Annotated in this window: 48 protein-coding genes and 1 other annotated feature (1 of these 49 running past the window's edge); of the genes, 36 read left to right on the forward strand and 12 right to left on the reverse strand. The window is 38.5% G+C overall.

All coding sequences use genetic code 11. The annotated features are described in order from the left end of the window. From C9J35_RS16100 to prfB, 6 genes are all read left to right on the forward strand, one after another. On the forward strand, positions 1–305 hold a 305-nt coding region (locus tag C9J35_RS16100; protein ID WP_153062967.1), incomplete at its 5' end, for an IS3 family transposase. 313 nt (positions 306–618) lie between these two features. Then, complete coding sequence (locus tag C9J35_RS16105) at positions 619–948, forward strand: PilZ domain-containing protein (protein WP_235616334.1); 330 nt, start codon at positions 619–621, stop codon at positions 946–948. 90 nt (positions 949–1,038) lie between these two features. Further along, positions 1,039–1,590, forward strand: coding sequence for a ribosome hibernation-promoting factor, HPF/YfiA family (hpf, locus tag C9J35_RS16110; protein ID WP_054768184.1), 552 nt, complete (start codon positions 1,039–1,041; stop codon positions 1,588–1,590). A 301-nt stretch (positions 1,591–1,891) separates the two neighbouring features. After that, positions 1,892–4,402, forward strand: a complete 2,511-nt coding sequence (secA, locus tag C9J35_RS16115; protein ID WP_107925287.1) for a preprotein translocase subunit SecA — start codon at positions 1,892–1,894, stop codon at positions 4,400–4,402. A 406-nt stretch (positions 4,403–4,808) separates the two neighbouring features. After that, positions 4,809–5,366: a competence protein ComK gene (locus C9J35_RS16120; protein ID WP_107925288.1), complete on the forward strand. Its 558-nt coding sequence runs from the start codon at positions 4,809–4,811 to the stop codon at positions 5,364–5,366. Positions 5,367–5,543: 177 nt separating this feature from the next. After that, positions 5,544–6,645, forward strand: a protein-coding gene (gene prfB / locus C9J35_RS16125; protein WP_107925330.1) for a peptide chain release factor 2 whose coding sequence is annotated in 2 segments (ribosomal slippage) — positions 5,544–5,615 and positions 5,617–6,645 — 1,101 coding nt in all. Because the reading frame shifts where the segments join, the coding sequence is not laid out codon by codon here. 330 nt (positions 6,646–6,975) lie between these two features. Here prfB and C9J35_RS16130 read toward each other — a convergent pair. Beyond that, the gene (locus C9J35_RS16130) at positions 6,976–7,485 is read right to left on the reverse strand and encodes a competence protein ComK (protein WP_107925289.1); all 510 of its coding nucleotides are present in this window, start codon (positions 7,483–7,485) and stop codon (positions 6,976–6,978) included. 229 nt (positions 7,486–7,714) lie between these two features. On the opposite strand from C9J35_RS16130, the gene C9J35_RS16135 reads away from it, so the two are divergent. From C9J35_RS16135 to C9J35_RS16190, 12 genes are all read left to right on the forward strand, one after another. Continuing rightward, positions 7,715–7,957, forward strand: coding sequence for an IDEAL domain-containing protein (locus tag C9J35_RS16135; RefSeq protein ID WP_107925290.1), 243 nt, complete (start codon positions 7,715–7,717; stop codon positions 7,955–7,957). Positions 7,958–8,301: 344 nt separating this feature from the next. Then, positions 8,302–10,281 carry an excinuclease ABC subunit UvrB gene (gene uvrB, locus C9J35_RS16140; protein WP_107925291.1) on the forward strand — a complete coding sequence of 660 codons (1,980 nt, stop codon included), beginning with the start codon at positions 8,302–8,304 and terminating at the stop codon, positions 10,279–10,281. An 8-nt stretch (positions 10,282–10,289) separates the two neighbouring features. Beyond that, complete coding sequence (gene uvrA / locus C9J35_RS16145) at positions 10,290–13,154, forward strand: excinuclease ABC subunit UvrA (protein ID WP_107925331.1); 2,865 nt, start codon at positions 10,290–10,292, stop codon at positions 13,152–13,154. 261 nt (positions 13,155–13,415) lie between these two features. Further along, a complete protein-coding gene (locus tag C9J35_RS16150; RefSeq protein ID WP_107925292.1) occupies positions 13,416–14,603 on the forward strand; it encodes a DUF4097 family beta strand repeat-containing protein in 1,188 nt (395 codons plus the stop codon). Positions 14,604–15,518: 915 nt separating this feature from the next. Continuing rightward, positions 15,519–16,205: a cell division ATP-binding protein FtsE gene (gene ftsE / locus C9J35_RS16155; protein WP_107925293.1), complete on the forward strand. Its 687-nt coding sequence runs from the start codon at positions 15,519–15,521 to the stop codon at positions 16,203–16,205. Beyond that, a complete protein-coding gene (gene ftsX / locus C9J35_RS16160; protein WP_054768182.1) occupies positions 16,195–17,079 on the forward strand; it encodes a permease-like cell division protein FtsX in 885 nt (294 codons plus the stop codon). The genes ftsE and ftsX overlap by 11 nt, the downstream gene beginning before the upstream one ends. A 109-nt stretch (positions 17,080–17,188) precedes the next feature. Next, complete coding sequence (locus tag C9J35_RS16165; RefSeq protein ID WP_107925294.1) at positions 17,189–18,487, forward strand: murein hydrolase activator EnvC family protein; 1,299 nt, start codon at positions 17,189–17,191, stop codon at positions 18,485–18,487. A gap of 565 nt (positions 18,488–19,052) precedes the next feature. After that, positions 19,053–19,673, forward strand: a complete 621-nt coding sequence (locus tag C9J35_RS16170; protein ID WP_107925332.1) for a hypothetical protein — start codon at positions 19,053–19,055, stop codon at positions 19,671–19,673. Further along, complete coding sequence (locus C9J35_RS16175) at positions 19,670–20,257, forward strand: redoxin domain-containing protein (protein WP_107925295.1); 588 nt, start codon at positions 19,670–19,672, stop codon at positions 20,255–20,257. The genes C9J35_RS16170 and C9J35_RS16175 overlap by 4 nt, the downstream gene beginning before the upstream one ends. A gap of 227 nt (positions 20,258–20,484) precedes the next feature. Next, positions 20,485–21,927, forward strand: a complete 1,443-nt coding sequence (locus tag C9J35_RS16180) for a S41 family peptidase (protein ID WP_107925296.1) — start codon at positions 20,485–20,487, stop codon at positions 21,925–21,927. Positions 21,928–22,050: 123 nt separating this feature from the next. Further along, on the forward strand, positions 22,051–23,232 hold the full coding sequence (locus C9J35_RS16185; RefSeq protein ID WP_107925297.1) for a PDZ domain-containing protein: 1,182 nt from the start codon (positions 22,051–22,053) through the stop codon (positions 23,230–23,232). Then, a complete protein-coding gene (locus C9J35_RS16190; RefSeq protein ID WP_054768186.1) occupies positions 23,232–23,456 on the forward strand; it encodes a DUF2198 family protein in 225 nt (74 codons plus the stop codon). The genes C9J35_RS16185 and C9J35_RS16190 overlap by 1 nt, the downstream gene beginning before the upstream one ends. Positions 23,457–23,840: 384 nt before the next feature. Here C9J35_RS16190 and C9J35_RS16195 read toward each other — a convergent pair whose 3' ends face one another. Further along, a complete protein-coding gene (locus tag C9J35_RS16195; protein WP_054768181.1) occupies positions 23,841–24,167 on the reverse strand; it encodes an AzlD domain-containing protein in 327 nt (108 codons plus the stop codon). After that, positions 24,164–24,895: an AzlC family ABC transporter permease gene (locus C9J35_RS16200; RefSeq protein ID WP_107925298.1), complete on the reverse strand. Its 732-nt coding sequence runs from the start codon at positions 24,893–24,895 to the stop codon at positions 24,164–24,166. The genes C9J35_RS16195 and C9J35_RS16200 overlap by 4 nt, the downstream gene beginning before the upstream one ends. A gap of 130 nt (positions 24,896–25,025) precedes the next feature. On the opposite strand from C9J35_RS16200, the gene C9J35_RS16205 reads away from it, so the two are divergent. The 8 genes from C9J35_RS16205 (at position 25,026) to C9J35_RS16240 (ending at position 38,166) form a co-directional block, all read left to right on the forward strand. Beyond that, positions 25,026–25,577, forward strand: coding sequence for a helix-turn-helix domain-containing protein (locus tag C9J35_RS16205; RefSeq protein WP_054768180.1), 552 nt, complete (start codon positions 25,026–25,028; stop codon positions 25,575–25,577). An 11-nt stretch (positions 25,578–25,588) separates the two neighbouring features. Next, positions 25,589–26,212, forward strand: a complete 624-nt coding sequence (locus tag C9J35_RS16210; protein WP_107925299.1) for a TVP38/TMEM64 family protein — start codon at positions 25,589–25,591, stop codon at positions 26,210–26,212. Between the two features lie 169 nt (positions 26,213–26,381). Further along, entirely contained in the window at positions 26,382–29,891 is a 3,510-nt protein-coding gene (gene addB / locus C9J35_RS16215; protein WP_107925300.1) for a helicase-exonuclease AddAB subunit AddB, read from the forward strand. A 1-nt stretch (position 29,892) separates the two neighbouring features. Next, positions 29,893–33,606: a helicase-exonuclease AddAB subunit AddA gene (gene addA, locus C9J35_RS16220; protein ID WP_107925301.1), complete on the forward strand. Its 3,714-nt coding sequence runs from the start codon at positions 29,893–29,895 to the stop codon at positions 33,604–33,606. 105 nt (positions 33,607–33,711) lie between these two features. Continuing rightward, positions 33,712–34,881 (forward strand): DUF418 domain-containing protein, encoded by a 1,170-nt coding sequence (locus C9J35_RS16225; protein ID WP_107925302.1) that lies wholly within the window; start codon positions 33,712–33,714, stop codon positions 34,879–34,881. Positions 34,882–34,989: 108 nt separating this feature from the next. Then, positions 34,990–35,892, forward strand: coding sequence for a fumarylacetoacetate hydrolase family protein (locus C9J35_RS16230; RefSeq protein WP_107925303.1), 903 nt, complete (start codon positions 34,990–34,992; stop codon positions 35,890–35,892). Positions 35,893–36,027: 135 nt separating this feature from the next. Beyond that, a complete protein-coding gene (locus tag C9J35_RS16235; RefSeq protein ID WP_054768179.1) occupies positions 36,028–36,396 on the forward strand; it encodes a YisL family protein in 369 nt (122 codons plus the stop codon). 300 nt (positions 36,397–36,696) lie between these two features. Beyond that, complete coding sequence (locus C9J35_RS16240; RefSeq protein ID WP_107925304.1) at positions 36,697–38,166, forward strand: alpha-amylase family glycosyl hydrolase; 1,470 nt, start codon at positions 36,697–36,699, stop codon at positions 38,164–38,166. A gap of 53 nt (positions 38,167–38,219) precedes the next feature. On the opposite strand, the gene C9J35_RS16245 is transcribed toward C9J35_RS16240, so the two are convergent. Further along, positions 38,220–39,077 (reverse strand): DegV family protein, encoded by an 858-nt coding sequence (locus C9J35_RS16245; RefSeq protein ID WP_054768178.1) that lies wholly within the window; start codon positions 39,075–39,077, stop codon positions 38,220–38,222. Between the two features lie 81 nt (positions 39,078–39,158). After that, positions 39,159–39,968 carry a Cof-type HAD-IIB family hydrolase gene (locus C9J35_RS16250; protein WP_107925305.1) on the reverse strand — a complete coding sequence of 270 codons (810 nt, stop codon included), beginning with the start codon at positions 39,966–39,968 and terminating at the stop codon, positions 39,159–39,161. Positions 39,969–40,092: 124 nt separating this feature from the next. On the opposite strand from C9J35_RS16250, the gene C9J35_RS16255 reads away from it, so the two are divergent. After that, complete coding sequence (locus C9J35_RS16255; protein WP_107925306.1) at positions 40,093–40,857, forward strand: prolyl oligopeptidase family serine peptidase; 765 nt, start codon at positions 40,093–40,095, stop codon at positions 40,855–40,857. A 53-nt stretch (positions 40,858–40,910) separates the two neighbouring features. After that, positions 40,911–41,219, forward strand: coding sequence for a metal-sulfur cluster assembly factor (locus C9J35_RS16260; protein WP_054768177.1), 309 nt, complete (start codon positions 40,911–40,913; stop codon positions 41,217–41,219). 109 nt (positions 41,220–41,328) lie between these two features. On the opposite strand, the gene C9J35_RS16265 is transcribed toward C9J35_RS16260, so the two are convergent. Next, positions 41,329–42,015, reverse strand: coding sequence for a Crp/Fnr family transcriptional regulator (locus C9J35_RS16265; RefSeq protein ID WP_107925333.1), 687 nt, complete (start codon positions 42,013–42,015; stop codon positions 41,329–41,331). 268 nt (positions 42,016–42,283) lie between these two features. Between C9J35_RS16265 and C9J35_RS16270 the strand changes: the two genes are divergently transcribed. Beyond that, positions 42,284–44,410, forward strand: coding sequence for an ATP-dependent Clp protease ATP-binding subunit (locus tag C9J35_RS16270; RefSeq protein WP_107925307.1), 2,127 nt, complete (start codon positions 42,284–42,286; stop codon positions 44,408–44,410). Positions 44,411–44,469: 59 nt separating this feature from the next. Here the strand turns inward: C9J35_RS16270 and C9J35_RS16275 are convergent, their stop codons facing one another. Next, complete coding sequence (locus C9J35_RS16275; RefSeq protein ID WP_054768176.1) at positions 44,470–44,664, reverse strand: YjzD family protein; 195 nt, start codon at positions 44,662–44,664, stop codon at positions 44,470–44,472. A 770-nt stretch (positions 44,665–45,434) separates the two neighbouring features. On the opposite strand from C9J35_RS16275, the gene C9J35_RS16280 reads away from it, so the two are divergent. The 3 genes from C9J35_RS16280 (at position 45,435) to C9J35_RS25180 (ending at position 48,226) form a co-directional block, all read left to right on the forward strand. Beyond that, a complete protein-coding gene (locus C9J35_RS16280; RefSeq protein ID WP_107925308.1) occupies positions 45,435–46,373 on the forward strand; it encodes a beta-ketoacyl-ACP synthase III in 939 nt (312 codons plus the stop codon). 30 nt (positions 46,374–46,403) lie between these two features. Continuing rightward, positions 46,404–47,645: a beta-ketoacyl-ACP synthase II gene (gene fabF / locus C9J35_RS16285; RefSeq protein WP_107925309.1), complete on the forward strand. Its 1,242-nt coding sequence runs from the start codon at positions 46,404–46,406 to the stop codon at positions 47,643–47,645. Positions 47,646–48,013: 368 nt separating this feature from the next. After that, on the forward strand, positions 48,014–48,226 hold the full coding sequence (locus C9J35_RS25180) for a YuzI family membrane protein (RefSeq protein WP_010858102.1): 213 nt from the start codon (positions 48,014–48,016) through the stop codon (positions 48,224–48,226). Here the strand turns inward: C9J35_RS25180 and C9J35_RS16295 are convergent. Together C9J35_RS16295 and trpS are read right to left on the reverse strand one after the other, a co-directional pair. Beyond that, complete coding sequence (locus tag C9J35_RS16295; RefSeq protein ID WP_107925310.1) at positions 48,223–48,543, reverse strand: immunity protein CdiI family protein; 321 nt, start codon at positions 48,541–48,543, stop codon at positions 48,223–48,225. The genes C9J35_RS25180 and C9J35_RS16295 overlap by 4 nt on opposite strands. Before the next feature lie 11 nt (positions 48,544–48,554). Then, the gene (gene trpS / locus C9J35_RS16300) at positions 48,555–49,544 is read right to left on the reverse strand and encodes a tryptophan--tRNA ligase (protein WP_107925311.1); all 990 of its coding nucleotides are present in this window, start codon (positions 49,542–49,544) and stop codon (positions 48,555–48,557) included. Between the two features lie 168 nt (positions 49,545–49,712). Continuing rightward, positions 49,713–49,946: a binding site (T-box leader), on the reverse strand. 470 nt (positions 49,947–50,416) lie between these two features. On the opposite strand from trpS, the gene spxA reads away from it, so the two are divergent. From spxA to pepF, 4 genes are all read left to right on the forward strand, one after another. Beyond that, positions 50,417–50,812: a transcriptional regulator SpxA gene (spxA, locus tag C9J35_RS16305; RefSeq protein ID WP_024362527.1), complete on the forward strand. Its 396-nt coding sequence runs from the start codon at positions 50,417–50,419 to the stop codon at positions 50,810–50,812. A 431-nt stretch (positions 50,813–51,243) separates the two neighbouring features. Beyond that, positions 51,244–51,912 (forward strand): adaptor protein MecA, encoded by a 669-nt coding sequence (mecA, locus tag C9J35_RS16310; RefSeq protein ID WP_054768173.1) that lies wholly within the window; start codon positions 51,244–51,246, stop codon positions 51,910–51,912. Between the two features lie 173 nt (positions 51,913–52,085). Continuing rightward, the gene (locus C9J35_RS16315) at positions 52,086–53,204 is read left to right on the forward strand and encodes a competence protein CoiA (protein WP_107925312.1); all 1,119 of its coding nucleotides are present in this window, start codon (positions 52,086–52,088) and stop codon (positions 53,202–53,204) included. Between the two features lie 203 nt (positions 53,205–53,407). Beyond that, a complete protein-coding gene (gene pepF / locus C9J35_RS16320) occupies positions 53,408–55,225 on the forward strand; it encodes an oligoendopeptidase F (RefSeq protein ID WP_054768172.1) in 1,818 nt (605 codons plus the stop codon). An 874-nt stretch (positions 55,226–56,099) separates the two neighbouring features. Here the strand turns inward: pepF and C9J35_RS16325 are convergent. From C9J35_RS16325 to C9J35_RS16335, 3 genes are all read right to left on the reverse strand, one after another. Then, complete coding sequence (locus tag C9J35_RS16325) at positions 56,100–56,909, reverse strand: DsbA family protein (protein ID WP_107925313.1); 810 nt, start codon at positions 56,907–56,909, stop codon at positions 56,100–56,102. Next, a complete protein-coding gene (locus tag C9J35_RS16330) occupies positions 56,902–57,309 on the reverse strand; it encodes a globin domain-containing protein (protein ID WP_054768171.1) in 408 nt (135 codons plus the stop codon). Before C9J35_RS16330 ends, C9J35_RS16325 begins: the two co-directional genes overlap by 8 nt. Before the next feature lie 262 nt (positions 57,310–57,571). After that, positions 57,572–57,671, reverse strand: the end of a protein-coding gene (locus C9J35_RS16335; protein WP_107925314.1) for a lytic transglycosylase domain-containing protein. 692 nt of this gene lie beyond the right edge of the window; only the last 100 of its 792 coding nucleotides appear in the window; the start codon falls outside the window, past its right edge; it ends in the stop codon at positions 57,572–57,574.

A 57,671-nucleotide genomic window follows, 5' to 3' on the forward strand; every position in this document is an offset into this window, starting at 1 on the left:
CAACGATTCACTCGGATCAGGGCTGGCACTATCAACATCATTTATGGGTGATAACATTAAAGCGAAACAAGATTTTCCAAAGCATGTCTCGTAAAGCAACCTGTGCAGACAATGCGACCATGGAGAACTTCTTTGGCTTACTCAAACAAGAAATGTATTACGGAGAGGAATTAATCTCCTATGAAGCATTAAAGAAGAAAATAGAGAAGTATATCGATTACTTTAATAACGATCGAATAAAACAAAAATTGGCCGGCATGAGCCCGGTAAAATACCGAACTCATGCCAGCCGATTAGCTGCATAAATAAAACTCTAACTTTAAGGGGTCACTACCTTGATGGTCTCTTTTGTTATATGAAGAAGGACTTGAAATCAGAACATATTCATAAAAAAACGCTATAATTCCTAAAGCCTTTCAACGATAGACAGAGGCATAAGCCCATATAGTCATAAATTAGTTCATAAAACGGTAGAATATGTTACTTATTCCCTCTAGATGTAAATCGTGCATTCGTGTCATAATCAAGCTAAATAAATGTTTGGAAAAGTATTGGGGTGGGAAAATGATATTTAAGCGTCAAGAAGGCTTTCGATTTAAATTCGAGGAGCCGGTTAAAATGACTTTTGCGATATATGAAAACGGCAGAGTCAATAATTCACAAACTGCGATGGCAGACTTGCTCGATGTGAGTCCAAGAGGTTTAAAGATGTTTACAGAGGTTGATTTAGGGGTGAACCCGCCACCTCTTGATTTACGTTTTATTCTGGATACAAGAGAAATACGTGCTTATGGTGAGGTGATTTGGAGTCGTCCGTTTGCTAACGGTAAGTACTATGGTGTGTATTTCAATAATCAAGGACCGCTAGAAGATTTTATTGTCGAAGAGTTGAAGTCTCGTCGTAAAAAAGAAGCAGCTGAGGCAAAAATGAAAAAAATCGATTCCTAAAAATTATTGTGAGAAAAGGAATTTTTTTAGAGGAATTTCACACACTTGTGTAGAAATAGATAGTATAGCAGTTATAAAGGAGGAGTTTACATGTTAAACTTTAACATTCGCGGTGAAAATATTGAGGTAACTCCAGCTATTCGAGAGTATGTTGAGAATAAAGTCGAAAAAGTTGAGCGTTATTTTAACGAAGATATTAATGCAAACGCCAACGTAAATTTAAAGGTTTATAATGACAAGCAAACAAAAGTCGAAGTTACAATTCCCATGAAAAACTTAACGCTTCGTGCCGAAGAGCGTCATAATGATATGTACGCAGCGGTTGACTTAATTGTTGATAAATTAGAACGTCAAATTCGTAAACATAAAACAAAGGTAAACCGTAAATTCCGTGAGCGTGAAGGTACAGGTATTTATTTCGCTACTTCACAGGCCACAATGGATGCAGCAACTGAGGAAGAAGAATACTCAATTGTTCGGACAAAACAATTTGATTTAAAACCGATGGATCAAGAAGAAGCGGTTTTACAGATGAATATGCTAGGGCATGATTTCTATATCTTTACGGATGCAGAATCAAATGGCACAAATATTGTCTACAAACGTAAAGATGGCAAATACGGCTTGATTGAAACAACTTAAGATACTTAAGGCTCTCGCGATTGCGAGGGCTTTTTTTTGGTTCTATAATATTTGTTGGGGTAACCATACAATTTAAGTTGGAGGTGGATGTCCCCGACACTCCTGCCGAAAAACTGGCTAGTCAAGACCCCGCAGTGTTTGTGTCAACAAATCGAGGAGGCTTGGAGTCAGTCGCCTCATCCAACACTTGATGTAGAACCTTTTTTATGCGCTTTACATACGTAATAGAGAGACTGTTTGCATGAAGATGTTAGACAATGGTAAAATGAAAGTTGAGACTATATAGGAAGTGAAAAAATTCATGGCAAACCTATTAAATAAATTATTTGATTTCAATAAACGTGAGTTAAAAAAATTAGAAAAAATCGCTGACCAAGTAGAGGGATTCGCTTCTCAAATGGAACAGCTTTCAGATGATCAATTACAAGCGAAAACAGAAGAATTTAAACAACGTTACACGGATGGCGAAAATTTAGAGTCGATTCGTGCCGAAGCGTTTGCTGTAAGTCGTGAAGCATCGAAACGTGTATTAGGGATGTACCCATTCCGCGTGCAAATTATGGGGGCTGCTTCATTAGATGAAGGTAATATTTCGGAGATGAAAACCGGGGAAGGTAAAACTTTAACAGCTACGATGGCGGTGTATCTCAATGCGCTTACAGGTAAGGGTGTGCATGTTGTAACAGTCAATGAATATTTGGCGAGTCGTGATGCTGCGGAAATGGGCGAGCTGTACAACTTCTTAGGGCTGTCAGTTGGTTTAAACTTGAATAGCTTGTCAAAAGAGGAGAAGCGAGCGGCATATGAGGCAGATATCACGTATAGCACGAATAATGAGCTTGGCTTCGACTATTTACGTGATAATATGGTGCTTTATAAAGAAGAACGTGTACAACGTCCACTTCATTATGCTGTTATCGATGAAGTTGACTCGATTTTAATCGATGAAGCACGTACACCATTAATTATTTCGGGACAGGCCGGCAAATCAGCGCAATTGTACAAGCAATCTAATGCATTTGTACGTATGTTAAGTGCAGATACAGATTACACATATGAAGAGTCTACAAAAGGTGTTACCTTAACGGATGCCGGTGTGGAGAAAGCCGAAAAGGCGTTCGGTATCGACAATCTATTTGATTTAACACATGTACGTTTAAACCATGCCATTAACCAATCATTAAAGGCCCATGTTAGTATGCATAATGATGTTGACTATGTCGTACAAGAGGGCGAGATCGTCATCGTTGACGGCTTTACGGGTCGTTTAATGAAAGGCCGTCGTTATTCTGACGGACTACACCAAGCAATTGAGGCCAAAGAGGGCGTTGAGATTCAAAATGAATCGATGACAATGGCGACAATTACGTTCCAAAACTACTTCCGTATGTATCAAAAGCTTGCAGGTATGACCGGTACAGCAAAAACAGAGGAAGAGGAATTCCGTAATATTTATAATATGAGTGTTATCGCGATTCCAACGAATAAACCAATTGCGCGTGATGACCGAGCGGATTTGATTTTTGCGTCGATGGAAGGAAAATATAAAGCAGTTGCGGCAGATATTGCAGAACGTCATAAAGCTGGACAACCCGTTCTTGTTGGTACTGTAGCAATTGAAACATCTGAAATTATTTCCAATTTATTAAATAAACATAAAATCCCGCATAACGTATTAAATGCGAAAAACCATGAGCGTGAGGCAGAAATTATTGCGAATGCTGGTGAAAAAGGTGCGGTAACCATTGCGACGAATATGGCTGGTCGTGGTACAGATATTAAACCTGGTGAAGGCGTAATGGAAATCGGTGGATTAGCGGTAATCGGTACAGAGCGTCATGAATCTCGCCGTATTGATAATCAGTTACGTGGACGTTCTGGTCGTCAGGGGAATCCAGGGGTTACGCAATTCTACTTGTCTCTTGAAGATGATTTAATGCGTCGTTTTGGCTCTGATAACATGAAGTCAATGATGATGAAGTTAGGAATGGATGATTCTCAGCCACTGCAATCAAAAGTTGTTTCGAGAGCTGTAGAATCTGCACAAAAACGTGTTGAAGGGAACAACTTCGATGCACGTAAACGTTTATTACAGTATGATGATGTTTTACGTCAGCAACGTGAGATTATTTATAAAGAGCGTTATGATGTCTTAGAAACTGAAAATATGCGTGTGCTTGTCGAGTCAATGATTCAAGAAACAATCGACAATATTGTCGGACTGTATACGCAGGGTGAGCAAAATGATTGGAACTTAAAAGCCATTGAGGACTTTGTTGCTGCAAACCTATTAGAAGAAGGCGATTTGAAGGCAGCAGATTTACAAGGCAAGTCTTCCGAAGAAATTATTGCATTGATTTCAGACGCTGTGCAGACTCGCTATGATGAAAAAGAAGCTGAGCTTACGCCAGAGCGTATGCGTGAGTTTGAAAAGGTTATTTTATTGCGTTCAATTGATACGAAGTGGATTGATCATATTGATGCAATGGACCAGCTACGTCAAGGTATTCATTTACGTGCATATGGCCAAAATGATCCACTGCGCGAATATCAACAAGAAGGCTTTGCAATGTTTGAGGACATGGTCGCTTCGATTCGCGAAGATGTAGCAAAATATGCCATGAAGGCAGAAATTCGTAGTAATCTTGAACGTGAGGAAGTTGCTAAAGGCCAGGCGGTTAATCCGAAAGAGGATGGTTCGCCAGCTCCGAAAAAGCAACCTGTACGCAAGGCTGAAAATGTCGGTCGAAACGATTTATGTCCATGTGGAAGTGGCAAGAAGTTCAAAAATTGTCATGGTGCAGGACAATAAGATAGAATCTATGAAAGATCATTTCAACATTACGTTGAAATGGTCTTTTTTCGTTTTATAACACTTTAAAATTTTAGTTAAAAAAGTAGAAAATAGTCAGAATTGATAGACAATTGTGTGTTATATGTATACAATAAATGTAACAATAGGTATTTAGTTGAATTAATCAATGGGAATTAGTACTTCTAATTATATGTAAAGTAGACTAGTGAAATAGATAGATTGAAAGTGTTGAGTTGTTCTGTAAACCTTTTTTGTGAAAATGGGGTGATTCGCTGTAACTATAAAATATCCTCGATAATAATGTCCTGTCAGACCTACCGAGGAAATTTATTGGAGTATACCAAATGTCAACTAGTATATTCCTTGTTATTGAAACTATAAAATTTTTAAAGGAGGTTTTTCAATGCGTTATAATAATGAAGACATAATGAGTCGTGAAACAATGCTGTATATGCCTGAGTATGATTCCTTTGGAAATTTGTGTACGCGTGTCATTGAACGGGATTATCAATATGTATCAAAATTAACGCCAACGCAATTAATGGACTTTAATCTACGATATTATGGATCAAGTTTACGAGGGGCTTTTGATGGATCAAAAATGATTCTAGGTAAGCTCAATAAAAATCCAATTATTGTGCATGAACGTTTTAATATATTATGGTTTCCAAGTAAGTCGCCCTTACATCCAGATTGTATTTGGTTTGCTGTACATCAAATAGATGATTTTACAGCAGTTGATAAAAAGCAGACAAAAGTGATTTTTATGAATGGTAATGAAATGATTGTTGATGTAAGTGCAAAGTCATTTGAATATCGAATTCAACGAGCTTTTTTATTGAAATATAAATTAGAGAAACGAACGAAGCATCTACTTGTCAAACATGACCGTGTGAAAGTATTTCAACGAATGAGGAATCGCCCCTTGCTAGAAGAAGAAGCAAAGAAAGATGATGATTAGAAGAATTTTATGACACATACTATCACAGAACTTGTGTAATAGTATGTGTTTCTTCTGTTGTTTAAAATGGTGTTGTGCTGAAAAAAGTATGTTTTCCGAAATAAAAACGCTATAATAGAAAGATACGGATTTCTGCATGTAGAAATCCATTAAAAATGTTCGGAGGATTTTACGATGATAGAATTAGCAGATGTACGTAACACGTTAGACAATACAGCCAAGAAACTGGCGGACTTTAGGGGGTCTCTTTGACTTAGAAAACAAAGAGGCACGTATTCAGGAATTAGATGAAATGATGCTAGAGCCTGGCTTTTGGGATGATCAGCAAGGAGCACAAGTGGTCATTAATGAAGGTAACGGCTTAAAGGCGATTGTCAATGAATATAAAGAGTTAGTGGATACACATGAAAACTTAGATATGACGTTAGAATTATTGCGCGAAGAACCGGATGAGGAATTACAAGAGGAGCTAGGCAAAGAGCTTGTGGAATTCCAACAAAAAATAGCGGACTTTGAGTTGCAATTATTATTGAGTGGTCCATATGATCAAAACAATGCGATTTTAGAGCTACATCCAGGTGCAGGTGGAACGGAATCACAAGATTGGGGATCAATGTTGCTTCGTATGTATACGCGTTGGGCTGAAAAACGTGGTTTTAAAGTAGAAACGGTCGATTATTTACCAGGTGATGAAGCAGGGATTAAATCCGTGACATTATCCATTAAGGGGCATAACGCTTACGGTTATTTACAGGCAGAAAAGGGCGTGCACCGTTTAGTGCGTATCTCACCATTCGATTCTTCAGGTCGTCGTCATACATCATTTGTATCCTGTGATGTGATGCCCGAATTTGATGATAATATTGAAGTGGATATTCGCACAGAGGATTTAAAAATTGATACGTACCGTGCAACAGGTGCTGGTGGTCAGCATATTAATACGACAGATTCAGCCGTTCGTATTACGCACATTCCTACTGGCACAGTCGTGCAATGTCAAGCAGAGCGTTCACAGATTAAAAACCGTGAAAAAGCTATGACTATGTTAAAAGGGAAATTATATCAATTAGAAATTGATAAGCAGCAAGCTCAACTAGATGAAATTCGTGGTGAGCAAAAGGAAATTGGCTGGGGCTCGCAAATTCGTTCTTATGTATTCCATCCATATTCAATGGTGAAGGATCATCGTACAAGCGAAGAAACAGGTAATGTAGGCGCAGTTATGGATGGAGATTTAGATCCATTTATTAATGCATACTTACGCTCAAGAATCGGATAATAGAAATAAGGCTGGGACAAAAGAGAAAAAGTGTTAGATTGACTGATGTCGATTTAACACTTTTTTGCTGTGAACGTTGATGTCCACTACGGCGGACGCTTTCCGGGGGCGTCACGCTAATCCCCCAGGAGTCGCCGCCTTCGCTATCATCAACTAGTGCTCTCTTCTAAATTTTTCTTCATTTTAGATAGCAACAATTTAATAATACCTTTGCTCCTCTTTCTTAAAATTTAAAGTTTTGTTTCAACCTCATTTTTTATGGAATGATTTTGATATAGGCTTGATAAATACATTACGGCTGTAGACTTATTTTTAAATCACATCAACTGTCTAGAAGGGTGGGTGGTATGGAGCGTCCTGGCTAAGCTGTTTTCGCTCACCCATATAATGCTTATAGAGCATGGAGGCATTGACAAATTGTTTGCTAATTGATGCATATTTAATGGGGAATTCAATACGCATATCGTTTTTTAGTATGACAATACAACCGTTTTCACTCTGTATAATATTAGATATAGCATGGAGTCCAATCCATGTATTGTGTATAGAATTTGGTGAATAGGTTGGGAGGAAAATGCAAGGAAAGCCGAAATCATAGGCGACGACAATTGGCAGTTTATGTTGATTGCCAAAAAAACGTTTTGCAGAATATTTTGCTGCTTCATAAGTTGTACCTAAAGATAAGCAAGATTTCCGCAATACATGCATCGGTTTACGTGTAACAATAAGTTCATTATGCTTGTCGATTACGCGTGTGAAGATTTTAGACTCATGTTGAATAGGCTGTAACAAATACGTATTGAATGACATTATATAACCATTAACATAGTTCGTTGACATATTATGTAGTGCCTCCTTTTGCTATTTATTAGCTGTAGTTTATAACACAAACTAACATTCATAAAATACTGGATAATGATGAAAATCCCTAGATAAAACAGTTAATTTCTTAAAAGAAATGCATGTAAAAACATGAGAAATATACCAAATCAAATCAAATTTCATTTCTTAAGCATTGCATTTTAGTTCCAATTTTCTTATAATTTAGAAAAGGATCGAGGTGAGATCGTTGGATAAATATTATTCGTATACAGATTTTCTAAAAGCCGTTGGTCAGTCAAAAAAAGTTGATGAGGCAGAGAAATTATTGAACGAGATTTATTTAGATCTATTTTTAAATCGTATCCAGCGTATGCATCGTGAGGAGCAGCTTATGGTTCTGATAGATAGAGCACTCGATGAAAAAGATGAAAGAGCATTTCATCAATACGCAACTGAATTAGAAATATTACACCAAGTAGCAAGTGAATAATATGACGAGCCCGCTCTCCAATAATTGGAGGGCGGTTTTTTTATTAAATCAAGGTTTTTAAATAATATCTGCAAGTAGCAATGTTGCTAGATGAGGAAAAAGAGTGTGTAAAGGCGTTTGCAAGGATTTTAAGTATCCAGTGGTTAACATGTTAAGGACTTTAGAATGTACCTCGGATATCAGGGAGTAATTTCCATTAGAAACGTCAATGCTAGAAAGATAATAGGAAAGAGAAGAACTTATTAATAAAAAAATAACAAACATTCGTTCGTTAAATGTTCGATATTTTCATACTGCTATGCTAAAATAAATGTACAAATTGGAAGGAAAGGACGGGGACATGTGTGCAAGAATTTGATTTACAAGCGCCATATCAGCCTAGTGGGGATCAGCCGCAGGCAATCGTAGAATTAGTGGAGGGCGTTCACGCAGGTAAACGTCATCAAACATTGCTTGGCGCAACAGGAACAGGTAAAACGTTTACGATTTCTAATGTGATTCAGCAGGTGAAGAAACCGACGCTTATTATGGCCCATAATAAAACGCTTGCTGGTCAATTATATAGTGAGTTTAAAGAGTTTTTTCCTAATAATGCAGTTGAATATTTTGTCAGTTATTATGATTACTTTCAGCCAGAGGCCTATGTACCACAAACAGATACGTACATCGAGAAAGATTCTAGCATAAATGATGAAATCGATAAATTACGTCACTCTGCTACATCTGCACTTTTTGAGCGTGAGGACGTCATTATTATTGCATCCGTGTCTTGTATTTACGGATTAGGTTCTCCACAAGAATATCGAGAAATGGTCGTGTCAATTCGCACAGGTATGGAAATTGAGCGGAATCAATTGCTTCGAAAACTTGTGGATGTACAGTATGAGCGTAATGATGTGAGCTTTACTCGTGGGACTTTCCGTGTTCGCGGTGATGTTGTTGAAATTTTCCCAGCATCGCGCGATGAACATTGCATCCGTGTTGAATTTTTCGGTGATGAGATTGACCGCATTCGTGAGGTCAATGCGTTGACGGGTGAAATTTTAGCGGACCGTGATCATGTAGCTATTTTCCCTGCGTCCCACTTCGTTACACGTGAAGAGAAAATGATTAAAGCCATTGAAAATATTGAAAAAGAACTAGAAGAACGACTTACTCTATTACGTGCGGAGGATAAGCTACTAGAGGCACAACGCTTAGAGCAGCGCACACGCTATGACTTAGAAATGATGAAGGAAATGGGCTTTTGCTCAGGTATCGAAAACTATTCCCGTCATTTAACATTACGTGAAGCAGGGGCAACGCCGTACACATTAATGGACTACTTTCCAGAGGATTTTTTGCTGGTCGTCGATGAAAGCCATGTAACACTACCACAAGTGCGTGGTATGTATAACGGGGACCAAGCGCGCAAAGGTGTACTTGTAGAGCATGGTTTCCGCTTGCCGTCTGCGCTCGATAACAGACCACTGCGTTTTGAAGAATTTGATGCTAAAGTAAGTCAAGCAATTTATGTTTCGGCAACGCCTGGTCCATATGAAATCGAGCATACGCCAGTGATGGCTGCGCAAATTATTCGTCCAACTGGCTTGTTAGATCCATTAATTGATGTACGTCCGATAGAAGGGCAAATTGATAATTTAATCGATGAAATTCAAGAGCGTATTACTCGTAATGAGCGTGTTCTCGTAACAACATTAACGAAAAAAATGTCGGAAGATTTATCCGCTTATTTGAAGGAAATGGGCCTAAAAGTGGAATACTTACATTCAGAGATTAAGACGCTAGAACGTATTGAAATTATCCGTGAGTTACGGAAGGGCACGTATGACGTACTAATTGGCATTAATCTTTTGCGTGAAGGGCTGGATATTCCTGAAGTTTCCCTTGTCGCGATTCTAGATGCAGATAAGGAAGGCTTTTTACGATCAGAGCGCTCATTAATTCAAACAATAGGGCGAGCAGCCCGTAACGCCAATGGACATGTTATTATGTACGCCGACAATATGACAGATTCCATGAAAAAGGCTATTGAAGAAACGAAACGTCGTCGTACACTACAGATGGCGTACAATGACGAACATGGTATTACACCGAAGACCATTGTGAAGAAAATTCCTGATATAATTCGTGCGACACAGGTTGCTGAAGAAGAGGAATCGTATGTTACGAAGGCAACAAAAGGTAAGAAGTTGACGAAGGTAGAGAAGGAGAAATTACTTGCTACACTTGAAATAGAAATGAAAGAAGCAGCAATAGCACTTGATTTCGAACGTGCAGCAGAATTGCGAGATACTATCTTTGAATTGAAGACAGAAGGGTGATCGGGCTTGTGAAAAATACAGAAATCGTCGTGCAGGGCGCACGTGCACATAATTTAAAAAACATTAATGTCACAATTCCACGTGATCAATTAGTTGTGCTGACGGGTTTATCCGGCTCAGGAAAGTCCTCGTTAGCCTTTGACACGATTTATGCGGAGGGGCAACGTCGTTATGTCGAATCATTGTCTGCTTATGCTCGCCAATTCCTTGGACAGATGGACAAACCAGATGTGGATGCGATTGAAGGACTATCACCTGCCATATCGATTGATCAAAAAACGACGAGTCGAAATCCTCGTTCAACTGTAGGAACAGTAACGGAAATATACGATTATTTGCGGTTACTTTATGCACGTGTCGGCAAGCCAATTTGTCCAAATCACGGGATTGAAATTACTTCCCAAACAATTGAACAAATGGTGGACCGCCTTCTAGTTTACCCAGAACGTACGAAAATGCAGTTACTTGCGCCAATGGTTTCAGGGCGCAAGGGAACGCATGTAAAGCTGCTAGAAGATTTGAAAAAGCAAGGCTTTGTACGAGTACGTATTGATGGCGAATTACGTGATTTAGATGATGCAATCGATCTTGATAAAAACAAAAAGCATTCTATTGAGGTAGTTGTGGACCGTGTCGTTGTAAAAGAAGGTATCGCTGCACGTCTTAGTGATTCGCTTGAGACGGCCCTTCGGCTAGCGGAAGGGCGTGTGTTAGTTGATGTAATGGAGCATGAAGAATTACTCTTTAGTGAACATCATGCCTGTCCATTATGTGGCTTTTCAATTGGTGAGCTTGAACCAAGGATGTTTTCATTCAACAGTCCGTTTGGAGCCTGTGCAAGTTGCGATGGTTTAGGTACAACTCAAGAGGTAGACCTTGAATTAGTTGTGCCAGATTGGGACCGTTCATTATTAGAGCATGCCATTGCACCATGGGAACCGACAAGCTCACAATATTATCCACAGCTATTAAAGGCGGTATGTGACCACTATGATATTCCGATGGACGTGCCTGTAAAAGATCTACCGAAAGAAAAAATGGATAAGATTTTATATGGCTCAGGGAAGGATAAAGTTCATTTCCATTATGAAAATGAGTTTGGCAATGTGCGTGACCAAATGATTGAATTTGAAGGTGTTGTGCATAATGTAGAGCGCCGTTTTAAAGAGACAACTTCTGATTATGTGCGTGAACAAATGGAAAAGTATATGGCACAGCAAGACTGTCCGTCTTGTAAAGGCTATCGTTTAAAACCAGAAACATTAGCGGTGAAAATTGCTGACAAGCATATTGGAGAAGTGACAAAGTATTCCATTCAGGATGCAGATACATTTTTCAAAGAGCTAGATTTATCAGAAAAAGATATGCAAATTGCTCGACTTGTCTTGCGTGAAATAGAAGAACGGCTTGGTTTTTTAGTCAATGTCGGTTTGGATTATTTAACGTTAAGTCGTGCCGCTGGAACACTTTCTGGTGGGGAAGCACAACGAATTCGTCTAGCGACGCAAATAGGCTCTCGTTTAACGGGCGTGCTTTATATATTGGATGAACCATCAATAGGATTACATCAACGTGACAATGACCGTCTCATTAGCACGCTACAAAATATGCGTGATATTGGCAATACATTAATTGTTGTGGAGCATGATGAAGATACAATGATGGCAGCGGATTATCTGATTGATGTAGGGCCTGGGGCAGGTGTACATGGTGGTGAAATAGTGGCGGCAGGAACACCACAGGAAGTGATGGACAATCCTAAGTCGTTAACAGGGCAATATTTGAGTGGTAAGAAGTTTATTCCATTACCAATTGAGCGCCGTAAACCAGATGGTCGTAAGCTTTCTATTAAAGGAGCAAAAGAAAACAACTTACAAAACGTCAAGGTAGATGTACCATTAGGATTATTTGTCGCAGTGACCGGTGTTTCTGGCTCTGGTAAATCGACACTTATAAATGAAATTTTATATAAATCTTTGGCGCAGAAGCTTAACCGTTCAAAGGTGAAGCCAGGTACACATAAAGAAGTGGCAGGTATGGAGGAACTTGAGAAGGTTATCGATATTGACCAGTCACCAATCGGTCGTACACCACGTTCAAACCCTGCGACTTATACAGGGGTCTTCGATGATATTCGGGATGTCTTTGCGACAACGAATGAGGCCAAAGTTCGTGGCTATAAAAAAGGTCGTTTTAGCTTTAATGTAAAAGGTGGACGCTGTGAGGCTTGTCGAGGAGACGGCATTATTAAGATTGAAATGCATTTCCTACCAGATGTATATGTACCTTGTGAGGTTTGTCATGGTAAGCGTTATAACCGTGAAACGCTTGAAGTGAAATATAAAGATAAAAGTATTGCTGATATTTTAGATATGACAATTGAAAATGCAGTCGTGTTCTTCGAAAATATTCCTAAAATCCAGCGTAAACTACAGACGATTGTGGATGTTGGCTTAGGTTATATGAAACTAGGTCAGCCTGCGACGACCTTATCAGGTGGCGAGGCACAGCGCGTAAAGCTGGCTTCAGAACTACACCGTCGTTCCACAGGGAAATCATTCTATATTTTAGATGAACCAACAACCGGCCTGCATGCTGATGATATTGCACGTTTACTAATTGTCTTGCAAAGACTTGTAGAAAATGGAGACTCGGTCCTAGTGATTGAGCACAATTTGGATGTAATTAAAACAGCCGATTATATTATCGATTTAGGTCCAGAAGGTGGCGATAAAGGTGGTACAATCGTCGCTACAGGTACACCTGAAGAAGTAGTGGAAGTAAAGGGTTCTTACACAGGGAAATATTTAAAACCAATTTTAGTGCGTGATCGAATGCGTATGGAAGCAGTTTTAGCACAAGCATCTAAATAAAATGTTCAATGTTCTACTAGAATATGCTTAGATGCCGCGGGAGCAATCCTATATGGATAAAAAATTCGCGACATTCCTGCGGGTTAGTGAACACGTTAAGCCTCAAAGATACTTTTGTTCTATGAGGCTTGTGAATCACTTGTGGAAAAGAAAGCGAATTTTTTTTCTCATCTCGCCATACTTTTTTCATTTTTAATATGAAACCTTTCATAAAATGTTACGTATAAATAGTATAACGAACTGAGGGAGGCTATTAGATTTATGCAAAATGAACGTCAACGAATTTTAGAACTTGTGGAAAAAGGAATTATTTCAGCGCAAGAGGCGATTACATTATTAGAAGCATTAGAGCAACCTAGCAAGTCCACTCAAAATGTTATGAATGATGTGTTGAATCAAGAACAACAATCTTCTACAGAAAAAGAGTCTATATTTAATGAAGCACCAAAAGAGGAACACAAGAAAGATACAGATTTTATGAAGTACTTCCAAGATGAAATACAAGATTTTCGTAAAGATTTATCGCAAATCGGCTCAGTCTTTATGGATATGATGAATACGGCAGTAAAAAAAGTGAAGGAATTTGATGTTGCCTCTCCCTTCGGTGATAAATTTGAATTTACACATACCGAAGAGTTTGCAGCTGCAAATGTACAAAATGTCATCGTCGAATTACCAAACGGCAATTTTACATTAGAGCCTGGTGAAGGAGACAACTTCCAGGTCATCTGTAAAGTGAAGGCACCTCTTATTAATGACAATGAAGAAGAAACACGCAGCCATTTCCTAGAGCAATTTGTTGTAAAAGAGGATGTAGATTCACTACGAATTTTAAGCCAATTGAAACTTGTACAGGTCAATGTAAAAGTACTTGTGCCTAAGGAACAGTTAGAAAAATTGTCTGTGCGTTTGATGAACGGTAGTGTGACTTTACAAGATACTAAGCTAGAGCAATTAAAAGTAAAGACCCTAAATGGTGCTATTAAAGGTTCTAAGCTAAGTTTTACGAAAGCAGAGATTGATTCTTCTAACGGTTCGATTGAATTAACAGATGTCCGCGGTAAAGATTTAGAAGCTGAAACATTAAATGGTCGCGTCTATTTAGATGGAGCATTGGATGAAGTGGAAGCAAAATCGGTGAATGGACATGTTGTAGTGACGACTTGCTCTAGCAATTCATCAAAAATCAAAGCACAAACCGTTGCAGGGGCTGTTGAATTATATGTGCCTCGCACGATGTCATTAAGCGGTAAAATAGTGACGAACTTTGGTAAAGTAGATGTTGGAATTCAAGATGTTTCAAAAATGGAATCGCAGGATCAGTTTTTATCAAAAGTAGTACGCTTTGATAAAGAAGTAGAAAATGCAAACCGTTTATTTATCGAAGGTGAATCGAAAACGGGTGCAGTTTTGGTACGTTATACGACTACTGACGAACAACAAGTATAATATGGAAAGCATTCAGGCTATGAAATAACATAGCTTCAGAATTGATAAAAGGTATTCAGAATGATTACATTCCGAATACCTTTTGAAATTTTATCAGACAAAATAATTACAAATAGCCTCTATTAACGAGAGTAGCTCGCTACAGCCAAATATTTTCCGCCACTTTGGAATTGCGATGTCCAATTATAGCTTCTTCAAATTCATGCCAGCCAAAAGCAACGCCTGCCTGAACAATTTTTAAATCCCTCGTAAAGTTGTCCACCGCATACCATGCTGTTTTTTACTTCCGCAAGTACACATTCAATCGTTTCTTTTCGACGTGCATAGCATTGTTTCACGTCACTTTGTAAGGTACCAATTAATGGATGTCGTTCATTATTGCCGTCAAGCTATTCATCACCACAAGCATTTATAGACGTACCCGAGTTGATGGGAGCGCAGGCGACGAGTATAGCTGGCGGTATTCGCCTTTCGCTACAGAGTAAAGCTTCCTGCGGGAATAGCACGAGCTAAAGGGCCCTCAGAAGCAATCGCGACGAGGAGACTGAAGCGATGTCCGCGAAAAGCGTCCACTATAGGAATTCAACGTGTTCATCTAGATACTTCTTTCTTAAAAGCAAAGTTTGTCAACAGTCTAAGGCTATGAAATAACATAGCTTGAATGCCTTTTAATTGTGATATTGTCCAATGTTGCATATACATAAAACAGGAATCGACTTACATACTTTTGAAGTGATTGCTGTTTAATTTTGTCTGCATTTTATACTACACTAGTACATTCTTTGACAATATAATATTTAAATAGAAGCAACTTCCAAGGAATGAAATGAAACTGTAATAAAAAAACATAGATTGAGTGCTATAATAGATAGAGAAATACATCTTACATGTGTAAGAGGTTTAGGTGGTTTAAATATGATAGAAATGAAAAATGTGACAAAGAAGTACCCGAATGGTGTCGTTGCGACAAACGGCATTTCGGTTAACATAAAGCAAGGTGAATTTGTCTATGTTGTGGGTCCAAGTGGTGCAGGTAAATCGACATTTATCAAATTAATGTATCGTGAAGAAAAAGCGACTTCAGGCGAAATTACTGTAAATGGTATTGACTTAGGGTCATTAAAAAATAAAAAAGTACCTTTCTTGCGCCGACAACTCGGTGTTGTTTTCCAAGATTTTAAATTACTTCCTCGTTTAAATGTTTATGAAAATGTAGCATTTGCTTTAGAGGTTATTGAAGAGGAACCGGCAGAGATTCGACGCCGTGTAATGGAAGTTCTTGAGTTGGTAGGACTTAAACATAAGGCGAGAATGTTCCCAAATGAACTTTCAGGTGGGGAACAGCAACGTGTTTCCATTGCACGCTCCATTGTTAATGTACCAAAAGTGGTCATTGCAGATGAGCCTACAGGGAACCTAGATCCTGAAACATCTTGGGAGATTATGAATTTATTTGAAGAAATTAATGCGCGGGGTACAACGATTGTGATGGCCACCCATAACCGCGAAATCGTGAATACGATTCGCCGTCGGGTAATTGCGATTGAAGGCGGAATGATTGTCCGTGATGAACACGGAGGTGATTACGGCTATGAAATTTAATACGATAAAACGCCATTTCCGAGAAAGTATAAAATCACTTGGCCGGAATAGTTGGATGACGATTGCATCAGTAAGTGCAGTAACAGTTACATTGATACTTGTAGGTGTATTTGCACTGATTATGATGAACTTAAACAAAGTAGCGTCAGACTTAGAGAATGATGTAGAAATTAAAGTTTTAATTGATGAGACGGCAGATGAGGCGGCTGAAAAAGAGTTACTCACAAAAATTGAAAAGTTACCTGATATTGCGGAGATGTCTTATTCAACAAAGGAAAATGAGTTAACAAAATTAGTAAAAGATTTTGGCGATGACTTCAAGTTATTTGAACAAAGTAACCCACTACGCAATGTAATTTATGTCAAGGCAACAGATCCACAGCAAACAGCAGCCGTTGCAAAGGCAATTGACAAATATGAGTATACATATGACGTGATGTATGGTGAAGGTAAGGTAGAAAAACTTTTCAACTTCTTAAATATTAGTCGTAATGTAGGACTTGTACTCATTTTAGGGTTATTATTCACAGCAATTTTCCTAATTTCCAATACCATTCGCATTACAATTATTGCACGTCGCGATGAAATTGAAATTATGAAACTTGTTGGGGCAACGAATTCATTTGTGCGAATTCCATTTTTATTAGAAGGTATGTGGCTCGGAATTTTAGGTTCTGTTATTCCGATTGCGGTTGTCGCAACTCTTTACCACAATGTATATAAAATTATTGCACCACGTTTAAAAGGGGAGCTTGTTCAATTACTGGATTTCTCACCACTGGTGTACCAAGTAAGCGGTCTACTACTACTTATTGGTGTGCTGATCGGTATTTGGGGAAGTTTCATGTCAGTGCGTAAGTTTTTAAAAATTTAACGTGTCGCAAAATGTAAGTCGTATTTTTTAGTTAATTGAATTATCAACCACAACTACATTACGCATTAAGTGAAATATTGAAATTAATAGTCGAAGGGGAGTTCAATCGGTGAAAAGTATGGCAAAAAACTCTATAAAAACATTTGCAGCAATGACTGCATTATTCCTTTTTATCCAAACTCCATCAGCGTATGCAACTAGTTTATCGGATTTAAAAGATGAGAAAAAACAAGTCGAAACAAAGAAAAATGAATTAAATTCTTCAATCAGTAATAAGACAAGTGCTATTAGTGCGAATGAAGAAAAACAACAAAAATTATTAGATCAAATTCAATCGTTAAACGCTGAAATCGACAAAACAAATAGTAATATAAAAAATGTATTAGCGGATATTCAAACGACAAACGCAGAGATTAAAGCATTAGAAGAATCTATCAACGAGCTAATGCGTAAAATTGAAGAGCGCGATGTATTATTACAGGATCGTGCGCGCGCGATTCAAGCGGGTGGTTCGGTCAGCTATATAGATGTTTTACTTGGTTCCAATAGCTTTGTCGATTTCATCGACCGCTTCTCAGCTGTCAATGCATTGCTTGAAGCAGATCGTCAAATCATACGTGACCAAAAAGCAGATAAAGAAACATTAGAAGAACAAAAGCAAGCTTTGGAAAACAAGCGACAAAAGCTTGAAGACAACAAAGCAGAGCTTGAGCGTCTAAAATCATCACTAGATGGACAAAAAGCACAGAAAAATACTTTAGTCGATCAATTAGAAAAAGAGCAAGAAAAGCTGAAATCTGAAAAAGTATTACTAGAAAAAGAATATTCAGAAGCACTTGATATTAGTGCAGAATTACAACAGCAAATTATTGCAGAACAAAATCGTTTAGCCGAAGTTGCACGTCAACAAGAAGCAAAACGTAAAGCGGCAGCTGCTGCCGCTGCAGCAAATTCTGGCGGTTCATCAGGCTCTTCTACAGTCAATGCACCACAATCTAATGGCACATGGATTAAACCAACAAATGGCCGTTTAACATCGCCATATGGTTGGCGTAATATTGGTGCGGGTCCAGAATTCCACTATGGTGTGGACCTTGCCAACAAAACAGGCACGCCTATTTGGGCGTCTGCTGACGGTGTTGTATCATATGCCGCACCACTTAGCTCATATGGCAATGTAGTCATTCTTACGCATTCTATCAACGGTCAAATTTATACAACCGTTTATGCTCACTTAAGTGCGTTCAATGTTAGTGTTGGAACAGAAGTGACACAAGGGCAGCAGATTGCTGCGATGGGTAGTACTGGTCGTTCAACGGGCCCTCACTTACACTTTGAAGTGCATATTGGCTCTTGGCAAGGACAAGCAGTTGGTAGTGTAAATCCACTAAAATATATTCCTTTGTAACAATAACGAAAGAAGCTGGGACAAAAGAGAAAAAGTGTTAGATCGACTGATGTCGATCTAACACTTTTTTGCTGTGAACGTTGACGTCCACTACGGCGGATGCTTTCCGGGGGCGTGGCCTGAGCCTGTAGTCTCAGGCGTCACGCTAATCCCCCAGGAGTCGCCACCTTCGCTACCAACAACTAGTGCTCTCTTCTAAATTTTTCTTCATTTTAGATAGCGAAAATTTAATAATACCTTTGCTCCTCTTTCTTAAAAGTTTTGTCCCAGCCTCTTTTTTCGTTATTTGAATGAATGCTCGATAAATAAAGAAAGTTAGTCGATATTAAAATAGTGCTCGATAAATATTGCGATCTATTCGATAAAAAGTAATATGTGAGCGATAACATTCATAAGGCAATGAATTCTAACTTATACGTTATGGGGTATTTTTCAAGTAGTTTGCTCAAAAAATAAACATGATCAGATTGTTTAAGAAGGTTTTTTGAACACACTGTGAAATTTCAGTATGGAAAAAACTTTGTATGCTATGCTAAAGCTATCTTTTTTCATGGAGGATTTGCGGGTGCTCAATACAGAGTGGTTTTCAATTCGTACATTAACATTACCAGCTACAGCAATTGCTTTATTGGCCGCATTTTTTGTTGTGTGGTTTGTTTTACGTATGCAATTTTCAAAGCAATGGTCGGGGGTATATGCTGACGCAATCTTTACCTTTATCATCGTCTTGAAATTCAGCTTAATTGTAACGGATTTTAAAGCAGTGCTTGCGCAGCCATTAGCACTACTTTATTTTAATGGAGGTACATTTGGCGTCTACTTAGCTACTATTACTGTGTTGCTTCAGCTTTTATGGAAGCGCCACAAGTTACAATGGGCTGATGAAGGAGTAATGGCGAGCGTATGGGCAATCATCTTAACGCAATCTATTTACCAATGGTTCGTGGTATTATTAAATGACAATTCAATGAATAGTGAAGTTATTACGTTAACAGTGCTAAGTATACTAACGCTTTTCATACTATGGAAAATAACAGCGCTTCAAAAAGCCTTAATAATTTATACAGCTGGATATCTAATTGTTGCTACTCTTCAGCCACAGGGCTTATGGCAACCGGCTGTAGGTGTGAGCGTCCTATTACTTATGTTAGGCTTAGGAATTCAACGAGTAGGGGGAAAAAAATGAAGAAAAATATTGGATTGCTGGTTGTCGTATTGCTAGTGGTCGCGATGATTGGTACATACGTCAGACAGCAAATTGATAAGGACCGAGAGATTGATGCAGCCTCACTCGGAAAAGAAACAGAGCAACGTGAAATTGGATTAAAAAAAGGGGATACACCACCTGATTTCACATTAACGACTTTGGATGGGGAAGAGGTAACTTTAAGCGACCTACGTGGAAAAAAAGTGGTGCTTAACTTTTGGGCAACATGGTGTCCGCCTTGTAAGGCAGAAATGCCACATATGCAAAATTATTATGACCAATATGCTAAAAAGGAAAATGTAGAAATTTTGGCTGTCAATTTAACATCTGCTGAACGAGATGTTACCGAAGATGCTAAAATTGATACAATCACTACGTTCAAAGATAGCTATGAATTAACATTTCCTATCTTACTCGATAAGAAAAATGATGCTGGCTTTGATTATCAAGTTATAACAATTCCAACAACATATTTCATAGACTCGAATGGATACATTCAACGTACCATTCAAGGGCCAATGGATGTAGATATGCTGACGAACTATGTAGAAGCACTAGACTAATAAGCACTAGGGAATGTCTCAAAAGAAATACTATCTTTTGGGACATTTTTTGTTTTTTTAAAAGCCCAACAGTAGAATAATGATTTCAGGCATTGCTAGCAAGTCTTTGCAAACCATTTTCCTTTTGCGTAAGAAAATAAAAGTTGTCACAGATGATTTTGGGGTAGCTTTATGTTGTATGTTTGAAAAAGAACATTCATACAGTAAAGAGACGGAGGAGGGAAGGTTTGCGCAAAATTACCGCAGGTGTCGGCGTACTTATCAGTAGTATATTGGTAGGTAGTGGATTTTACTTTGACTGGTTTAATGGTGCGGAGAAAAAGGAGCAAGTTACTGAGGTCGAATCGATTAATGAAGCCATGCATTTAATTGAGGAACAATCTGTGTATAGTACAAAAAAGGATGCATTAGTAGAAGGGGCTCTTCGAGGCATGGCGGATGCGATAAAAGACCCTTATAGTACCTATTATTCGAAGGATGAGGCCGAACAGCATCGACAAATGCTTGCTGAGGAAAGGGTCGGCATTGGAATTGAACTATCGGAAAACAAAGGGAAATTTATCGTTGTGTCTCCTGTTCGTTCGTCCCCAGCAGAAAAAGCAGGAATGCGTTCGCTCGATGAAATTGTACAAGTTGATGGCGTACGAGTGGATGGTAAGACGATGAGTGAATTAATGCATTTAATTCAAGGTGAAAAAGGTACAAAAATCACAATAGTGGTCTATCGTCCAAGTGAAGATAAGCATATTAAAATGACCATGGAACGTGCCGCAATTTCCAATAAAACTGTAGCAAGTGAGGTAGTGATGGTAGAAGATACTGCCATTGGTTATGTGGAAATCTCGCTCTTCGGTGAGAAAACGGCTAACGAGTGGGTTGCAGAAACAAGTAAATTACTACGCAAAGATGTAGAGGGGTTAGTTGTTGATGTACGTGATAATCCAGGGGGTTATTTACATAGCGTCGCAGCGCTACTGAGCACGGTGTTGGAAAATGGCAAGGTATTTGCGTATATGCAAAATGCTGAAGGTGCTATGGAACCATTAAAGACTGAATCGAAAAGCTTTGATGAAAAATATCTGCAAACGATGAATAAATTACCGATTGTCATTTTGCAAAATCAAGGCAGTGCATCGGCAAGTGAGGTACTGAGTGGAGCGTTAAAAAGTTGGGATCGGGCTTCCATTGTCGGTGTGAAAAGTTTCGGTAAAGGTACAGTGCAGGAATCTTGGGCTCTGTCAAATGGAGGAGAACTTAAATTATCCACGAATAAATGGCTGACACCAAAACGTGAATGGATTCATGGGCAAGGAATTGAAGCAGCTTTAGTCATTGAACAAAATGAATTATTTGCATTGCAATTGCATCCATTAACAGGGCAATTTAAAGTAGGTGATATGAGTGAAGAAATTGCTTATACACAAAAAGCCCTGCAAAAACTAGGCTATCAAATTGTTCGATTAGATGGTTATTTAGATGAAGCCACAGACGAAGCTGTAAAGCTTTACCGTGAGCAGAAGAAGTTAACAAAAACAGACAATGATGTTTCAATGGATACGGCCTTTTTTAATAGCCTGAATGAAACGTTAAAAAATTATAAAGAAGATCGCACAAATGATTTACAGTTCCAGATGGCAACAAGCTTTTTATTGCATAATATTGAACAATAGACTTTTTAAATCTAGGAAATATGATATGAATACGAAGCTTTCTACTAGTTTGTACTACGCAAGAGTGTAGTCCTTTGATACAATGAATTCATAGTAATCGAGATAGAAATGGCGGGTGTCTGTATGGCTAGTAATATTTTAATAGAATTTGTAACAGCGATTGGCCGCTTTCTACTGAACCCAGTAATATATATAGCAATTTTGTTAGCTATCTTATTAGGATATAGTCGCGTGAAGCAGGAGCGTAAATTTTTTAATAGACGTATTATTTGGGGCTGGACTGAGTTAGTAGGGCAGTGGAAACGAGGATGGCCTTATGCGCTAATCATTTCCATCATAAGTGTTGGGGTAGGCTTGACAGTACCAAAAACATTTTTACTTGTTTTGCTTGCTTTCTCCGCACTGGCGCTCTTGCTGTTTTTCATCAATTCATTATCATCAATTTATACAATGGGCTTTGCAACATTGGCAACATGGGCTATGTATCAATACGATTGGTCGTTTTCATGGTGGAAAGTGTCATTAGAGGGCACGGATTTATTTGAAGGTGCTATTGTAACAATCACGATTATAACTGGATTATGTGTGATTGCTGAAGGTATGCTGATTCGTCGAACTTCAACAATGGTGACAACGCCACGTGTTGAAAATACGAAGCGCGGTATGCAGGCCATTGTGTATCGGACGAGAAACATATGGGTATTACCGATACTCTTTATCATACCTGGTGATGTCATTTCGTCAGTTATTCCATACTGGCCACAATTCACATTGGGAGAGAGTAAATTTGCACTTGTAGTATTTCCAGTAGTTATCGGATTTTCAAAGCTTTCAAGAAAAGAATTGCCGGTTCTACAATTACCGAAAATTGGACGTTCTGTATTGTTGTTAGGGCAACTGATGGTAATAGGTGGACTTGCTTCAGTCTTCGAGCCTGTGGTTGGCTTGATAACCCTTGCAGTGGGCGTAATCATTCGTCTTAGTATTACAATATATTATGCGATACAGGACAAGACGGAAATTTATGCGGTTGCACCAAGCTCTAAGGGGGCGGTCATTGCGGCAGTTTTACCGGATTCACCAGCAGAGAAAATGGGTTTACTTGCAGGGGAATGTATTCGTAAAGTAAATGGCCATCCGATTTATACAGAAAATGAATTATATGAGGCGTTACAATTAAATGCTGCTCATTGTCGTTTAGAGGTGCTTGATCGTAACAACGAAATTCGTCTCACACAGCATGTAATTTACAGCAATGATCATTACCGTATTGGTTTATTGTTAGCGGAGCAGAGGGATGTATGATAGATGTTATTGGAAAAATGATGTTGGCGCTATTTTTACCCGCATTATTAGTGTTACTGTTTACACGCATTACGTATAACCGCTATGTGGCACTTTTATTAGCAATTGCACTTATTGCAGCATCGGTTTATGCAGGGTATACGTCGCCACCAATTATTTTCGTTGTAGATGCTTTTTCGTTAACAGTAGGCTTTTGGCTTGCAAGTCGCATGCAAAAAAAATAGCCTCATCAACAAAAATTTGGACATCTGTTAAAACGTTTGCCATTTATACCACATTAACTAGGTGGTGGATCACCTGACCGTAAGCCTGATTGGTTCAACTACCAATCAGTAGAGATAAAGAAATCCCCGACTGATTGAAGTTTTACGTTGTATAGTTGATTGGAGTGGAGGCTGCGTGACTCCTTGGGAATCAGCGTCACAGGTGAGACCTTTGAGCGAGCACGTAGAGGAACGAAGGCTAAAAGCGTCACGTCCTGTGATCATGCCTTCGTCACCAACATCCTGTTGCCCAGGCTCATTGGACGCGCAAGGAAAGCGCACAGCCGGAATGGTGATAAGCCAAATAAAAGGTACTTGGCAGACAAAAATCTGCTAAGTACCTTTTTACATGAAGAATCGTACCATCGCCATAATCATTACTCCGGCAACTACTGTAATGGACAAGCTTTTTGTAACAAGAGCAATAATAAGTGTGGGCACAAATGTAATAAAGACGGGCCAATCAAGTGTTACAAAGCTTGTGCTTTCTGTGTCCAATAAATTTTCGAAGACAAGGGCACTTAAAATACAAACAGGAATAAAGCTAAGCCACTTTAATACTACATCTGGCAACTTTACACTGCGTACAAACATAAATGGCACAATACGGGGTAGCCAAGTCACAAGCGCACATCCGATAATAAGCCACACCATGGAAGCTGTTGTTGTCATTTATCTGTCACCACCCCAATTGTTGCTACAATGACTGTTGCTAGAAGTACTGCTACATGAGAAGGTACTATATAAGATAAACCATACATACTAACAGCCATATATCCAATTAATATTAAGTAATGCATAATCTTGTTTTTGTTGACACTACTAAGCTGTAGCACAAGTAAAGCAACAAACATGGCAATCAATGCAAAGTCTAAGCCCCATTTCTCTGGATTTGCTACCCATTGCTCTAAAAAAGCGCCAGCTACACAGGACAAAATCCAGAATAAATAGGCGGTAATATTTAGTCCATCCATCCATTTTCCATATAATTTGCCGTTTTGCATTCGTTTCGTGACAGCCACACCAAATGTTTCATCCGTTAATAATGTACCGAATCCAACATTTCGTAGCATAGAATAACGAGTAAAATGAGGGGCTAAAGTTAAACTCATTAATAAATGACGTAAATTTACCACAAATATGGTTACAATGATGGCAGAAGCAGGACTACTAGTTAACAGCAGTGCACAAAATATGAATTGTGCAGAACCTGCATAAACGAGTATGGTTAATAGTGCGATTTCAAGAACAGACAAGCCTGAAGCGGAACCTACAACCCCGAAAGCAAGTCCTATACTAATATAACCGAGTAAGGTGGGAATACAATCCTTAACTCCTTGTAAAAAGCTGTTGTCTGTTGGGGTGGTAGACTTATCATGAAATTCTGTTGTACTTGTCATAAATAGATCATCCTTTCAAAAAATCCATGTATACTAATAGTGTAAAGTTGCAATAGTTAGATAGTTCAGATATGTCTATTAAAGTATACATATGTCTTATAAAATAAACAATAGGAAATGGTGAGTTAAGTTGGAACAAATGAGTCGAAATTTAGCATTTCAACTAAAAAAAATACGGCAACAAAGAAGTTTGAGCCTAGACGATGTTGCCAAAGCAACGGGGGTTAGTAAGGCACAGCTTGCCCAAATTGAAAAAGGTGAATCCAATCCAACTGTATCAACTATTTGGAAAATTGCTGCAGGCTTACGGATTTCATTTTCTTCTCTATTACAACCTCCAACTGCCCATTTTATGAAATTTAGTAGTAAGGATGCGCCACATGTCGATGAGGACGAGGGGCGCTATCGCGTGTACTCCATTATACCTTACGACCCAGAGCGCGGCTGGGAGTTCTACAAGATTGAAATGGAACCGGGAGCGTTCAGTAGGAGTGAGGCGCACACAGAAGGGGTAGAGGAAACAGTAACCGTTATCCAAGGACAAGCTGTTATTTCTGCTGGAGAAATGCATGAACAATTAGTAGAAGGGGATACACTGGTATTCTCGGGGCATCAACTACACGAATATAAAAATACGTCGGAAGAACTGACAATTTTACATTTAATTCTGCAATACAAATAGAGGTGTCTATAATGAATGAATGGTTTACTATAGAAAATATTGAGCATGTTGCAGCCGAATATCGAACGTTTGGTCCGCTGATTGGTTTGTTATTGCCCTTTATAGAGGCATTCTTACCTTTTTTACCATTGGTCGTATTTGTTGTAGCAAATGCAAGTGCGTTTGGCTTATGGTTTGGTTTTTTATTGTCATGGCTTGGCTCAGCGGCTGGCTCGTATGTAGTTTTTTTGCTCGTCCGTCATTTTGGTAAGCATCCAAAGCTCCGTTTTATAACGGGCAGTAAAAAGGTGGAAAAACTGATTAAATGGGTAGATATGAATGGAATTAGCCCGTTGTTTGTATTGCTGTGTTTTCCTTTTACACCTTCCGTCATTGTCAATATAGTAGCAGGACTATCTCACATTCATAAAAAGTTTTATTTAGTAGTGCTGTTAGCAGGTAAATTTGTCATGATTTTAGGAATGAGCGTGCTCGGCTATGATTTAAAATCGTTACTGACAAGTCCAGTACGACTAATTATAGCTGGTCTAGCGATTGTCGTGCTATGGTGGATTGGTAAGCTGATTGAGAAGCGATTGAATGCTCGAGTAGAAAGAGATTTGAAGCAAATGCGAAAATTGCCGAAAAATGAATAACGATGTAAGTTGAATATGCACATCTAGCCCCTTGTATCATGTAAAATGGTAGAAGGGACTTTTTTAATTTTAATAATATAGCCTTAGGTGATGACACGAACATTGATGTGACAGCTACATTAACACCAAGGCATCATGAATATTTATCATAAAGCAGGGGGAAAAGTGAATGACATTGCGTATTGTTTCAGGACGTGCTGGTACAGGAAAATCAGCGTTTATTCATCAGGAAATTGTTGAGCAATTAAATACAGATCCGTTAGGATATCCGATTTTTATTATTGTACCTGACCAAATGTCTTATTCAACGGAGTATGAGCTCACGAATAAGCATGGCTTGCAGGGTCTAATTCGTGCGCAGGTTATGACGTTTAAACGTTTGGCATGGCTTGTCCTGCAGGAAACAGGTGGTATTGCTCGTAAAGAAGTAAACGGCTATGGCTATCGGATGCTCATTCGCAAATTACTTGAGGAGCAAAAAAGCGAATTCTCGTTATTTCGACAAGCTGCTGGCAAGAGGGGCTTTACTGAAGAAATTGAAACATTATTACGTGAATTTAGCCGCTATAGTGTAAATAGTACGGTATTGTCTGAGGTAACAGCATCTTTGAAGGCCGTTGACGCACCAAACACATTACAGGCAAAAACCAATGACCTACAGATAGTATTACAGGCTTTAGAAGATCGACTTGGCACGACTTATGTCGATAGTGAGGGTTATTATCCGATTTTAACGGAACAACTGAAACATTCAGAGACTATGAATCAAGCAACGATCTATATAGATGGCTTTACGGCATTTACGGTACGAGAGTTAGAGCTTGTGAAAGAACTGCTAAAGGTGACGAAGCACGTAACCGTAGTGCTACCTTTTGAGCATGTAGAGGAAGCTAAAGATGAGCAGGCACTATTCAATGAAGCAGCGTCGACGAATCAGCGCCTAATTGATATTGCGCAAGACGAAGGGATTGAGGTTGAAGCGCCATTGCATTTTATCAAAACGCGTCGTTTTCAATCCGAAGATTTGCGTCATATAGAAGCAGAATTTACAGAAATGGTGCCACAGGCAAAAAAAACAAGTGGAGATGTAATGGTATTAGAGGCTTCAAATCGACGTGCTGAAATCCACGCCATTGCCCGGGAAATAACAAAGTTGACAAGGCAAGACGGCTACCGATATCAGGACATTGTGCTACTCTATCGCCAGGCAGATGTATATGACCCACTGATTTCAACAATTTTCCAGCAATATGACATTCCGATCTTTACGAATACTAAAAAAACGATGTTACATCATCCGTTGATTGAATTTAGTCGTTCAGCTTTAGAAGTTTTTACATCTAATTGGAAGTATGAACCTATTTTTCGTAGTGTGAAAACAGATCTGTTTTTCCCGTTACATGCTGAGCGAAGTGTGTGGCGTGAACGAGCTGATCGTTTAGAGAATTACTGTTTGGCACAGGGAATTTATGGAGAACGTTGGTTTGAAGAATCTCGCTGGTTCTATAAAAAATATCGAGGTCTTGAGTTTCATTCGCGCACGCAAACCGACGAAGAACGTGCGATGCAGGCAGAAATCGAGGCAATTCGTGATGATATACGACAACCATTAAAAGTTTTTCATGACAAGCTTATACGAGCGAAAACCGGAAGAGATGTAGCGACGGCACTATTTGAGCTGATTGAAGAAGTACAAGTATATGACAAGCTCCAGTCTATGAAAGACAGAGAGTTAGATAGAGGTGATGCACTCGCTGCAAGTGAGCACAATCAAGCCTGGAACGAATGGGTTGCAGTTTTGGATCAGTTTGTTTACATGTTTGGCGAACAGGAGATGTCTGTAGAGGAAGCAGCAAAAATTTTAGATGAAGGTTTTGATACATTAGAATTTTCTCGTATCCCTCCAACACTTGATGAAGTAATGGTGGCAACAGTCGATTTAGCTCGATTATCTGACATAAAAATTGCTTTTGTTCTCGGCATGAATGATGGTATTTATCCAACGAGATTAGATTATGAAGGATTGCTCTCTGATACCGAACGAGAATGGTTCACTCAGATTGGCTATGAACTTGCACCTACTTCAAAAAACCGATTATTACAGGAGAACTTTTTATTATATCGAGCATTGACAACACCTTCTAACAAGCTATATATGACATATCCAACGGCAGATGAAGAAGGTAAGGCATTATTAGCATCATTGTATATCAAAAAAATTATTGGAAATGACAAAACAGTAGGTTTATTAAGTGGCGTAATGGTCCAACGTGTCGTTATAGATCCGATTGAATTATTAGACGACAACGTGCTGCCCTATTTACGTCATCCACGTACAGCGTTAGCACATTTAATGGTGCAACTACGTCAGGCGGAACATAGCCGTGAGCTTGCTCCAGAATGGCTAGCTTTACAGAAATTCTATGAGCTAGATCCTTATTGGTCATTAATATTAGGCAGGGTTATGCATCCAATCTCACATAAGAATGAAGCACAACCATTAGAAACTTATATTACCCAAGAGTTATACGGTAAACAACTAACATCAAGTGTATCGCGTGTGGAGAAATACTTCCGCTGTCCATTTTCACATTTCACAACGTACGGCTTGCGGTTAGAAGAACGAGCTGAGTACCGATTAGAAACATTTGCAATGGGCGATTTATTTCATGAGGCATTAAAATGGATAACAGAGGAGACACATCGTCAACAGCTTTCATGGATTCGATTGTCAAAACAGCAAATTCAGCAGCTAGCAAGACAGGCTGTCGAGCAAATTGTACCAGTATTCTCACATCAAATTTTATTATCTAGTGCGCGTTATCGTTACATTCAGCGTAAACTTATCCGCATTGTGGAGCGCACAATGACCGCACTAACTCAACATGCCAATGTTTCCCATTTTAAACCGATTGCCATCGAAGCATCATTCGGACCAGGGCAACACGAGCAACTACCTGCGCTTGAAATTGATTTAACAGGTGGAAAGAAAATGTTTATGCGAGGACGCATTGATAGGGTTGACAGTGCTTCATTTGATGATCGCTCCTATTTACGAATTGTCGATTATAAGTCATCGAGTCGTGATTTAGATTTAAACGAGGTGTATCATGGACTGTCCTTGCAAGTATTGACATATCTAGATGTGGCGATGGAAAATGCCTCGTACTGGCTACAAGGAGATGCTGAACCAGCAGGCGTCTTATATGTCCATGTCCACAATCCGATGTTAAAGCTTGATAAGGATTTGGGCCATAGTGAAATTGAGGAAGATCGTTTAAAGCAATACAAGATGAAGGGCCTTTTAACCGAAAATCCAGAGGCGATTTTATCCATGGACGAGCAACTTGAGGAAGCAAGTGGACATTCACAAATTATTCCAGTCTATATGAAAAAAGATGGTACCCCATCGGAATCACAATCGCGTATTGTGCCTGTGAATGATATGAAAAATATACAGCATTTTGTACGTCGTAAGCATCAAGAGGCAGGAAATGGAATTTTAGCGGGTGATACGGCAATCAGTCCGTATAAATTAAAAACGAAAACGGCCTGTGATTATTGTCAATTTGCATCTGTTTGTCAATTTGATCCGTCTGATGGCAAGCAAAGTTATCGGCAGTTACCGCAGGCAAAGCCGATAGAGGTGGTAGAGAAAATTCGGAAGGAGTTGAATTAACATGGTGCAGCAAATACCAGTGAAACCAGACAATGTCACTTGGACTGACGATCAATGGAAGGCGATTTATGCAAGTGGGCAGGATACACTTGTGTCAGCGGCAGCTGGTTCTGGGAAAACAGCGGTACTTATTAATCGCATGATTGAAAAGGTCGTAGCGAACGACAATCCTATCAATGTTGATGAGCTATTAGTCGTGACGTTTACAAATGCTTCTGCTGCTGAAATGCGTCATCGAATGGCGGAGGCGCTAGAAAAGGCGATTGCAGAAAATCCAACGTCACAACATTTACGAAGACAGTTAAGCCTTGTTAATAAGGCACAAATTTCAACTTTACATTCCTTTTGTTTAGCCATAGTCAAACAATACGCCTACATGCTAGATATTGATCCGGGCTTCCGTATTGCCAATGAGGCAGAGGTAGCATTACTACGAGATGACATTTTGGCAGAGGTGTTAGAAGCTGCATACGATGTTGAAGACGAATCTCAAATCCATGCTATCTATCGCCTTGTCGATAGTTTTACATCAGATCGTGATGATCAGGCCATTGAAACACTCATGAGCAAGCTTTATGATACTTCTCGTGTTCATGCTGAGCCACAAAAATGGCTACGTAGTCTACCGAAGGCATATGAACTTGCAGATGATGTCACAATTGATGATTTAGAGTTATCAAAATATGTAAAATTAACAGTGAAGCATAGCCTTGAGGAAGCTTTTGTTTTAATTTCTGAAATGCGTGCTATTACATTACAGCCAGAAGGCCCTGCACCTTATGCTGAAACCGCAGAAATTGATTTTGCTATGATTCAAGAAGGAATTCGTATAAGTCGTGAAGGAACGTGGCAGGAATTATTTGATTTCTTTTCAACTGTGAAGTGGTCAACATTAAAGCGGGTGGCGAAGGATGCTTTAGTGGATGTTGATTTACAAGAACTTGCCAAGAAAAAGCGTGATGCTGCCAAAAAAATTATTAATAAGCTTAAAGAAACATACTTTGTACGCACACCTGCACGTTTGCTTGAAGAAATACGGCTCATGGCCCCTACCATTGCCACATTGGTCGAGTTGACAAAAGTGTTTAGTGAGCAATTCCGTCTAGCAAAATTAGAGAGGGGCATTATTGATTTCTCTGACTTAGAGCATTTTGCATTACAAATACTAACTGAAAATATAGATGGTAAACTACAACCGTCTCCAGTTGCATTAGATTTGAAAAAACGTTTTAAAGAAGTACTTGTCGATGAATATCAAGATACAAATATGTTACAAGAAACAATCTTACAGCTCGTGAAAACTGGCGACGAGCTGGACGGTAATCTTTTTATGGTTGGTGACGTTAAACAGAGTATTTACCGCTTCCGCCTTGCAGAGCCAAAGCTCTTTATGAGGAAATATGGGGAGTTTATTGAGCATCCTGAGGTGACCGGCATGCGCATTGATTTGAATGCGAATTTTCGTAGTCGTAAGGAAGTGCTGAACGCAACAAATTTTGTTTTTGCTCAAATTATGGGAGTTCGTGTTGGTGAAATACATTATGATGAAAACGCTTCGTTAAAGCCTGCAGCGCCATATGATGCAAAGGAAGTCCCTGTTGAATTGGTCGTTTTACATCCACCAATTGAAGAGGCAAGCGATGACGAAGCAGAGGATATAGTCAACGAAGCATTTGAACTAGAAGAACTAAAAAAATCACAGTATGAAGCCCGCTTTATTATTGAACGTATCCAGCAAATGATGGAAGAAGGCACAACTGTATACGACACAAAAACACAGACAGAACGACCGTTAAAATATAGTGATATTGTTATTTTAATGCGTTCGATGACTTGGTCAACGGATTTAGTGGAGGAATTTAAGCTCGCTGGAATTCCCCTTTATGCAGAATCATCAAAGGGCTATTTTGATGCGCTTGAGGTCATGATTGTACTCAACACTTTGAAGATAGTAGATAACCCCTATCAAGATATTCCATTAGTCTCAGTCCTACGTGCCCCGTTCGTGGGCTTATCTGAAAATGAGCTGGCAAAAATCCGTTTAGCAGAGCCCAAAGCGCCTTTTTATGATGCATTGAGACAGTTCATTCGTAGCGAAGGTTATGGCGTACAATCTACTACGTTTGAAAAGCTGCAACGTTTTATGTTGGCATTTGAGAATTGGCGTGATTTAGCACGTCGTGGTTCGCTGTCCGATTTAATTTGGAAGATTTACTTAGATACGCATTATTATGAAATGGTTGGGGCCATGCCTAATGGCAAACAGCGTCAAGCAAATTTACGTGTCTTACATGATCGTGCATTAATGTATGAGAAAACGGCATTTCGTGGGTTATTCCGCTTTCTACGTTTTATTGACCGTATGCGCACACGCGGAGATGATTTAGGAACAGCGAAATCTATAGGTGAAAAGGATGATGTTGTGCGCCTTGTGACAATTCACTCATCCAAAGGGCTAGAGTTCCCTGTCGTTTTTGTCGCTGGTATGGGCCGTCCATTTAATAAAATGGATTTTCACAATCCCTATTTATTTGACCAAGATTTTGGACTTGCTGTGAAAGCGATTGATCCAGATGATCGTATTACTTATACCTCATTGCCCTTTTTAGCGATGAAAGAGAAGAAAGAGCTTGAAATGCGTGCTGAAGAAATGCGTGTGCTGTATGTAGCGATGACACGTGCTAAGGAACGACTGATTTTAGTTGGCTCCGTAAAAAATTGGGAGAAAACGCTCGATAAGTGGCAGGATGCACAAAGTTTGCCCATAGATGCACCATTACAGGAATATCTACGTGCTCGTGCAAATAGTTATTTTGATTGGTTAGGACCAGCAGTGGCAAGACATGCGGATTTTGGGCCACTCTCGACAATGATCTATAAAGAGCGAGAGGACGCTTCACGTTGGTGGGTACGAGCGATCGAAACAAGCTGTTATATGTATGAGACATTCGCTTTAGAAGATGAAGTTCAGCAAATGTTAGAAACATCAGAGGATACAGCATTGTTTGCAGAAATTTCAACCCGTTTCCAGGCACAGTACCCGTACCAAAAATCTACAAAAAAACACTCAAAAACATCTGTTAGTGAAATTAAACGTTTAGAAAATTTACAACGTCAACAAGAGCCCGAGTATTTTTTTACAGTACCAAACAAGCAACAGTCTGCGCTAGCACCTAGACCAACTTTTTTACAGGAAAAACAGATGACTGGTGCTGAAATTGGAACAGCTGTTCACACTGTCATGCAGCATGTGCCACAGTATGGTTTTACGCATTTACAGGAGGTCGAAAGCTTTGTTGCTGATTTAGTGGTAAGACAACTCTTAACTGAGGCAGAGGCTAAGGTCGTCCCATCTGCGAAAATTTTGAATTTCTTTTCAACAGCCATTGGCCAACGTTTTAAAAATGCGAAGCAAATACGTAGAGAAATGCCGTTCACGATTAGTCGCTTGGATGAAGACGGTGATGCGCAAATCGTCCAAGGGATTATCGATTGCCTGTTTGAGGATGCAAATGGCGAATGGGTATTACTTGATTATAAAACAGATCGTATTCAATCTCATTTTGCAGAGGAACCAGCATTATCGAAGGAACTATTAGGGCGTTATGGTGTGCAATTACGTGTCTATAGTGAAGCTATTGAATCTATCTTGCATATAAATGTGGGCGACAAAGTATTGTACTTATTCGACAATGAAAGGGCATTACACGTATAAGGCAACCTTACCATGAGAAAAACAGTCCATACTAAAAAGTAATGGGCTGTTTTTTCACTATGGAGTAATATTAAGGGAAGTGTATAGGAAAGAGGAGGCAATTTTGTGGATTTAAAACCAACAATGTTGCAGGAACGTATCGCAACATTAGATATTTTACGTGGGATAAGCTTACTAGGTATTTTACTCGTCAATATGTATGCTTTTTATTTGCCGATGCCATATATAGATTTGGCGTCTTGGTTTACGACACCATCTGATATGGTTTGGCAGCAAAATTTAGATATTTACGTTCAGAGTAGCTTTTACCCATTGTTTGCCATGTTATTTGGCTATGGTCTAGCCATGCAGTGGCAAAAAGCACAAAGTCGTGAGCAAAACTTTTATGGCACTGGCTTACGCCGATTAGTTGTATTATTTATGTTTGGCTTTGTACATGCAGTACTTATTTGGTGGGGTGATATATTAATGACCTATGCGTTTTGTGGCGTCTTTTTGCTATTATTACTTCGTCTACATCCAATTTGGTTATTGTCTATAGGAATAATTATTAATGGTTTCATGCATGTTTTTATGCTGTTTATAGTAGGCTATATTAACTTCAATTCGCAAATTGATACGTATTTAAACATTACTGCGGTAGAAAAAGCGATAACGGCATATGGAGCAGGTAATTGGCTAGATGCCTTTATGCAACGTTTATCAGACCTATCAGAACAGGCTGGGGTTGGTATGTGGATTGCTTCATTATTCACCATCTTACCGTATATGCTTATTGGTGCGGCGGCTTCTAAATGGCGTTTAGTGGAGCGAGCGAAGGAGTTAAAATGGCTGTGGTTGGCGTTAGCGGTAGTAGGATTAGTGATGGGGATTTTTGTGAAGAGTATACCTGTTCTAAATACACGTACGTATTTACTGGAATACATCAAGGTTTATATGGGTGGGCCGATTTTATCGGTCGGTTATATCGGACTTATTGTCTTACTTTGCATGATTCCACTTGTACCAAAGATGCTTAGTCCATTTGCAAAAATTGGTCGCATGTCGTTAACTATGTACATATTACAATCCATTATTGGGACATGCTTATTTTATCAATTTGGGTTTGGCTGGTATGGAAAAGTCAGTGTCGCAACAGGTGTGTTAATCGCCATCAGCATAATTGTTGTACAAATGGTTTTAGCTGAAGTTTGGCTTTCCAAATGGAAGCAGGGCCCGTTAGAAGCAATTTGGCGTAAATTAACGTATAAAGTGAAGCCGGGGGACACCCATTAGTTACCAAATAGCTGGAGTTTTTACGCAGTAATAAAATGTTATCGCAAAATTAAGGTAATTTAGGTCATATTGTTGTATCATGTAGAAAAAAGAAGGAGCTCTTAAATCATGAAAATTTTATCATTCAAATTAGGTGGACATGTAAGTTTTGGACCGAAAGTAAAAAAAGAAGAAGCAGTATGGGATGTACTCGCTATTCAAAATGAACTTCAAGTTCTCCCTTCTTTTTCGAATTCAATTGTTGATGGCATTGCTCTAGGCTTTGATTTTGTTGAACAGATTCGTAAATTAGTAGAAGCAGCTGAAAAATCACAACGCGCAGAAAGCTTCAAACGTGAATTTACAGTGATTGAATGGCTATCGCCAATTCCACGTACACCAAAAAATATAATGTGTATCGGTAAAAATTATAATGAGCATGCAAAAGAAATGGGCGCAGAAGCAGCTCCAACAGATCTAATGGTATTTACAAAATCACCAACTGCTATCGCTGCTGATGGTCAAACGATATCAATTCATGCAGACCTTTCATCAAAAATGGACTATGAAGGGGAACTGGCAGTCGTTATTGGTAAACGTGGAAAAAATATTCCTAAAAATTTAGCTTACGATTACGTGTTTGGCTACACCATCGCAAACGATATTACAGCACGTGATTTGCAAGATAAACACAAGCAATACTTCTTAGGCAAAAGCTTGGATGGGACATGCCCACTAGGACCATACCTTGTCACAAAAGATGAAATTCCGAACCCTCAAGATTTAACTGTCGTAACAAAAGTTAATGATGAGGTTCGCCAAAACGGTACAACACAAGATATGATGTTCTCTGTAGAAAATTTAGTATCCATCCTATCTCAGCACGTAACATTAGAGCCTGGTGATGTTATATTAACAGGAACGCCAGCAGGGGTTGGAAAAGGCATGAACCCACCACAATTTTTAAAAGCGGGTGATACTGTGAAAGTATCTATCCAAGGAATTGGTACATTAGTGAACCACTTCGAATAATTGTTGAAATCCGTGTGAGCCTATGCTCCGCGGATTTTTTTAGTATATTTGGTGAACGCAATTGTAATAATTGAAACCATTTCCAGCTCATGATAGGATAGAGTTTGATAGAAAAAGAATGAGGTGGGGACACGAATGGATTTTTTAACAAATACAACACATTTACACATTACGACGTGGGTAGTTGGTATCGTAATCTTTTTCATTGCAGCGCTTAATGGCAAGCAATCGAAAGGCTTACATATGGTATTACGATTATTTTACATTTTAATCATCATTTCTGGCGGTGCATTATTTATCCATACAATGGGTTATGGACAAGGTATGTTATACGGCTTCAAATTCATCGCTGGTATTTTAGTCATCGGTATGATGGAAATGGTATTAGTTCGCCAAAAGAAAAACAAACCAACTGGCATGTTCTGGGGATTATTTGCGGTATTTTTATTCGTAACATTGTTCTTAGGGTTCAAATTACCAATGAACATCAATTTCCTTGCATAAGTGCTCGTAAAGGTCGTGAAGTTTTTGCTTCACGGCTTTTTAGTGTGTAAAAGAAACTATACGGTAAGGTGACAAGCTTAAACGTAGGTTACAGGTGGGGGAAGCGTTGAGTAACCCAATAGAGCGCAGTTAACCGTCCTTTGTTGTTTATGCTCACGTTTGCATGCGAAAATAACTCAAGTTGACACCTTTTTGCCGTAATTCATTTTTCAATTTGGGAAAATATTTTGAAATGATAGCGACGGTACAGTTTTATTTGGTAAAATGACGATGGATTGGTTTGAAAGAGAGGGAATAAAAGTGAAATTTAAGAAGTGGATAAGTGCGACAGCTGCATCGCTTTTACTGGCGACTTCATTCTTAGGAACACCAGCAGTGGCACATGCAGAAGAAGGACCAGCAAGAACGATTGCACAAGAAAGCATCTATGATTTACTCGTTGACCGTTTCTTTAATGGTTCGGGCACTAACGATATTGATACAAATACGCAAGACCCTTCGAAATTTGCAGGAGGGGACTTCACTGGGCTACAAGATAAATTAAAATTTATCGGAGAGATGGGGTATACAATCGTCTCCATTGGGTCGCTTTTCGCTACTGAAACGTATGATGGCTCGATGCCAACAAGCTATACAACGTTAGAAGAGCATTTTGGGACAGCAGAAGAATTCCAAAGTGTAATTGAGGCCTATAAAGCGAAGAACATGTCAATCATGGTTGATTTTCCACTTAACAATGTGAGTCCAAATCATGAGTGGGCGAAGGACGTGGCAAAACAGGACTGGATTGCCTCTACCAATAATGGACAAGTACAATGGGATTTAACCAACAGTGATGTACAAAATGCGCTAATAGAGGCTGCAACTGAATTTGCCTCTACATATAATATTGGTGGTATTCGTTTAACAAATATTGCTGATGCAGATACTCAATTTATCAATGCGCTAATAGAGGCTTTAAAAGGCACGAAAGAATCATTTTATGTAATAGCAAATGAAGAAAGTGATGCAAATTTTGATACGAATTTCTCCCCTGCAACAGCAGATATTTACCGCAATATCTTTAAAAATGTGGATATGGATTCTTCAAAGCTAATGGAGCCCTTATCAGGCGAGAAACCAACGCAGATTATGATTGATTCTCTTCAAACACATCGTTTTACATTTGATTCTGCGAATGAAAATATGTTCCCACCAACCCGATTAAAGATGGCGTTGGGTGCATTATTTATGTTACCTGGAGTACCAGTTGTACAGTACGGTTCAGAGATTGCGATGAATGGAGAAGCAAAACCAAATACACATCAACTTTACAATTTCAAAACAGATGAAGAGTTGATTGATTACGTAAAAAACGTGCAATCTTTAAGAAATCAATCTGCAACATTACGTAATGGCGATTTTGAGGTTATTACAAATGAAGATGGTCTACTTGTATTTACAAGAACATCGGATGAAGAGCAATGGGTCATCATGGTAAATAATACAAGTAAAACTCAACGCGTTGATTTAACACCCGATCAGTTAGGTGAAGGTAAAATGTTAAATGGTATTTTGCAAGAAGAAAAAGTTCGCATTAATGAAAAAGGCGTATATCCTGTTATTTTAGACCGAGAAATCGTAGAAATTTATCAGGTTAGAGAAGACAAAGGATTAAATGTTCCATACATGGTGGCGCTTGGATTAGTGTGGTTACTATTTATAGGATTTGTAGTAGTTATCATTAAACGAGGTAAAAAACGTCGCATGGAACAAGACGCTACAAAATAACAAATAAAAATCCCTCCAATTGCCTTTTGGGCGAACATGGAGGGATTAATAAATTATGCTTGGTAACTTTTATTGGTAAAGAAAATAGCAATTGTACCCGGGCCGACATGCGAGCCGATGACTGAACCAATCATCGTAATTTGAACTGCTTTTGGCGCGAAGCGGTCCTGGATGGCTGCTTTTACTTCGTTTGCAAAGACAGGGTCATCACTATGACTAATGCCGACAATTTTATCGGAAAAATTACCACCGCGTTCTTGCATCAATTCTAACATACGTGCAATGGCCTTTTTACGGCCACGTGATTTTTCAATTGGTACAAGCTTGCCGTCTTCAACATTTAATATTGGCTTAATACTAAGGAGCCCACCAAGAAATGCACTAGTCTTAGATACACGGCCACCTTTTGCAAGATAGTCTAAATCTTCTACTGTAAATAGGTGCTCCATCTGTGAAGCAAGAGCAGTTAATTTTGTTTCAAGTTCCTGCAATGAGGCACCCGTATTACGAAGTTGAACCGCTTCTTCAATCACTAAACCGTGGCCAAAGGAAGCACATTTAGAATCAATGATTGTCAGTTTCAGCGATGGATATTGTTCAAGTACTTGATTGCGAATCATCATAGCCGTACCATATGTACCTGATAATTCCGATGAAAAGGCGATATAAATGCCTTCTTCGTCGTTTTGTGCTAGTTCTTCGAAATGTTTAAGGAAGAGCTCTGGTGACACTTGTGACGTTTTTGGGTGGGCACCTTGTCGAATAGCATCGTAAATTTCCTTACAATCAATCGCAATGACGTCATCGTACTCGCTGTCATTTAAATGCACGCGTAATGGAAGGAGTACGACATCATTCTCTTCATAGTAAGACTTCGGTAAATCACATCCACTATCAGTAAAAATTTTCATTATCTTGTCCCCCTAAATAAACTGTCTTCCTCCAAATTTAAACTGTAAAAATTGGAAAGTCAATTTGAACTTACTACTTAATTATGATAATTTCAAGCGTTCAATGAGTATTTTAGCAATACCATCTTCGTTATTAGTCGTTGTAATTTCATTGGCAATATTTTTTAAAGACGCAATACCGTTGCCCATAGCTACACCGATACCTGCAAAATCAATCATTTCTAAATCATTGTCTTCATCACCAAAAGCAATAATGCGCTCACGTGGGATGCCTAAATCTTTTGCAACATGTGAGATTCCTACGGCTTTATTTAAACCACGACGGACAATCTCAATAATGTGTAGTGGTGCACCCCAACGACGATGTTCGATAACTTCTGCATGAACTGCTTGTAAATGGTCACGGATAATCATGGAATTGACTTCATTTGCTTGTATCAGTAAACTTGTTGGATTTTCCTGCAAATGAGTTGATAAATCACCTAATGTAATTTTGGGATTGCCCATGTTAAAAATATTTAAAATCCGATCGTCCTCTGTATGGACATAAATATCATCAATTACCTCAGCAATAATATTTTCATATTCATAACTATTGACTGAATCGACGACATCTCGCACAACGCCTAAATCAATTGGTGTATGCATCGTTTGCCAAGCAGTATTTTTTGGATGGTGAACGTAAGCACCATTAAAATTAACAATGGGCGTTGTTAGACCGAGCTCATGATAATAAATATCGCTAGCTCGATAAGGACGACCTGTGGCAATCATCACCTGATGTCCTTGTTCTTTTGCCTGCAATAATGTTTTTTTAGTTTTCGCTGAAATTTGTTGTTGGTCCGTTAATAACGTCCCGTCTAAATCTAAAACAATTAAATGCGGTTTCATAGCATGTTGCCCCTTTCCTATATGTTAGAATAGTATCTCTTTGTCATCAACTCGTCAAAATTTTGTCATGTAGAAAAAAGTTTGCTAACATAAAAAGAAGAGACAAAAGTTGGGAGTGACAAAGATGTTTACAGAGAGAGAAGTGTGGGGAAGTATTCCGTTATTACATATACATACAGACGATATGAATGAAGAAACCCCAGTCGTGATTTTCTTACACGGTTTTATGAGTGCGAAAGAACATAATCTACATTATGCATATCAGTTAGTCAATAAAGGGGTGCGTGTCCTATTACCAGATGCGAAATTACATGGTGATCGAAGTGAAGACTTAACAGAAATGCAAATGAATTCACACTTTTGGGATATTGTCTTAAATTCTATTCACGAAGTCGAACAATTATATAATGAGCTAAAGAATAAACAACTATTAGTAAATGATAAAATCGGTGTGGCTGGGACTTCGATGGGTGGAATTGTTACTGCAGGTTGCTTAAAGCTTTATGATTGGATTCAAACCGCTGCAATATGTATGGGTGCACCTTGTTTTATAGAATTAGGCGCTTATCAATTACAGCAGTTTGCAGAAAGTGGTTTAAATTGGCCGATGTCAGACGAAGAAGTTCGAAAAACGAATGAACTTTTAGCGAAATATGATATAAGCTTAACACCAGAAAAATTTGCACAACGCCCGATATTCTTCTGGCATGGTAAAAAAGATAAAACTGTGCCATTTAAAGATACGTATACGTTCTATTTAAAATTACGAGCGTATTATGAAAAAAATCCTGAAGATTTGAATTTCTTCGTCGATAATCAGGCTGGTCATGCCGTGACACGTGAAGGCATGTTAGCATCGACTGAATGGCTTGCGCAGCATTTGGCATAATAAGTAGCATCTGCTATGATGAAGTTAACACTGTGATGGAAGGAGAAATACAGATGGATCAAGATATGAAAGACAGCATGTTAGGTGCATTAGAAAATGTAATTGACCCTGAGCTGGGTATTGATATTGTCAACTTAGGATTAGTATATGATGTTGAATTAGATGATGAGGGCTTAGCAACAGTCACAATGACGCTAACATCAATGGGATGCCCACTTGGCCCAGTTATTGTTGACCAAGTAAAAACAGCATTAAGTGAACTACCAGAAGTGAAAAGTACAAATGTTAACATTGTGTGGAATCCACCTTGGTCAAAAGACAAGATGTCCCGATACGCGAAATTGGCATTAGGTGTACGTTAAGTAAACTTTAGCACAAGGCGTATGTCGCTAACTAAAGTACAAAATAGAGTACAGTAAAAACAAATTCCCACTTGCACAAAATGCAGGTGGGAATTTGTTATATATCGGATTAATCGATACGGCAAATTTGTAATGGACAACTTTCACAGGCGATTTCATCTTTTAGAAATTGTAGATCATGAATTGTAATATAGCCTTTTTCAAAGGATAAAATATTATGCTTTTTTAAATCATTGAGCATGCGATTTATCATTTCTCTACTTGTTGCGCATAGACTAGCAATTTCTGAATTTGTTAATGGAAAATCGATAAAAATCGTACCACTTTCTAAAACCTTGCCATAGGTGTTAGATAAACGAATTAACGTTGAAAATAAAGCACCTTTCTTACCATTCAACACTAGATCACGCAAACGGCTTTGATGTTTTAAATTTTCAGTTTGTAGCCACTTTAAGTACTCAACCATTAAAGACGGTTGCTCCAATAATAACTGCTCCAACGATTTACGGCTAAGGACGTATAACGTAGAGGGCTCTAATACTTTTGCAGTCATGGCGTGATAAGTTAGGTTACAAAATAATGAACCTTCCCCGATAATACTATCAGGACCACAAATTCGTACGGTTAATTCTTTTCCACTTTCAGTTTCCTGACTAATCGAAATGGCACCAGTTTTAATATAATATATTTCTTTTGCACGTTCGCCTTCTAAAAAAATTTTACTTTCCTTATTCACTTTTATAAAAACGCCGTGTTTTTGAAAAAGAGCATGAATTTTTTCTTGATTATCATCCATTAGTACCATAAAAACACATCTCTTTCTATTTGTAATAAGTGACCGTATTACAAAAGAATGGTGATTAATCATTCCGATATATTAAAACAACGAAACATAACCTCATTATAACGTAATCTATCCTGTGTAAGGGAAAAAAATTTAGAGCTTATTTTTTGCTAGGTCTTGTCGGTTGTTGTAAAATTAAGTTAGTCAAAAAAGGTCAAACATTTTTCTCTGAAATTGTGGATGCAATTATGCCAAAGATATTTGAAAAGGAGTGCTAACGATGCAATTTCAACAAACAGATAATAAAAAACCATTAGAGCAATTTGGACGTAATTTAGTGGAAGAAGTAAAAAACGGCAAAATGGATCCAGTTATTGGCCGTGATGAAGAAATTCGCAATGTTATTCGTATTTTAACGCGAAAAACTAAAAATAACCCAGTATTAATTGGTGAACCCGGTGTCGGTAAAACGGCAATTGTAGAAGGGTTGGCTCAGCGCATTGTGAAAGGCGATGTACCAGAGGGGTTAAAAGAATGTGTATTGTATGAGCTAGATATGAGTGCATTAATAGCAGGGGCAAGTTATCGTGGACAATTTGAAGAACGATTAAAAGGTGTATTAAAAGAAGTAAAAGAATCACAAGGGCGTATTATTTTATTTATCGATGAAATTCATACGATTGTTGGTGCAGGAAAAACAGACGGTGCAATGGATGCGGGAAATATGTTAAAGCCGATGCTCGCTCGAGGTGAATTACATTGTATCGGTGCCACAACGTTAGACGAATACCGTATGTATATTGAAAAAGACCCGGCTTTAGAACGTCGTTTCCAACAAGTGCTTGTGCGCGAACCATCCATTGAAGATACTGTATCTATTTTACGCGGCTTAAAAGAGCGCTTTGAGTTACATCATGCGGTACGTATCCATGACCGTGCAATTGTGGCGGCAGCGCAGCTTTCAAATCGCTATATTACAGAGCGCTTCCTTCCTGATAAAGCAATTGATTTAATAGACGAGGCTTGTGCGATGATTCGTACAGAAATCGATTCCATGCCACAAGAATTAGATGCAGTGACACGACGTATTATGCAACTTGAAATTGAAGAGCAAGCATTACGAAAAGAAAAAGATGAGGCAAGCAAAAAAAGACTGGAACAATTACGCGATGAGTTAGCTAAATTAAAAGAATCCTCTGAAGGTATGCGCAAGCAATGGGAAGCAGAAAAAGAGGCGCTCCATGGCATTCAGAAAAAACGTGAAATACTCGACAAATACCGTCGTGATTTAGATGAAGCTGAAAGTAAATATGATTTAAATAAAGCGGCAGAATTACGTCACGGTAAAATCCCGACCCTTGAAAAAGAAATTCAAGAGATGGAAAAACAATTAGAAGAGGGGACAGAAGTACGTATTTTGCGCGAGGAAGTAACGGCGGATGAAATCGCATCTATCGTGTCTCGTTGGACAGGTATACCTGTTACAAAATTAGTGGAAGGTGAGCGTGAGAAATTACTGCGTTTAAAAGATACGCTACATGAACGGGTTGTAGGGCAGGAGACAGCTGTTCAACTTGTGACGGAAGCGGTATGGCGTGCTCGTGCAGGCATTAAAGACCCTCATCGTCCGATTGGTAGCTTCTTATTCCTAGGACCAACTGGTGTTGGTAAAACTGAGCTAGCAAAGGCACTAGCGGCACAGTTATTTGATTCAGAGGAGCATTTTATCCGTATTGATATGAGTGAATATATGGAAAAACATAGCGTATCACGCCTTGTTGGTGCACCTCCAGGTTATGTTGGCTATGAAGAAGGTGGACAATTAACAGAGGCTGTTCGCCGTAATCCATATTCAGTTGTATTACTTGATGAAATTGAGAAGGCTCATCCGGACGTAGCCAATATATTACTGCAAATTTTAGATGATGGTCGCATTACGGATAGTCAAGGTCGAATGGTCAACTTTACAAATACAGTCGTGATTTTGACTTCTAATATCGGTTCTAGTTATTTAATGGAAGCAAAAAAAGATGATGCAGCAATTGAGGACTTAGTTATGACAGCGCTGCGTCAGCATTTTAAACCAGAGTTATTAAATCGTATGGATGATATTATCCTGTTTCATGCTTTATCTGATGAACATTTCACAGCCATTGCTTGGAAATACGTAGAACAGCTTGTCAAACGGGTAGCGGAACAGGAAATTACATTAGCAGTAGAAAAAGACGTCATTGCTTGGGTTGTAGAACAAGGTGCAGATGCACAATTTGGTGCACGACCATTAAAACGTTTCGTGCAACGTTATATTGAAACAGCTGTGGCAAAGGAATTATTACGTGGGGAAGTATTACCTGGAGACACATTGCATGTGAAAATACGTGATGGTCACTGCGTAGTTGAAAAATAATAGAAAAAAAGAAAAAAACCTGTTTCGCTTGAGGCGATACAGGTTTTTTAAGGATTTGATTAATGATGGTCTGCAGCGTCTGGCGTTGGCTCGTTTGGAATGATTGCACCAATTACGAAAATTAGTACTGAGAACACAACTGAAATGATAGCACCTGTTTGGAAATCAAATGGTACACCAAGTACAGAACTTACTACATAGTTTAACATTGAAACTAGTAGGAATGACCATACAAATGTAACGATATATTGCATTAATTTCACCTCAACCGAACTTTTTAAAAGCATAAGTTTTACTACATATACATTATCATATCATAACATAAGACGAAAAAAAAAGAACCTTTTACGATAAAGTGGACATTAATCGGTGGTATACTCTCACTGCCGCCAATTGGTTGATACAATAGGGCGAATACAAATGCCCAATCAACCATCGGAACCCTTGATTATTCTATGTTTTGAAGTGAAAGACTTAGCATTAGTGAATAGAAAAGAAACATGGCGAATTTGTCACAACAATGTGACCAAATAGTATAACGAGAGTACTGAAAAAGTCCATAAAATGAATTTTAGCCATGGCTTTTTCTTCGATTTCGTTGCGCCGGACGCTTTCTTGGGGGCGAACCTTGAGCCACATCGTTGCTAACGCTCCTGGAGCCTAAGCAGATTATCAATTTTACATCAAAAAATAGCTTTTCACTTTTGAGACAGCCAAAGAGTGTGAGTGTAGACAAACTTGGCATAATCGAGTTTGCCTACACTCTTTTTTTAGAAATTACAAAAAGAGGATTGGTTAACGTGAACACACGGTCTCCATTTATTATGTCGCATCTATATTTATAATTTTATCCATAAATACGTTGCTTTTTAGCATGGCATTGTTAAAGTACATAAGCCTAAGCACTTGATAACACTAGCTTTAAAGCATAAATTGTAATTCATCTTGCACCCTTCCTTCATTATGCGTTATAATTATGACCAGTTACTAATAATTGATAGTAAGAAAGCAGAGGGGTTGCTATATGAACGCAGGTATTATAGGGTTAGGCAGATACGTTCCAGAAAAAGTCGTTACGAATTTTGACTTAGAAAAAATTATGGACACGTCGGATGAATGGATTCGAACTCGTACAGGAATTGAAGAACGTCATTTTGCTGAAGAGAATCAGGAGACTTCGGATCTGGCAGTAGCTGCTGCTAAAGATGCTATTGCGAAAGCAGGTATTACGCCTGAGGAGATAGGACTAATACTTGTAGCAACTGTAACACAAGATCAAAATTTTCCAAGTGTAGCATGTATGGTTCAGGAGCAAATTGGTGCAGTAAATGCAGCGGCGATGGATCAGGCAGCGGCTTGTGCAGGATTTATATATAGTTTAGTGACAGCCAAGCAGTTTGTAGAAACAAATGCTTATAAATACGTCTTAGTAGTAGGTGTTGAAAAGCTGTCGAAAGTGATTAATTGGGAAGATCGTAATACGGCTGTATTATTCGGTGATGGTGCAAGTGCTGCTGTTGTTGGGCCGGTTTCAGAAGGCAGAGGGATTTTATCTTTTGAGCTCGGAGCAGATGGAACAGGCGGAAAAAATCTGTGTTTAACACAGCAACAGACGATTGCCATGAATGGCCGTGAAGTTTTTAAATTTGCAGTACGCCAAATGGGTGAATCTGCTTTGAATGTGTTAGATAAAGCTGGTTTAACAAAAGAAGATGTGGATTTCTTAGTGCCACATCAAGCGAATATACGTATTATGGAGTCTGCACGTGAACGTCTCGACTTACCACTTGAAAAAATGTCGAAAACGATTCACAAATATGGTAATACATCGGCAGCATCTATTGGAATATCATTGGTAGAAGAGCTTGAAGCAGGTAAAATAAAAGATGGTGACTTACTAGTACTTGTTGGTTTTGGCGGTGGCTTAACTTGGGGTGCCGTTGCAATGAGATGGGGAAAATAATAACGATAAATGCTTGAGGGGAGTAAGACAATGAGTAAACGACGAGTAGTAATTACAGGAATTGGCGCAGTTACACCACTAGGAAATAGCATCGAAGAAACATGGGCAAACATTAAAGCTGGAAAATCTGGTGTTGGGGAGTTAACACGTTTAAACAAAGATTTATTCGCAGCTAAAATTGCCGCAGAAGTAAAAGACTTTGATATTGAAAAGTATATTGAACGTAAGGAAGCCCGTAAAATGGATCGCTTTACGCATTATGCACTTGCAGCTTCCATCATGGCTATGGAGGACGCACAGCTTACAATTGATGAAGAGCTAGCACCGCGCGCAGGCGTGTGGATTGGCTCTGGTATCGGTGGAATGGAAACGTATGAACAGCAGTTTTTAACGTTCCAAGAACGTGGAGCAAGACGTGTAAGTCCATTCTTTATCCCAATGATGATTCCAGATATGGCATCAGGTCAAGTGTCTATCCATTTCGGAGCTAAGGGTATTAATTCTTGTTCTGTAACGGCTTGTGCATCTGGCACAAATTCAATTGGAGATGCTTATAAAGTAATTGAACGTGGCGACGCAGATGTTATGATTTCAGGTGGTGCAGAGTCACCAATCGTCACAATGGCAGTTGCAGGTTTCTGTGCAAATACAGCATTGTCTTTAAATACCGATGCAACAACCGCTTCACGTCCATTTGATAAAAACCGCGATGGCTTTATTATTGGTGAAGGTGCAGGGATTGTTATTTTAGAAGAGTATGAGCACGCGAAAGCTCGCGGAGCAAAAATTTATGCTGAAGTGCTTGGCTACGGCTCAACTGGTGATGCTCACCATATCACTGCTCCAGCACCAGAAGGTGAAGGCGCAGCACGTGCGATGAAACAAGCATTAGCTGATGGAGGTGTAGAACCTTCACAAGTTGGCTATATTAATGCACACGGAACAAGTACACCTTATAATGATTTATTTGAAACACAGGCAGTAAAATCAGCCTTTGGTGAACATGCTTACAAACTGGCAATGAGTTCTACAAAATCAATGACAGGTCACTTACTAGGGGCAGCTGGTGGTGTCGAAGCGATTTTCACAGCGCTTGCGTTAAAAGAGGGGATTTTACCACCGACAATCAATTTAACAGAGCCAGACCCAGAATGTGATTTAGATTATGTGCCAAATGAAGCCCGAGATGCAAATATCGAATACGCGATGAGTAATTCTCTTGGATTTGGCGGTCATAACGCTAGCCTACTATTTAAAAAATGTGAAGAATAATCAAAAACGTTAGCCTATAGGTAAACTCTGTAAAGATTGAGTTTAGCTATAGGCTTTTTTATTGCGCGACGAACTGCTAGCGCTTCGAGCATGAGTTTGGCTCATTCTTATGCAGAAATCTCGTTGTTTCTTCTATTAAACAGTTTAGAGTGGAATGTTCGTTTACGTACTCAGTTTATTGAAGTTTAGAGTGACCGCCAGCTGAACGCCCTGTCAGCAGTGAAATCACCGTTCTTATGCATCCCGATTATGAAAAAAAGCCTGTAACCAAATCTGAAATTCTTCAAGTTTGTCTACAGGCTGACGTATTTTTTATTCACTTTGAGAATAGATGATAAATAAGAAGAAATAGAAAGGATGCCGTCTACTTGTTCCGTCTCTTTTTATTTTTAATGAGCTATGGCTTAATGATACTTTCAATAGGAAATCTCATATTGTACTTGAATTACCGCACACTCGGTTATTCATGGTCCGTTGTTTTTAAGTTTATGGTTCATACAACGGAATTTTATTTGGCAATCGGAGCCTGCATTGTGTTATGCGGTGTTGTGCTTGACTTTGGTTTTGAGCGAACATCCTAATCTAAAAGATACGGAGAGAAAGTCACTTTAATTCCTAGTTCAGTTGCTACCTGTTGAGCCAAAATTGTACCTTGCTCATCATGTTTTTTTGCCAAATGTTCCATACCTTCAATGAATGAATCTGTTTCAAGATTAATCCATTCACCAAAGTTACACATCCATGATGTTAACTCAGTTAGCAAATGTTCATTTAATGGAAAGTTCTCTAATTCTAAATTGGCAAGACACTGACCACACCATAGAGGATCAGCACCAAAGTCACCTTCTAAAATAAGTGTTTGTATTGGCTTTTTACAAAGTTCGCATAGCATAGACATAGACAAACCTCTTAGCGACGTGAACGGCCTAAGCCCATTGCTTCTTCCATACGTTTTAATGTTGCACTGGCAATGGTATTTGCTTTCTCTGCACCTTCATCTAAAATGATGTCCAATTCAGACGATTCTACGAGATGATAGAACTTCTCTTGAATTGGTGTAAGATGGTCGATAACCGCTGTGGCTACACCTTGTTTGAAGCCGCCATAGCCAATTCCTTCGTATTTTTTAACTAAATCGTCGATAGCTACACCTGAAATTGCTGATTCGATAGTCAGTAAATTTGAAACCCCAGGTTTATTTTCTACATCAAACGCCACAATACCATCAGAGTCAGTTACGGCAGATTTAATTTTTTTCTCAATATCTTTTGCAGAATCTAAAAGTTTAATTGTTGCTTTTGTATTTGGATCAGATTTACTCATTTTTTTCGTAGGTTCTTGTAAAGATTTAATACGCGCACCTGCTTTTGGTAATTGAATTTCAGGAATTGTTAATACATCACCATAACGTTTGTTAAAGCGCTCTGCAAGATCTCGTGTTAGCTCAATATGTTGTTTTTGGTCATCGCCTACAGGGACAATGTTTGTATTGTATAATAGAATATCAGCTGCCATTAAAGGTGGATAAGTTAAAAGAGCTGCCGAAACAGTTTCTTTGCCATGTGATTTATCTTTGAATTGAGTCATACGCTCTAACTCGCCGATAGAAGCAACACATTGTAAAATCCAGCCCGCTTGTGCGTGAGCAGATACTTCTGATTGGATGAATAAAGTAGATTTCTGTGGGTCAATACCCGTTGCTATATACATAGCAGCTAAGTTACGAATGTTTTGACGCAACTCTTTAGGGTCTTGTGCGACCGTAATGGCATGCTGGTCAACGATACAATAAATTGCATTTCCTTCATCTTGTAATGCAGGGAATTGCTTGAATGCCCCGAGATAGTTCCCTAATGTTACAATACCTGTTGGCTGAACGCCTGAAAAAATAGTTGTCATAATAATTTCCTCCTTCGAGTTAGCAAATAATTTTCGACTCGGCATCATCAAAAATTTTGATTAAACCTTCAATTACGGACGGATAGCCACTGTGCTATCTGGTAGAGCGTCCAAATAAATACTAAATATCATAAAAAAACATCATGCGTCCTCATTAGTTTTTTCTAATGAAGGGACGAATGATGTTAGTATCCGCGGTACCACCCAGCTTGCCTAAAAAGGCCACTCTACTTCGTAACGTGAAGGGACGAGCTTTGCTAGTAGTCAATCGTGCACATACTTGAACGTTCGCAAAACTAACTCGGAAGTCCATTCCAAACGCATGCACGATCTGTTTGCAGCAACCACAGACTCTCTAAACGTGCACATTGCATTTGTACTACTCTTCGTCAGCGTTTTTAATTATTGCAAAAATTATATTATAAAGAGTTAGCTAATTGCAAGCTTAGAAAATCAGACTTTTAGCGGTGTTTTTTTTATGAAAAAAACTTTATGCTAGTTATGCTGTGTTTTTATGTAAAAAAGCAACCTTTATTATTAGCGATACGTCTTAATTGTACACGTCAAATTGACATTATTCTCGTTTAAATTTTATAACTGAGAATCAACAGTAGAAATAAATGAATGTTTAAAATCGCTGATAAGTGGGAATATTATTATTAGTTCATTGGACACCTTTCAGAAATTAGCTACTTTCAAGCTATAGAAATAGACAGAATATTTCGCGATAAGGTCATTCTTTTTTTCATTGGAACTATATTCAAACACAGCTGAGTGCTGTATAATGAATATGTAGCTTTACATTACATTAATTCTAATTTAACAAACTGGTTATAGATAACGATTACAAACAGAAAGGATGTGTCAGTATGATAGTAACTTTATTTACATCACCAAGTTGTACATCTTGCCGAAAAGCGAAAGCATGGTTGGAGGAGCACGAAATCCCATATACCGAGCGAAATATTTTTTCTGAACCATTAAGCATTAGTGAAATAAAAGAAATTTTACGCATGACGGAGGATGGGACGGATGAAATTATTTCAACGCGCTCTAAAATTTTTCAAAAACTGAATGTGGATGTAGAAAGCTTACCATTACAACGTTTATATGAGTTAATTCAAGAATACCCTGGATTATTACGTCGTCCAATCATCTTAGATGAAAAACGATTACAAGTAGGATACAACGAAGATGAAATTCGTCGATTCTTACCACGTAAAGTGCGTGCTTATCAATTACAAGAAGCACAGCGTATGGTGAACTAATATCAATCTATTCTGCATATAATGTATTAGGTGTTGCAAATGCAAAAAGCATGTTGTGACATCTATTTTTTTATGCTTTACTTATGTAAAATCCTTCTGTACAAGCTATAATATTTAATAGGGGAAAGTCATATATTTCCGTAAAAGTATGTTAAACTTGATTTTAGCTAAATAGTTTACTACAATTTCAATAATTCAAATATCTTTTGTGAAATGGTGTATATCCTTTTCATTTTATGAAAGAACAGCATACAATAGAATTAGAGACAACTGAACTGTAAATTCAATGATTTCAGTTGCTCGATGATTTATTGTGGTGTAGTCAAAGGTTGAAAAACAAAGGAGTATGAAGGTTAAAAACAATGAATCAAAGCATACTAATGAAATAATACTGTTTTTCGACAAATGACAGTGAAGGGAGATGAAGTCTAGTGGACATCGAACGTGTAAATGAAAATACACTCAAGCTCTTTATAACGTACAATGATATAGAGGATCGCGGCTACAGTCGTGAAGAAATTTGGTACAACCGAGCAAAGGGTGAACAACTTTTTTGGGATATGATTGACGAAGTAAATACAGAGGATTATTTTGATGTGGAAGGTCCGATTTGGATTCATATCAATGCGTCTGAAGTTGGCTTGGAGATCATTGTCACACGTGCACATATATTAAAAGACGGTGAAACATTAGATGGTCATTCGCATTTTGATGAACACAAGGAGATGTTTGCCCCATTTGACGAAGTTGGAGAGGATCTTCTCAGTCAACTAACTCAATTCGGTGACATTGATGAGTCAGAATTATTTATGGATACAGATATTTATGTTTATAAATTTAAAGATATTGATGAGTTAATCCCTGTTGCTAAACGTATAACAGACGAATTAGTGGATTCCTCATTATTCAAATATGAAGATTGGTACTATCTAGTTGTAGACTTCACGAATGCCGATGACGATTTAAATCGCCATGATAAAAATGCGGTCATTAAAGAATTTCTAAGCCCGTCAAATTTCACGATACATCGCCTTGAAGAGTATGGCGACAAGATTATGGAATATGATTGCTTTGAAACTATTCGGAAATATTTTATCTAAATGATTCAAGCCTCTGAGATTATTCAGAGGCTTTTTTTGTGGCTAGTCATCAAGGTTGAAGTAGAATGATTTTGAGACGGAACATGGCAAATATTAAATTTGGAAAGAAAACCGATATTTTTTGGTAAACCATGAAATTTCATTTTACAATTGGACAAAAAGGAGACAGTTTTATGCTTTTCGCCTATACAGAGCATGGAAAACCTTTTATGTCTTATCAACATTCAAGACAAGCACTTAAACGCTATCGCCGTATTTCAAAATTTTTTTGCCCTCAATGCCAGCAACCTGTTCAGTTGAAAATTGGTACTGTCAATATCCCGCATTTTTCACATATTGCACATCAAAGTTGTGAACGATTATTTGCAGAAGGTGAATCTATGCTCCATCTACAAGGTAAAATTCAATTGTTTGAATGGTTGAACAAGCAAGGTTATGCAGTAGAGCTAGAGCCATATATAAAAAAACTATCTCAACGCCCAGATATTCTTGTGACGAAAGAGCATCAACAAATAGCAATTGAGTTCCAATGTAGCACTATCTCACATGAAAAATGGCAGTTGCGTACAGCAGGATATAAAAATATGCATATTCAAGCATTGTGGCTTTTTCAAACACCTCAGAAAAATCTTACCTCACAGGATATCATAAAAGTTACTATTCCTCCCATTAGGCAAAATGCTATAAATTATACATCCAAAAGTTTACCTTATTTATTGACCTATGATGCGCATTCAGCAAGGTTTAATTATTGGGCGAATCTTCTTTATGTTCATGGGAACACTTTTATAGCGAAAGTACAATATGTGCCGATTAAAAAACAGCTCTTTCCGTTTTATGTGCCCAAGCCGATTACAAGAGAAGAATTCCGTTATTATTGGCAACTCTATAAAAGGATTTGTATGCAGTATGTCTATCAAAGATTAATACGTAGTAAAAAAGGCGTGCAGGATTTATTTCTACGAAGTTGTTATGAGCTGCACTTTTCGCTTGAGACAATGCCTATTTATGTTGGATTACCTGTTAAAAATGCTGCATCAATTCCGATTTTTTCAATCGAATGGCAAACGATTTTACACCATTTTTGCAGGCTAACTCAATTGCAGCTTCATGAATTAAGCAAGGAAAATATTCAACTTTTTCTTAGTCAGCTTAGTTTGCAGACGACAAACGAGGCAGTTCAAGCTGTGAAAAATTATTGTAACCTGTTTGAAAGATGGTCTCACAGCAACGATCACTTTCCAGATATTTGTGAGCAAGTTTACTCACATTTTTCTAATATAAACGACTAATACGTCGCACCTTGAATACGAAAAGTTAGTAGATGTTTATGTGTGAAACCAAGTGTCAGTAAGTACCTGGTTTTGATCAATTAGTAATTCTCTATGAGGTGCAAAACCCTCAAGATTAAAGGGTCACTTTATTTGCAATTGCCACAATATACTGAGAAAATATGAGAGTACAGGTAAAACTAACATATAGAGGGGGCTGGCGTATGGCTAGTAACAGCAATCAGGTTTTAATGAGAAATGAAATACCAGAAGAGTTAACTTGGCGCTTGGAGGATATTTTTGCAACAGATGCGCAATGGGAAGAGGAGTTAAAAGAAGTCGCAGCATTTGCAAAAGAGGCACCTAGTTATGCAGGTACTTTAAAAAATGGTGCAGACGCCTTATTAGCAGTGCTAACGTATTACGATCAAATTTATGAGCGCACTATGAAGCTCTATACTTATGCCCATATGCGTTATGACCAAGATACAACAAATAGCTTTTATCAAGATATGAATAGCCGTATCCAAACATTAGCGACAAATATTTCAGCTGCCCTATCATTTTTAACGCCAGAAATTTTATCATTAAGTGAAGATACAATTGAAAGCTACTTAGCAGAAAATAAAGAATTACAATTATATACACAATCTTTAAAAGAGATTACCATGGCACGTCCGCATGTATTACCTGCTGAACAGGAAGCTCTACTTGCACAAATGGCGGAGGTAACAGGCACAGCATCGAATACATTTAGTATGTTGAACAATGCGGATATGGACTTCCCAAAAGTGAGAAATGAAGATGGGGAAGAGGTTCAACTCACACATGGTAACTATATTAAGTTTTTAGAAAGTACAGATCGTAGTGTGCGTGAAGCGGCATTTAAAGCAATGTACGAAACATATGGTCATTTTAAAAATACATTTGCTTCTACTTTAACAGGCAATGTGAAAAAACATAATGTCAATGCACGAATTCGTAATTATGATTCTGCTCGACATGCAGCAATGTCGAATAATTTTATTCCAGAAAATGTGTACGATCAATTAGTGGAGACGATTCACAAGCATTTACCTGTGATGCAACGATATATTGCCTTGCGTAAAAAGATGTTAGGCGTGGATGAATTGCATATGTGGGACTTGTTCACACCACTTGTACAAGAAACAGACATGAAAATGCCGTATGATGAAGCGAAAGACATTTTGGTGAAGGCTTTAGCACCACTTGGGCAAGAGTATCAGAATATCGTACAAAGTGGTCTGGATCATCGCTGGGTAGATGTCAAAGAAAACAAAGGGAAACGTAGTGGTGCTTACTCATCAGGTGCCTATGGTACGAATCCCTATATCTTAATGAACTGGCAGGATAATGTGAATAACCTATTTACATTAGCGCATGAGTTTGGACATAGTGTTCATAGTTATTACACGCGTAATAACCAACCGTTTGTCTACGGAGATTATTCCATTTTCGTGGCAGAAGTTGCGTCGACATGTAACGAGGAGCTATTAAACGATTATCTACTTCAAACAATTGAAGATCCTCAACAAAGGATTTATTTATTAAACCATTGGCTTGATGGTTTCCGCAGTACAGTCTTCAGACAAACAATGTTTGCAGAGTTTGAACATTTAATTCATCAAATGGATCAAAATGGGGAGTCTTTAACATCAGAACGTTTAACCGAAGTTTATTTTGATTTAAATAAGCAATACTTCGGCGAAGATATGGTCGTAGACGAGGAAATTGGCTTAGAGTGGGCGCGTATCCCACACTTCTACTACAATTACTATGTCTATCAATATGCAACAGGAAAATCTGCGGCAACTGCATTAAGTAAACAGATTCTTGAAGAGGGTGCACCGGCTGTGGAACGTTATATTAATAACTTCCTGAAAGCAGGTTGCTCGGATTTCCCGATTGAAGTATTAAAAGCAGCAGGTGTTGATATGAATGCGGCGAAACCAATTGATGATGCTTGTAAAGTATTTGAAGAACGTTTAAATGAACTAGAAAAATTATTGTTAAATAATTAATTTTTAGTGGCTGTAGTAACTTTACTACAGCCACTTTTTATATGGAGTAAAAATTATGTTCATCAATAAATTTAAAGAATAATGATTTTCTTAGATTTCTAAATGAAAAAAAGTATCCATCTTGAAAAAATACTGTACTGTAATCGCTTTCTATTTGACAAATTTGTGAATCTAGAGCATGTTTCATTGCTTAATTTATTATTCCATGATAAAGTGATTCTTGTGAAATAAATCACAAAACAAACATACACCCCTTTGTTTGAACGTGAACATTTCTCCCATCCCCTTTGTGAAAAAGAGGCGTCTCTATCTGTCGAGGATAGTGGCGTCTCTTTTATTTTATCCCGCATTCACGGTCAGTAAGCCGGCCATCTCAAGTGTAAAGTTGAGAAAGATGAGAACGAGTTAGTTAAGAGGGCGAACAACTGACCGTAAAAGCCCGATTGGTTCAACTACCAATCAGTGGAGAAGAGGAAAACCCCACTGATTGAAGTTTCACGTTATCCCGCACTCACGGTCAGTAAGCCGCCCATCTCAAGTGGAAAGTTGAGAAAGATGAGAACGAGTTAGCTAAGAGGGCGAACAACTGACCGTAAAAGCCAGATTGGTTCAACTACCAATCAGTGGAGAAGAAGAAAACCCCCACTGATTGAAGTTTTACGTTATCCCGCATTCACGGTCAGTAAGCCGCCCATCTCAAACGGCTCATCGGATGCCTCCAGGAAAGCGCCCAGTCGGAACGGAAGTCAACCCCATGTTACGGTGATGAACTTAGGTTTTTACTATTTAATTCAAAGTAATTTAAATAAAAAAAGGATAGGGACTCATCAATTGTGCTTGAGTCCCTATCCTTTTAAAAGGTAGTATAATTGCATTATTTTGTACGCCAGAGTGTAGCGTGATCTGTTTGAATACGTTCAATTTTTTGTTGCAGCATGCGTTTTTTTAATTCACGTTCAGCTGATTGTTCCGTTAATGAATAGATAAAGGCAATTTCATTTGTAGACAGTGTATGGTATTTCAGAAATAGTTCTTCAATTGTTGGTAATGGTTGACGTATCAGTTGTTCATCCATCATTTCTTGTAATATATGCTCGTAAACTTCATAAGTGTAGCTACCACTAACTTTTAGTCCCTCATCTTCAATGCACTCATTGAAAAATACGATACTAGGAACTTCATCTACTTCCATTTCACGTTTAATATATAAATCACATTGGAAGGCGCGTGCAGCTTCTTTAGAACCGAAATCTACAGTAAATTCATTCATATCTAATTGAACATCCTCTGCAATTTTTAACAGAGTCGCATAGGAATTTACATCTTCATGATTCAGAAAAACATATTCTTGTAATTTAGACAAATAACGAGCTCCTGCACGTTTTCCCTGTAACTCTGCTGCTTTGATAGCAATAGACGGTAAAACAGGATGGTTGATGTCGAGCTCTATGCCAGATTCACAGCCTTTTGTACGCTTGCTCAGGCAATTAAGGGAAGAAAGCTCTGTGCTAAGTACAAAGCGCCATGTGAAATAATGATTATACTCTAGCTGTAACTTGCGAATAACTGCTTGCATACTGAAAGCTTCAGGACAAAGTGGATCTACGAAAATATACAATTCAATTGGCTTATTGGCAGTAGAAATCGTAGGAGCTGGCTCTTGTAGCATTTGAATATTATTCACGTAATAATTCCCCCTCATCGTCATTAGGTGTATTAATCATGTGATGAGCTGTTAATACTAAACGTTGATAATAAGTTTCACGGAACTTTCCTTCCAAACCAACTTCGTCCATTGCTTCAGCCATGCATTCAAGCCAAGCTTGTGCACGATCAGGCGTAATGGCAAAATTCATGTGACGTGCACGCATCATTGGATGTCCATGTTCTTCAGTAAAAAGATTTGATCCCCCTAAATACTGTGTTTGAAATTGAATTTGCTTACGGGCTGTTTCAGTTAAATCTTCCGGAAAGATTGGAATAAGATCAGGATGCTGAGCGACTCTTTTATAGAACGCATGTATGAGTTCTGAAAGTTTTTCAGCTCCCAGCTCCTCATAAGGAACAGTGTATTTTCGACTCATAGGTAAATGCTCCTTTAATTCTTTATATGAAGTATATCGTAAAGTACGAATCAATTTGTTGGTATGACAAATTGACTGTTTTATAGATTTTGAATTTGTTCATCAGGAAAATGTGAATTTCTTGTGACTACCTTCATTCTATCAACGTCTTTTCGTTTACACAAACAAAGAGCTCTCGATAAGTTTTTCGCTAGAAAAACACAAATTTCACCATCAAGGGTGAAATTTGCTGAGAAAGGCTGAAAATATAGCTTTTATGCGATTAAGCTGTGAAGTAATTCATCACTTTTTTGACATAATTCTGCGTTTCTTTAAAAGGTGGAACACCACCATATTTTGTCACACGTGAAGCGCCAGCATTA

The sequence above is a fragment of the Lysinibacillus parviboronicapiens genome, assembly GCF_003049575.1.
In the GTDB taxonomy this organism is placed as follows: Bacteria; Bacillota; Bacilli; order Bacillales_A; family Planococcaceae; genus Lysinibacillus; species Lysinibacillus parviboronicapiens.

Excerpts from the sequence above, each read along its gene's own strand:
- C9J35_RS16200 (WP_107925298.1), bottom strand. The coding sequence starts at position 24,895 with ATGACAAGTACAACAGAATTTCATGATAAGTCTACCACCCCAACAGAC.
- C9J35_RS16120 (WP_107925288.1), top strand. The coding sequence starts at position 4,809 with ATGCGTTATAATAATGAAGACATAATGAGTCGTGAAACAATGCTGTAT.
- ftsE (WP_107925293.1), top strand. The coding sequence starts at position 15,519 with ATGATAGAAATGAAAAATGTGACAAAGAAGTACCCGAATGGTGTCGTT.
- C9J35_RS16330 (WP_054768171.1), bottom strand. The coding sequence starts at position 57,309 with ATGAGTCGAAAATACACTGTTCCTTATGAGGAGCTGGGAGCTGAAAAA.
- C9J35_RS16235 (WP_054768179.1), top strand. The coding sequence starts at position 36,028 with ATGGATTTTTTAACAAATACAACACATTTACACATTACGACGTGGGTA.
- C9J35_RS16130 (WP_107925289.1), bottom strand. The coding sequence starts at position 7,485 with ATGTCAACGAACTATGTTAATGGTTATATAATGTCATTCAATACGTAT.
- C9J35_RS16270 (WP_107925307.1), top strand. The coding sequence starts at position 42,284 with ATGCAATTTCAACAAACAGATAATAAAAAACCATTAGAGCAATTTGGA.
- C9J35_RS16250 (WP_107925305.1), bottom strand. The coding sequence starts at position 39,968 with ATGAAACCGCATTTAATTGTTTTAGATTTAGACGGGACGTTATTAACG.
- C9J35_RS16195 (WP_054768181.1), bottom strand. The coding sequence starts at position 24,167 with ATGACAACAACAGCTTCCATGGTGTGGCTTATTATCGGATGTGCGCTT.
- trpS (WP_107925311.1), bottom strand. The coding sequence starts at position 49,544 with ATGACAACTATTTTTTCAGGCGTTCAGCCAACAGGTATTGTAACATTA.
- C9J35_RS16230 (WP_107925303.1), top strand. The coding sequence starts at position 34,990 with ATGAAAATTTTATCATTCAAATTAGGTGGACATGTAAGTTTTGGACCG.
- C9J35_RS16105 (WP_235616334.1), top strand. The coding sequence starts at position 619 with ATGACTTTTGCGATATATGAAAACGGCAGAGTCAATAATTCACAAACT.
- fabF (WP_107925309.1), top strand. The coding sequence starts at position 46,404 with ATGAGTAAACGACGAGTAGTAATTACAGGAATTGGCGCAGTTACACCA.
- C9J35_RS16280 (WP_107925308.1), top strand. The coding sequence starts at position 45,435 with ATGAACGCAGGTATTATAGGGTTAGGCAGATACGTTCCAGAAAAAGTC.
- ftsX (WP_054768182.1), top strand. The coding sequence starts at position 16,195 with ATGAAATTTAATACGATAAAACGCCATTTCCGAGAAAGTATAAAATCA.
- C9J35_RS16185 (WP_107925297.1), top strand. The coding sequence starts at position 22,051 with ATGGCTAGTAATATTTTAATAGAATTTGTAACAGCGATTGGCCGCTTT.
- C9J35_RS16255 (WP_107925306.1), top strand. The coding sequence starts at position 40,093 with ATGTTTACAGAGAGAGAAGTGTGGGGAAGTATTCCGTTATTACATATA.
- C9J35_RS16150 (WP_107925292.1), top strand. The coding sequence starts at position 13,416 with ATGCAAAATGAACGTCAACGAATTTTAGAACTTGTGGAAAAAGGAATT.
- C9J35_RS16245 (WP_054768178.1), bottom strand. The coding sequence starts at position 39,077 with ATGAAAATTTTTACTGATAGTGGATGTGATTTACCGAAGTCTTACTAT.
- C9J35_RS16275 (WP_054768176.1), bottom strand. The coding sequence starts at position 44,664 with ATGCAATATATCGTTACATTTGTATGGTCATTCCTACTAGTTTCAATG.
- C9J35_RS16210 (WP_107925299.1), top strand. The coding sequence starts at position 25,589 with ATGAATGAATGGTTTACTATAGAAAATATTGAGCATGTTGCAGCCGAA.
- hpf (WP_054768184.1), top strand. The coding sequence starts at position 1,039 with ATGTTAAACTTTAACATTCGCGGTGAAAATATTGAGGTAACTCCAGCT.
- C9J35_RS16260 (WP_054768177.1), top strand. The coding sequence starts at position 40,911 with ATGGATCAAGATATGAAAGACAGCATGTTAGGTGCATTAGAAAATGTA.
- secA (WP_107925287.1), top strand. The coding sequence starts at position 1,892 with ATGGCAAACCTATTAAATAAATTATTTGATTTCAATAAACGTGAGTTA.
- addA (WP_107925301.1), top strand. The coding sequence starts at position 29,893 with ATGGTGCAGCAAATACCAGTGAAACCAGACAATGTCACTTGGACTGAC.
- C9J35_RS16265 (WP_107925333.1), bottom strand. The coding sequence starts at position 42,015 with ATGGATGATAATCAAGAAAAAATTCATGCTCTTTTTCAAAAACACGGC.
- C9J35_RS16315 (WP_107925312.1), top strand. The coding sequence starts at position 52,086 with ATGCTTTTCGCCTATACAGAGCATGGAAAACCTTTTATGTCTTATCAA.
- C9J35_RS16295 (WP_107925310.1), bottom strand. The coding sequence starts at position 48,543 with ATGTCTATGCTATGCGAACTTTGTAAAAAGCCAATACAAACACTTATT.
- addB (WP_107925300.1), top strand. The coding sequence starts at position 26,382 with ATGACATTGCGTATTGTTTCAGGACGTGCTGGTACAGGAAAATCAGCG.
- pepF (WP_054768172.1), top strand. The coding sequence starts at position 53,408 with ATGGCTAGTAACAGCAATCAGGTTTTAATGAGAAATGAAATACCAGAA.
- C9J35_RS16175 (WP_107925295.1), top strand. The coding sequence starts at position 19,670 with ATGAAGAAAAATATTGGATTGCTGGTTGTCGTATTGCTAGTGGTCGCG.